A 57,671-nucleotide genomic window follows, 5' to 3' on the forward strand; every position below is an offset into this window, starting at 1 on the left:
CGAAGCCGCGGAGGCGCTGGTCGGTTCCTCCCTCGACAAGAGCGCGATCGATGCCGCCGTGGCGGCTGCCGAGGCGATCACCAATCCGGCCTCCGATGGCCGGGGCCCTGCCGAATACCGCACCAGAATGGCCGGCGTCATGCTTCGCCGGGCGATCGCGCGCGCCAAAAACCGCGCTGCCTGAGGCCGGGAGGAGACAGCAAGAATGGCAAAGACCCACGTCAAGATGACGGTGAACGGCAAAGAGATCGAAGCACTCGTCGAGCCGCGGACCCTGCTCATCCATTTCATCCGCGAGGAGCTGGAGCTGACCGGCCCGCATATCGGCTGCGAGACCAGCCATTGCGGCGCCTGCACGCTCGATATCGACGGCAAGTCGGTAAAATCGTGCACGATGTTCGCGGTGCAGGCCAATGGCGCCGACATCCGCACCATCGAGGGCATGGCGGAGGCCGACGGTACGCTTCATCCGCTGCAGGACGCTTTCCGCGAGATGCACGGGCTTCAATGCGGCTTCTGCACGCCGGGGATGATCACCCGGGCCTACCGGCTGCTGCAGGAAAACCCGAACCCGAGCGACGAGGAGATCCGGATGGGTATCTCGGGCAACCTGTGTCGCTGTACGGGCTACCAGAACATCGTCGCCGCGATCCGGCTTGCGGCCGAACGCATGAACGGCACGCAGAACTGGGAGGCCGCAGAATGAACGACATGACCGTTCCGCGCGAGGAGCGCGAGGCCAAACTGGAAGGCATGGGCTGCAAGCGCAAGCGGGTGGAGGACGTCCGCTTCACGCAAGGCAAGGGGAATTACGTCGACGACATCAAGCTGAAGGACATGGTGTTCGGCGATTTCGTCCGCTCGCCCTATCCCCATGCCCGGGTGAAATCCATCGACACGTCTGCGGCCGAGGCGCTGCCCGGCGTGCTGGCGGTGCTCACCGCCGAAACCCTGAAGACCGTCAACCTCGCCTGGATGCCGACGCTTGCCGGCGACGTGCAGATGGTGCTGGCCGACGGCAAGGTGCTGTTCCAGAATCAGGAAGTCGCCTTCGTCATCGCCGAGGACCGCTACATCGCGGCGGATGCGGTGGATCTCGTCGAGGTCGAGTACGAGGAACTTCCCGTTCTCGTCGATCCGTTCAAGGCGATGGAGCCGGATGCGCCGGTGCTGCGCGAGGACCTCGAAGGCAAGACCGAGGGCGCGCACGGGGCGCGCAAGCACCACAACCATATCTTCGAATGGACGGTGGGCGACAGCGAGGCCACCGACCTCGCATTCTCCAAGGCCGAGGTGACCGTGAAGGAGCTGTTCTCCTACCACCGATGCCACCCGTGCCCTCTGGAGACCTGCGCCTGCGTCGCCTCGATGGACAAGATCAAGGGCGAACTGACGCTCTGGGGCACCTTTCAGGCGCCGCACGTCGTGCGCACCGTCGCCTCGTTGCTGTCCACCATTCCCGAGCACAAGATCCGGGTGATCTCACCCGATATCGGCGGCGGCTTCGGCAACAAGGTCGGCGTCTATCCCGGCTATGTCTGCTCGATCGTCGGCTCCATCGTTCTGGGCCGGCCGGTGAAGTGGGTGGAAGACCGGATCGAGAACCTGTCGGCGACGGCGTTTGCCCGCGACTATCACATGACGACGGAACTGGCGGCGACCGCCGAGGGCAAGATCACCGGCCTCAGATGCCATGTGCTTGCCGACCATGGCGGGTTCGATGCCTGCGCCGATCCGTCCAAGTGGCCGGCGGGCTTCTTCAACATCATCACCGGGTCGTACGACATCCCGACGGCGCATGTGGCGGTGGACGGGGTCTACACCAACAAGGCGCCGGGCGGCGTGGCCTATCGCTGCTCGTTCCGCGTGACCGAAGCCGTCTATGCCATGGAGCGTGCCATCGACGTGCTGGCTCGGAAACTGAACATGGATCCGGCGGAACTCAGGCTGAAGAACTTCATCCGGCCGGAGCAGTTCCCCTACCCCTCGGCGCTGGGGTGGGAATACGACAGCGGCGACTACGAAACCGCCATGCGCAAGGCGATGGAGACGGTGGACTATGCCGGGCTCCGGGCCGAGCAGGCAGAAAAGCGCGCCGCCTTCGAACGTGGCGAGACACGCGAGCTGATGGGCATCGGCGTATCGTTCTTCACCGAGATCGTCGGCGCGGGCCCGACCCGCAATTGCGACATTCTCGGCATCGGCATGTTCGACAGCTGCGAGATCCGCATCCACCCCACCGGGGCGGCCATCGCGCGGATGGGCACGATCAGCCAGGGCCAGGGCCATCAGACCACCTACGCCCAGATCCTGGCGACCGAACTCGGCATACCCGCCGACATGATCGACATCGAGGAAGGCGACACCGACACCGCGCCCTACGGTCTCGGCACCTACGGCTCGCGCTCCACGCCTGTTGCCGGTGCCGCCACCGCCATGGCCGCGCGGAAGATCAAGGCGAAGGCCCAGATGATCGCCGCGCACATGCTGGAGGTTCACGAGGACGATCTGGAATGGGACGTCGACGGCTTCCGCGTGAAAGGCCTGCCGGAAAAGACCGCTTCCATGAAGGAGATCTGCTGGGCGGCCTACAACAACGTGCCCCCCAACATGGAGCCGGGGCTGGAGGCCGTGTCCTACTATGACCCGCCCAACATGACCTACCCCTTCGGCGCCTATATCTGCGTGATGGATATCGACGTCGATACCGGGGCTCACAAGGTTCGGCGCTTCTACGCGCTCGATGATTGCGGCACGCGCATCAACCCGATGATCATCGAGGGACAGGTGCATGGCGGGCTGACGGAGGGCTACGCCATCGCCATGGGCCAGGAGATCGCCTACGACGACATGGGCAACGTGACGACCGCTTCGCTGATGGACTTCTTCCTCCCGACCGCGGTGGAAACCCCGTTCTGGGAGACAGACTGGACCGTGACCCCATCACCACATCACCCGATCGGCGCAAAAGGGGTTGGCGAGAGCCCCAACGTCGGCTCGGTGCCCTGCTTCTCCAACGCCGTCAACGATGCCTTCGCGCATCTCGGCGTCACCCACATCCAGATGCCGCACGACAACTGGCGGATCTGGAGGGAGTGCAAGCGGCTGGGGCTGACGGGGTAGGCCGCGAGTTGACGGAGAGAAGGTTACCCCACCCCTACCCCCTCCCCTTTGAGGGCAGGGGGTAGGGGTGGGGGGGGCACGCGGATGTTCACCAGCCGGAAACCATCATGACGCTTGACCGCGCGACCATCGCCACACGCCTCGCCGAGGCCGGATACGTGCCGGATACGGACCTCGCCATGGCGCTTGCGCTGATGGACATGCTGCAAAGGCCGTTGCTGCTGGAGGGCGAGGCCGGCGTCGGCAAGACCGAGGTCGCCAAGGCGCTGGCAGAGATCCACTCCGCTCCCCTCATTCGCCTGCAATGCTACGAAGGGCTCGACGCGTCTTCGGCACTCTATGAATGGAACTATCAGCGGCAATTGCTGGCCATCAAGACGCACGAGCGTGACGGTGCGTCGGCGGAGGCGATCGAGGAGCAGATCTTTTCGCATGACTATCTCCTGGAACGCCCGCTGCTTGCCGCCATCCGGTCCGAAACACAAGCGGTGCTGCTGATCGACGAGATCGACCGGGCGGACGAGGAATTCGAAGCCTTCCTGCTGGAGCTTCTTTCCGACTGGCAGGTAAGCGTGCCGGAACTGGGCACCATCCATGCCGTCACCATCCCGCGCGTGATCCTGACCTCCAACGGCACGCGGGAACTTTCCGATGCGCTGAGGCGGCGCTGCCTCTACCACTCTATCGACTATCCGGATGAGGCGCGCGAGACGCGCATCCTGACCACACGGCTTCCCGGCATAGACCAGCGGCTTGCAGCCGAAATCGCACGGCTGGTCGCCATGGTGCGCAAGGAGGATCTCAGGAAGGTGCCCGGTGTGGCGGAGACGCTCGACTGGGCGGCGGCGCTTATCGGGCTCGATATCAGCCATCTCGCCGACAATCCGGAAACAGTCCACGACACGCTGATCTGCCTGTTGAAGACGCGGGAAGACCAATCGGCGATGAGCAGGGAAGTGATCGACCGGCTTATCGGCAAGGTGGCATGATGGCGGCCACCCGGTCCATTCCAGGCTCCGCGCATTCGGACCCGGCAGCATCGGCTCCCCCCCCGGCCGGCAACGCCCTGCGGACGAGGCTCTCTGCCTTTCTGGCGGCCCTGCGCGCCAACCGCTTCACCGTCGGGCTTTCCGAGGCGAGCGACGCGATGGTGCTGGCCGAGAGCGGGCTCGCGGCCCGTCCCTCCCTGCTCCGCCAGGCGATCAAGGCCCTTGTCTGTGCCCGTCATGACGATCTGGCCCGTTTCGATGCGTTGTTCGACGCGCATTGGCTGGGACGCGGAGTCAAGGCCGCGACGCGTGTGAGCGGAGCGACCGACAAGCCGCCGGCAGGCATGGACAAGATGCGCGGGCAGCCGGCAGGTACGCCTTCAGGTGGTCTGCCCGATCACGTGGATCGCCGGCGTGACGATACGGGTGGCGAGGAGAGCGACGGCGCGATGGACGCGGCGCGGCGCGGCGGTGCCTCGCGCGCGGAAGTCCTTGAGACGACGGATCTTCGTCACATCGGCGATCCGGCAACCCTCGCGGAGGTCAATGCGCTCGCCGAACGGCTGGCGCGACGCTTGCGCGTGCGCCTCACCCGCCGCGAACGCCTGCGCCGCAAGGGACGACGGATCGATCTCAGAGCCACCATTCGGCATTCGATCCCGCGTGGGGGCGATCCGGCCGACCTCAGCTTTCGCAAACGACGCGAAAAACCGCTTCGGATCGTGGCACTGCTCGATGTCTCCGCTTCGATGAACCCCTATTCGGCGTTTTTCCTGCGTTTCCTGCACGGACTTCTCGACCACGCGCGCGAAGCCGACGCCTTCCTGTTCCACACGCGGCTGGTTCACGTCTCGCCGGTTCTCAAGGAACGCGATCCGCAGCGCGCGCTGGACCGGCTTTCGCTGATCGCGCGCGGCTTTTCCGGCGGCACGCGGATCGGCGAGAGCCTTGCCGCCTTCAACCGCCACCACGCGCCCCGCGTCGTGCACGGGCGAACAGCGGTCATCATCGTTTCCGATGGTTACGATACGGGCAAGGCCACGGAACTCGGCCGGGAACTGTCCGCACTTCGCAAGCGCACCCGACATATCGCCTGGCTGAACCCGATGGCCGGATGGCAGGGTTACGAGCCCGTCGCCACAGGCATGCAGGCCGCCCTGCCCCATCTCGATCTCTTCGCCCCGGCCCACAATCTGGAGAGCTTGGCGAAGCTCGAACCCTATCTGGCACGCCTTTGAGGCAAGCACCAATGACAGCGTCCGACACGCCCGCCGACCCGATCATCGACACGATCAACCGCCTGCGGTCGGAGCGCGCCTCCTTTGCGCTCGCGACCGTCGTGCGCACCGTCGCCGCGACCGCCGCCAAGGCCGGGGCCAAGGCGGTGATCCTGGAGGATGGCACGATGCTTGGCTGGATCGGCGGCGGCTGCGCGCAAGGTGCTGTCCTGCGCGCGGTCAAGCGGGCACTCGGCGATGGCGAACCACGGCTGATATCCGTCCAGCCGAACGAAATTCTCAGCCAGGAAGGCGTGAAGGCCGGCGAGACACGCGACGGCGTCGAATACTACCGCAGCCACTGCCCTTCCCGGGGAACAGTCGACATCTTCATCGAACCGATGCGGCCGCAGCCGTTGTTGCTCGTGTGCGGGGTGACGCCAGTCGGATGTGCGGTGGTCGATCTGGGCCCGCGTTTCGGTTTTGATGCCGCACTTGCCGCCTCTCCGCGCGACCTGGACACCTACGAGGGGCTAGCCCGACGCATTGCGGGTTTCGACGATTTGCCATCGGGCAACGTCTACGCCGTCGTCGCAACGCAGGGGCGCGGCGACATGGACGCGCTCAAGGCCGTGCTGTCACGCGAGATCGCCCATGTCGCCTTCGTGGGGAGCCGGGCAAAGGCGGCGAGCCTGCGCGACGAACTTGCCGAAGCCGGGATCGCGCCGGAACGGATCGCCGGACTGTCGGCGCCCGCAGGCATCGACATCGGCGCCATCACGCCGGAGGAAATCGCGCTCTCGATATTGGCGGAGATCGTTCAGGTCCGGCGCGCGGCACGGCGAAAGCATATGGCCCAAACCGGCGTGGCATGAGCCGTGCGCCAGATCCGGCCCCGCCTTATTTCACGATCGCCTTGAAACTTATGACCGAACAGCCCTTGCCCATGAGATTTCGCCCGCAAATCTTCATGGCGTAGTGATCTTCACCCTTGTATCCGCGGCTCGGCGTATAGCGGAACCTGAAGCGGCCGATCTGCTCGAAACGACCATGACCCGCCTTCTTCGTCACGGAGGCGTTCGTGAAGGTCGAACGTCCGCCCGCCATGAAGAAGTACTCACAATTGCCACCCGTTATCGTGCTGATCGGATCTGCGCCCCGGTTGATACCGACACTGAAATAGAATTCCTGGGTCAGGCACCTCGCCTGAGCGGACGCGAAAACGCCTTCCGCAAGGAAAATGCCGAACGCAAAGACGAAAACAAGAATTGCAGTGCGCTTCATTTCAATGCCCCCATATATTTCTCCGGAAACTTTTCGCCAGGGAGCAAGGCAAGTCAATCGCGGATCTTGCGGCCAATTGGTCGGATCAGGAAAATGTTCCCCTCTCGCGCGCCACAATATCCGTTACGAAGTCCGCCACGGCCTGCACGGAGCGCTGGTCGCGCGACGTCTCGTGATATACGAGCCAGTAGGCGCGGTGGATCCGTTTTTCCGGAAGGATCCTGACAAGATCGGGATCGCGGCGGGCGATGAAACTGTGCAGGATGCCTATGCCAGCACCGGAGCGCACAGCCTCCGTCTGGCCGAGCGCGGACGCGATCTCGAAACGGGCCTGCCAGTCGCGCGACACCTCGCCCGCATAGGCCAGGGCCGGCGAGTAGACAAGATCCTCCACATAGCCGACGAGCTGGTGGCCGCAAAGGTCGGCAGGGGCTTGCGGAACCCCATGCTGGTGAAGGTAACGCGCGTGGGCGAAGAGGCCGAGCGTGTAGTCGACAAGCTTCTTCGCGACCAGCCGACCATGCTCGGGGCGTTCGACGGTGACCGCGATATCCGCTTCGCGCCGTGATAGCGAAACGGAGCGCGGCGCGGGCACGAGTTGCACCGTCAATCCGGGGTGGCGGGCTGCAAGCTCCCCGAGCCGAGGCGCCAGAAAGGCAACACCGAACCCGTCAGGGGCGCCGATCCGCACGGTCCCAGAAACCTCCACATCCGCTTCCGTGGCGGCCGCGGCGGCCAGCATTTCCACCTCCATCGCCTCCGCCCCGGCGAGAAAGCGTTCGCCCGCCGGCGTCAGCGTACAGCCGTTGGTCCGCCGATCAAGGAGCTTCGTCTTCAGCGCCGCCTCCAGCGCGGTTACACGCCGCGCCACTGTCGCATGATTGAGCCCGAGCCTGCGGGCCGCCGCCAGCAACTGACCCGCGCGCGCGACCGCAAGAAATATGCGCACGTCATCCCAGTTCATGACGACAACCGCTGTTCTCGCACATCGCATCCTCTCGAAATTTGCACTGCGACATAGCCACGATAGGAAACCGAACTTTAATTTTCGCACAACGGCTACGCTCCGTCGAGCGTTGCGTTTCCTTGCGCAAGGTGCAGACTGTGGGGCAATGAGCGGCGGCAGAATCCGTCCGAGAACCAGTTACAGAAAATCATCCGGGAGGCTCTTCCATGACGCGTGAGATCGGTCACTTCATTGGCGGCAAGCATGTCGCGGGAACGTCGGGGCGTACCGCCGACGTCTTCAATCCGGCCACGGGCGAAGTCCAGGCCACGGTCGCGCTGGCGAGCCCGGCCGAAATGCGCGCGGCGATCGAGAACGCCGCCTCTGCCCAGCCTGCCTGGGGCGCGACCAATCCGCAGCGCCGCGCGCGCGTCTTGATGAAGTTCGTCGACCTGCTGCACCGCGACATGGACAAGCTCGCCGAGGCGCTGTCGAAGGAACACGGCAAGACCATTCCCGACGCCAAGGGCGACGTCATTCGCGGACTGGAAGTGGCCGAATTCTGCATCGGCGCACCGCACATGATGAAAGGCGAGTATTCCGAGGGCGCAGGGCCCGGCATCGACATGTATTCGATGCGCCAGCCGCTTGGCGTCGTCGCCGGCATCACGCCGTTCAACTTCCCGGCCATGATCCCGATGTGGAAGTTCTGCCCGGCGATCGCGGCCGGCAACGCCTTCATCCTGAAGCCGTCGGAGCGTGATCCGTCCGTGCCGATGATGCTGGCCGAGCTGATGCTGGAAGCCGGTGCCCCGGCTGGCATCCTCAATGTCGTCAACGGCGACAAGGAAGCGGTCGATACCATTCTCGATGACGACATCATTCAGGCGGTGGGTTTCGTCGGCTCCACGCCGATTGCCCAGTACGTCTATTCGCGCGGCTGCGCGGCCGGCAAGCGCGTGCAGTGCTTCGGCGGTGCCAAGAACCACATGCTGATCATGCCGGATGCGGACATGGATCAGGCGGTCGACGCGCTGGTGGGTGCCGGCTACGGCGCGGCCGGCGAACGCTGCATGGCGGTGTCTGTCGCCGTTCCCGTTGGTGAGGCGGCTGCGAACCTGCTGATGGAAAAGCTCATTCCGCGGGTCGAAAACCTCAAGATCGGTCCCTACACGGCCGGCGACGACGTGGATTTCGGGCCGCTGGTCACGAAGGAAGCCTATGCCCGGGTCAGGGGCCTCGTTGATCGCGGCGTCGAGGAAGGCGCCATGCTTGCCGTCGACGGACGCGATTTCAAGCTGCAGGGCTACGAGAACGGCAACTTCATCGGCGGCTGCCTGTTCGACAACGTCACCAAGGACATGGATATCTACAAGACCGAGATCTTCGGTCCGGTCCTCTCCGTGGTGCGTGCCAAGACATACGAGGAAGCCATAGACCTGCCGATGAGCCACGAATACGGCAATGGCGTCGCCATCTTCACCCGCGATGGCGACACGGCACGTGACTTCTGCTCGCGCATCAATATCGGCATGGTCGGCGTCAACGTGCCGATCCCTGTGCCGCTCGCCTATCACACGTTCGGCGGCTGGAAGCGCTCCGGCTTCGGCGATCTCAACCAGCATGGGCCCGACGCCTTCAAGTTCTACACCCGCACCAAGACGGTCACCTCGCGCTGGCCGTCGGGCACGAAGGAAGGCGCCGAGTTCTCGATCCCCACCATGGGGTGAGGCGCAAGACTGACAGAACCGGATCCCGGGATCTGCAGGCGTGACAAGGGGGCCAAAGCGGCCCCCTTTTTCCTTTTTGCGGAGCGAACGCTTGGACGCTCAGGCAGCTACCGCCGCCCCACCCGCGACAAGACCGGTTGCCCGCAACAAAATGTGGCCCCCGACATTGAGCGCGAGCACGAGCGTGCCGAAGACCAGAGTCGTTGGCGCAAGCCCAATGGAAGCGGCAAGGAAGCCCGCTCCGATCGCCGGCACGCTCATCGCCAGGTAGGATTCGATATAGTAGACGGCGAGCAATTCAGCCCGCTCGTCGGCTTTCGCCAGGGGCAGCAAGGTCCGCATCACGCCGGAAAAGCAGGCGCCCCATCCCAGCCCCGTCACTACCGATCCGATTGCCAGCAACGCCAGGGCACCCGTGAACACACCGATAACCAGCGTCACGATGCCGACGCTGATGGCTGTCGTGCCGAAGGTCATGAGCACCACGGGCCGCTGCCCGCGCAAGGCCAAGACCGACAGTCCTCCGGAAAACATCAACGATGCGACGACCACACCGCCAAGAAACGGGGACGATATCCCGGTCGCGCGGGCAACGACGGAGGGGATGAGGGACAGGAAGAACCCGCCGAGCATCCAGATCGACAGGTTGGTTGGCGAGAGCAACACGAAGGCGCGGCGAGCGGACGCCGGAACGGTCACGCGCGGATCGAGCGCGGCAAGCGCGCCCGGCTTGCGGCGCACCGTCTCCGGCAAGCGCCAGATCATGCCGGCCTGAAATACGGTCAGCGCCAACAGCAGGACGTAGACGAGATGGCTCGGCGCCGGCGCGAAGGCCACCAGGGCGCCTGAGGCGAGCGCGCCAAGCCCCATGCCGCCAAGCGGAGAGAAGCTGTTGACCACAGGCCCCCGCCTGTAATCCGCATCGACCACGGCCGCTCCGAGCGATGTGGTGGCGAGCCCGGTGGCGACCCCCTGCATCAGCCGGGCTGCGAGCAGCGCGCCGCCGCTATCGGCCAGCAGAAACAGCACCATTGCGACGCTCTGCAAGACGAGACCGGCAAAGATGACGGGCTTGCGTCCGACGTGATCGGAGAGCGAACCGCCGACCAGAAGCGCCGCCAGCAGAGCAAAGGCATAGACGGCGAAAACGAGCGTGATCATCACCGGCGAGATGCTCCACATCTGCTGGTAGAGCCGATAAAGCGGGGTCGACGCCGCCGAAGCGGCCATGAACGTGGCGAAGGTGGTCGCATAGAAGACGAAGGATCCGGTGTCGACCGTCGGGCGTATCGAGCCGTTGGAGAGACTGGACATGATGCTTGGGCTCACTTAAAGCTAATTTGTTGCATTAGATATAGACCCACCGGAACACTAAAGCAAATTTTTTGCGTTAGTGCATTTATACCCCGTCCAACGGGGGAGGAAACCGAGTGAGCGACGGCGGGCGACAGAAGAGAAAACGCACATGACGGCAAAGACACAGACACGCCCGGGCGGGCGAAGTGCCCGGGTTCAGGCGAGCGTTCATGCCGCCGTTGAAAAGCTGCAACACGCCATGCCGCGCGACGCTGTGACGATCCCGGCGATCGCCGAGGAGGCGGGGGTCACGCCGTCCACCATCTACCGTCGGTGGGGAGACCTGCGGGAGCTTTTCGCCGATGTCGCAATCCAGCGCCTGCGTCCGGACAGCCCCCCGGCGGACACCGGCGGCGCGCGCTCCGACCTTGAGGCCTGGACGGATCAATATGCGGAGGAAATGGCCTCGGGGCCCGGCCGCAAGATGATTCAGGACGTGCTGATAAGCCAGGGGGAAGACGGCAAGGCATCGGCCTGCTGCGACATTACCCGCGCGCAACTGGAGCTTCTTGCAGAACGCGCCCGGGGTCGTGGCGAGGCGTTTCCCTGTGTCGACGACGTGCTCGACCAGGTGGTCGCGCCGATCATCTACCGTATTCTCTACGACCAGCCTCTGGACGAAAGCCGCTGGCGGCGCTTTATCGCGCGTCTTTTCGAAGAGATCGCGGACAAGGGATAGCCCCCGCCCCGATACCCGAAGCCTGCCGCATGGACACGCCGGCGCATGGCCCCTATCAGTCGTCCACCTGTTGGAGGAACACGATGAACCTTGTCCGCCTCGCCGCCGCTGTCGTCCTGGGCGTCGGCATCGCCAGTCCTGTGCTTGCCGCTCCGTCGCTACCCGAAGGCTGGCAATCAACGCTCAATCGCGACAATCCGCTCGTCGGCAAGATCTGGGCGGTCGACAGGAAGGCCTTCGTGACGCCTGAGGAAATGGCAGCGGATATCGGTTCCGCCCGCTTCGTGCTGGCCGGCGAGACGCACGACAACCCTGACCATCACCGGCTTCAGGCCTGGATCCTCTCCGCGCTCGCGGAGGGCGGACGCAAACCGGCGGTCGTGTTTGAAATGATCCCCGCCGACAAGGCCGCCGCATTGAAGGACTATCTCGCGAGCGATCCCAGGGACGCTTCCGGCATGGGCACGGCGCTTGCCTGGGAGAAGCGCGGCTGGCCGGCCTGGTCCATGTACCGGCCGATCGCCGAGGCCGCCCTTGCCGCGCACCTGCCGATGGCTGCTGGCGATCTTTCACGCGACACACTGAAGCGCTTCCGGAGCGAAGGCCTTGCCGCCCTTGGGGAGAGAACAGCGAAACACTGGGGGCTGGAAACGCCGCTTTCACCCGCCGGCCTTGAAACGCTGAAGCAGGATCTGCGCGAGGGCCATTGCGACCTGCTGCCCGAGCCCGCGCTGGACGCGATGGTTCCCGTCCAGCGCGCCCGAGACGCCTCACTGGCCGAGGGGCTGCTGAGCAATGCGACGCGCGACGGCGCGGTTCTGATCGCGGGGCGCGGGCATGTCCGCCGCGACATGGCCGCGCCGTGGTATCTGCGGGCGCGCGAACCCGGAGCCTCTATCCGCATCGTTGCGATGGTCGAAGCGGAAGATGGAGAGACAAGCCCCGCCGACTATCTGCCGGCTCCCGAGCTCTACGACTATCTCTGGTTCACGCCAAAGGCGGAGCGTTCCGACAAGTGCGCGGAACTGAAGGAGCAGTTCGGGAAGAAGAAGTAGTCGCGCTCGAAAACGGAGTGATACGGGCTTTCGCCGCTCACACCCCGAGTGCCGTTTTCAGGGTCTTGAGGCGTGTCCGGCTGACTGGCACGCGGTAAGGGGTTTCGCCGTCGAGTTCCAGAACCCCCTGCTCTCCGCGCCGGCTGAGTGCAGCCGCGTGCTCGAGGTTGACCAGGTGGCTGCGATGTACCCTCACGAAGCCCGCACGCCCCATACGGACCTCGATCTGAGAAATCGACAGCGCGCAGAAATAGGTGCGCTCCCCGTCGAAGACGGTCGAGTAGTGCGCATCCGCCCGCACCGCGTAGATGTCATCAGGCGCCAGCAGGACTGTCTTTCCTTCCTTGGTGACGGGTATGCGAAGCGCCGCCGGTGTTTTCCCCGATGTGTCGAACATCCAGGCACGATCCGGCCACGAACCGTCGACGTCCGCGCGCACAACCGCAACCCGATCGGGCAGCAAAGTCAGAAAGAAGATTGCGGAAATCGCGAAAGCGATGATCGCGACAATGATCGCCAGCATGTCGTTGGTCAGCGCCGGTGCCGTGAAGGGCACGACCGTGGTGATAGGCTCGAAGCTCGCCGCCAACATCGCCGTGTAGTGCATGCCCGAGATCGCTCCGCCGAGCGCTAGTGCCGAGGTCAGCAGCGCATACCCCCGCCCGCCCACGAAAAGCAGTCTCAGCCCAAGCATGGATGACCCCATGCCCACAGCGACGGATGCGGCGACCATGACCGGATCGTAAAGACAGGTGACGCCGGCAAGAGCACTCATTCCGATATAGTGCATGGCGGAAATACCCCCGCCCATCATCGCTCCGCCGAGCCCGAGACTGAGCCGGCCCGGGCGAATGACCGTGCAGAAGAAAAGCGCCGCTCCCACGGCCAGCATGGCGATCAGCGCGGAGACGACCGTCAACAGCACGTCATAGTCGACCGGCAGATTGAGGCGGATGGCCAGCATGCCGATAAAGTGCATGGCCCAGATGGAGACCGCGAGCGAAACCGCTGCCGCTCCCAGACGAATCTTCCATTGCAATCCGGTATGGTCCGCAAGCGTGCGGGCGAGAAGCAGCCCGACATAGCTGCCCTGAACGGCGATGACCACCGACAGGATCACGAGCGGAATGTTGTAACTCGTCTGCATCGAGCGGCGGGTCCTCCCAAACCCACCGGCCATATCGAGAACCCGCAATAAGGGTCCCAGTTACGGCCGGTTCAGCGCTCGGCCTTCGACGCGGCCCCCTTCCAAACACCCGCATCGCCTGCCCGGCCACACGATTGTTCCAGAAAGCAGGGTCCGTTTGCAACCCCGCCCTTTACGCAGAGGCAGTCAACAGCAGCCTTTCCGACGCCCTCGTCCTGAGCCACACTAATCAGGTGCAAGGCGCATCGAAGAGTGTAAAGAAAGGTACGACCAAGGAGACAATCATGTCCAGGCGACCCGAAGATCCTCGCCGCGGCGATCGCCGATGTTGTGAAGAGATCGAAACCATCATCGTTCCCCGCACTGCGGATATCGGCGGGCTCGAGGTTCATCGCGCCCTGCCTACTGCCAGGCGCCGAATGGTTGGGCCCTTCATCTTCTTCGATCAGATTGGTCCGGCGGAATTCATAACCGGGCACGGTCTCGACGTGCGCCCCCATCCCCATATTGGGCTCGCCACCGTCACCTATCTTTATGAAGGCGAGATCTTCCATCGCGACAGCCTGGGTTCGTCACAGGCGATACGTCCGGGCGACGTCAACTGGATGACGGCGGGACGCGGTATCGTTCACTCGGAACGAACGGCCCCCGGCATTCGCCTGGCAAGCTCGAAACTATTCGGCATCCAGACCTGGGTCGCACTGCCGAAGGAGCAGGAAGAGACGGCGCCAGCCTTCACCCATATCGACAAGGCGGACCTGCCGGTTCTGTCCGACGGCGGCACGAACGTCCGGGTGATCATCGGTGAACTCTTCGGCGAACGGGCCGCTACCCCCACCTATTCCGACACGTTCTACGCCGATGTCTCGCTTGAGCCCGGCGCGCAGCTTCCGATCGACGCGGGCTACGAGGAGCGCGCGATCTACACGCTTTCCGGAGAAATCGAGATTTCCGGAGAAATGTTCGGCCCCGGGCAACTGCTGGTGTTCAAATCTGGAGACAATGTGCGCGTCAATGCGATGACGCCCGCCCGTTTTCAGCTACTGGGCGGCGAGCCGATGGACGGGCGACGCTACATCTGGTGGAACTTCGTCTCCTCCTCCAAGGAGCGCATCGAGCAGGCCAAGGCGGAGTGGGCGGCGGGCAAGTTCGATATTGTTCCGGGAGACGAAGAAGACCTCATTCCACTGCCAGAATAGGCAGCAAGAGAGCACCTTCGCCCCCTCGCCAATCGACAGGCATGACATGTCCGACCAGTCTCTTCGCAAAGCCATTATTGCCACCTGCCGGGCGATGAATGCCTCCAGGCTCAATACCGGCACTTCAGGCAATGTCTCGGCGCGCACCGAAACAGGCTTCCTCGTCACGCCATCCGGTATTCCCTACGACGACCTCACGCCGGAGCAGATTGTCGGGATGGATCTCGACGGCACCTATGAAGGCGACTGGTTGCCGTCCTCGGAATGGCGCATGCATCTAGATATCTACCGCGCCCGCCCCGAAGCGGGCGCCATCGTCCACGTCCATTCGAGCCACGCAGCGGCACTTTCCTGTCTGCGGCTGGACATCCCGCCGTTCCACTACATGATCGCGGTCGCCGGCGGCCCGACGCTTCGATGCGCCGACTACGCCACCTTCGGGACCGCGGAACTGTCGCGAAACATGATCGCAGGGCTTCAGGGGCGCTCGGCCTGTCTGCTTGCAAATCACGGCCAGATCGCGTTTGGAGCGACGCTGACAAAAGCACTGTGGCTCGCCGGCGAGGTGGAGGAACTGTGCCACCAGTTTTTCCTCGCCACCCAGATGGCGGCAACGATGGGAAAGCCGCTCGTCATTCTCGACGAACCGGAAATGGCGCGGGTGATGGAGAAATTCACGACCTACGGCAAGCAACCGCGAGACTTCGCGCCGGGCGAGCACGCCGCGTTCGACGTGTCGGTGAAGAAGGTCTGACGATGCGGATCGGTCTGGATTGGGGCGGCACGAAAATCGAGGCCATTGCCCTTGGCGCGGATGGTGCGGAACAAATCCGCCGGCGCGTGCCGACGCCGCGCGACGACTACCAAGCCTGCATCGCCACGGCGCGCGATCTTGTTGCCGGCATTGAGGCGGAAACCGGCGAGACAGGCACGGTCGGCGTCGGGATCCCCGGCTCCCTGTCGCCTCACACCGGGCTTGTGCGCAATGCCAACTCGGCCTGGCTCAACGGCAAACCGTTGAAGCGCGACCTCGAGCACGCGCTGTCGCGCCCCGTGGGAATCGAGAATGACGCCAACTGTTTCGCGGTCTCCGAGGCGCGCGATGGGGCCGCTGCCGGGGCACACGTGACGCTGGCGCTGATTCTCGGCACCGGTTGCGGCGCAGGCATCGCCGTAAAAGGCCAGGCACTCTCCGGGCGGCAGGGGATTGCCGGCGAATTCGGTCACACGCCCCTGCCATGGATGAGCGGGCAAGAGTATCCCGGACCCGACTGCTGGTGCGGCCGCAGAGGCTGTATCGAGACCTTCGTCTCCGGTTCCGGGCTTGAGCGGGACTATCTCGCAGTCACTGGCGACAGGCTCACGGCCGCGGAGATCGCGACGTCGTCCGCACCCGAGGCACGCGCGGCGATCATGCGCTACGCAGACCGGCTGGCCCGCGCGCTCGCGGTGCTGATTGACATCCTTGATCCCGACGTCGTCGTGCTCGGCGGAGGCATGTCGAACGTCGAGCATCTCTACGAGCGGCTGCCCGCCCTCGTGGCTCCGCATATCTTCGCCGACGTGTGGTCCACGCCCATCGTCAAGGCTCGGCACGGGGACTCATCGGGGGTACGCGGCGCGGCGTGGCTATGGGATCAGGAAGTTTCGATCAGCCCCTCCCCGGTCAGCGGTGGCAAGACCATTGGTTTCAAAGGCGGCTAACCGGCCGGGTGATGGCAAATGCCGGTGGTCGGCCCCTCCGCGGCTACTCCATCATCGCGACGCGTGCCTCAGCGACGCCTTCGCGCTCCAGCACGTCTGCAATCCTGAGCGCGATATCCTCGCGCCATGGCGCGGTGACGATCTGGACGCCAAGGGGAAGCTTTTCACCCTCCAGCCAGACCGGGACGGAGACAGCCGGCAACCCGATGAAGGAAAACGGCTGGGTGTAGAGGCCGATATTGGGCTCCAGCGGAAGCGTCTCGCCATCGATCGAGATCGTCTCGGTGCCGAATTCGGGGGCGGAGAACGGCGTGGTCGGGGTCAGGACCGCATCGACCTCGTCGAAGATCTTCAGCACCTGCTCGTGATACCAACGCCGCACCCGCTGGGCCTGCATCGCCCAGGCGGAGGGAACGAGACTTCCCGCAATCAGCCGGTTGCGCGTTTCCGCCTCGAAATCCTCCGGCCGCTCGCGAAGACGGCCGAGATGCCGCGCGCCGCCTTCCGAGGCGGTCAGCACATAGGCGGCAAGACGCGCCTTTCGGGTTTCCGGCAGTTCCACATCCCGCTCGACGCCGAGTGTGCGCGCGGCGCGGTCGACGGCGGCGAGTGCCTGCGCGGTCGCATTCTGACGGAACCAGCCGCCAGCCACGGCGATGCGCAACCCGTCTACCCCTTCTTCCAGCGCCGCCTGGCAGGACATCAACGGGTGGCGCACGGAGACGGGATCTGTGGGATCGAAGCCGGCAATTGCGTCGTGGATGACGGCAAGCCCGCGCGCGGAACGGGCAAGCGGCCCGACATGATCGAAACTGGTGACGAACGGAAACGCTCCCACGCGCGAGAACCGGCCGTAGGTCGCCTTCAACCCGAAGGTGCCGCAAAACGATGCCGGAACACGAATCGAACCGTTGGTGTCGGAGCCCAGCGCCATCGGCACCACGCCGGCAGCAACCGCGGCTCCCGCCCCGGCCGACGAGCCGCCGGTCATCCGGCGCGGGTCATGCGGATTGCGGACATCGCCATCGTGCTCGTTTGTGCCGGTGAAGCCGTAGGCATACTCGTCCATGTTGAGCGCACCGATGAGCAGCGCTCCGGCCGCTTTCATCCGAGCCACCAGCGCCGCATCCGCGACCGCGGGCGGATTGTCCCGGTTGATCTTCGATCCCGCCCGGGTCGTTACGCCCTCGATATCGAAGAGGTTCTTGACCGCGTAGGGCAAGCCTGCAAGCGGGCGCACGGGCTCGCCAGCCACTATACGGGTATCGATCGTATCCGCCTCCTTCAACGCCCGTTCGGCGGTGATCTCGGTGAAGGCGTTGATACGCGGATTGACGGCCTCGGCCGCCGCGATGGCGAGCTTGGCCATGTCGAGCGCGGAAACCTCGCGCAGGCGCACGGCCTCGATGATTTCGGCGGTGGTGCCGAGCAGAGGATCGAGATGCATGGATCAGGCCTCGAAATGCCAGGCCGGTTCGGCCGCCTCGTCGAGCGTGAGAGTCGCGGCCTCGGCCGCAGCGCTCGCGATTGCCTCGAAATGCGCTCCCACGCCGTCACGCCACTGCGGCCGCACCGTAATCCCCACCGTTTCGGCAAGTCCCTCAACCAATTGCGACACGTCGTGTTTCTGCTGCATTCCGCACCCCAGGTTCGAACGTGACGTGAGCTTAACGTGTGCGAAAGCCATCTGTCACTGCACCATATGCATGAAGCGACAGAAGATGCCGCGACAATCTTGCGCGTCACCGACAAGGTCACGTCGCGAAGGACTACCCCAAGCCGGGGCACCCCTTCTTGCATGGCCGTTGCATCCCGTTCCGCTTTCGGGTATCCCAATCACCATGATCAACATGTGCGAAATGACGGGTTGGTGGTGGCGCCCCTAGGGTGGCCGCGACGACGCATGTCCGCATGCCGGTGACGACGAGGCCGCCCAGGGATCCCCCCTCGGGCGGCCTCGTCGTTTCCGGCCTTCCGATTTGCGCGATCCATGGCGGCGGAGAAGGAGTGAACGGAAATGAACCTTAAGGCTGATCAGCGCTTTGAAACGGCGGGCGGCATCACTGTCACGCGCGGCATCAGAGAGGCCGACTACCAGGCCGGCACGAGCCAGTGGATGGAGCGGCTCGACACCGAACGCGGTGCGGTGTTTTCTTCTTCGTACGAATACCCGGGCCGCTACACGCGCTGGGACATGGCGCTGGTCAACCCGCCGCTTGTCGTGGAATCAAGTGCCCGCACGGTGACGGTACGCGCCCTCAACGAACGCGGCCACGTGCTCCTGCCCGCGATCGGCCGCGCTCTGGGAAACCATCCCGACATCGCGGAGACAAAGGCCCTCGACGACGGGTTCGCCGCCCTCATCGCCGAACCGACGCGCTTCCTGCCCGAGGAACAGCGTTCACGCCAGCCTTCCACCTTCTCCATCGTGCGCGCCCTGACGGAGCTTTTCGCCTGCGCCGATGATCATCTGGGGCTCTACGGCGCCTTTGGCTACGACCTCTGCTTCCAGTTCGAGCCGATCACGCTCAAGCTGGACCGCCCCGCCGACCAGCGCGACCTCGTGCTCTACCTGCCCGACGAGATCCTCATCGTCGATCACTACGGCCGCAAGGCGCATGTTCTGGAGTACGAGTTCGAGACCGATGGCAAGTCAACCATCGGACTGGAACGCTCCGGCGAAAGTACCCCGTACCAGCCGGCGAACGCGGATCCCGGACGCGGCGATCACGAACCCGGCGAGTATGCGGGACTGGTGCGCGAGGCGATGGCCTACTTCAAGCGCGGCGACCTTTTCGAAACCGTGCCCGGACAGACGTTCTACGAACCCTGCCCCAATCCGCCCTCGGCGGTCGCCCGCCGGCTTCAGGCGATCAATCCCGCCCCCTATGCCTTCTTCATCAACCTCGGACATAGCGAATATCTGGTCGGCGCCTCGCCGGAAATGTATGTCCGCGTGACCGGCGGACGTCGGGTGGAGACGTGTCCGATCTCCGGCACCATCCGCCGGGGACGAAACGCCATCGAGGACGAGGCGCAGATCCGCAAGCTGCTGAATTCGAAGAAGGACGAGGCGGAACTCACGATGTGCTCCGACGTCGACCGCAACGACAAGTCGCGCATCTGCGTGCCAGGATCGGTGCGCATGATAGGGCGGCGGCAGATTGAGTTGTATTCGCGCCTCATCCATACGGTCGATCACATCGAGGGCATGCTGCGCGACGACATGGACGCGCTCGACGCCTTTCTCTCACACACCTGGGCGGTGACGGTGACCGGCGCGCCGAAACGCTGGGCGATGGAGTTCGTGGAAAACCACGAGAAGTCTCCGCGCGCCTGGTACGGCGGCGCCATCGGAGCGGTGCTCTTCAACGGCGACATGAACACCGGCCTCACGCTCAGGACTGTGCGCATCAAGGACGGCGTGGCGCAGATCCGTGCCGGCGCGACGTTGCTCTTCGACAGCGTGCCGGAGGACGAAGAAGCCGAGACGGAGTTGAAAGCCGAAGCCATGCGCGCGGCCGTGCGCGAGGCGGGGCTGGCGCTGCACCCGGCCGCTGCTGCGCAGGCGGCCCCCCAGCCTGGCGAAGGTTTGAAGATCCTGCTGGTCGATCATGAGGACAGCTTCGTCCATACGTTGGCCAACTATTTCCGCCAGACTGGAGCCGAAGTCGTCACCTACCGCTCGCCGGTGGCCGACGCGGTTTTCCACGACGTCAATCCCGATCTGGTTGTGCTGTCGCCCGGTCCCGGCAATCCACGTGATTTCGATTGTGCCGCGACGATCGGCCGGGCGCGGGCTCGTGGCCTGCCGATCTTCGGCGTCTGCCTCGGCCTGCAAGCACTTGCGGAGAGCTTTGGCGGAGAGCTCGGCCAGCTCGACATCCCAATGCATGGCAAGCCGTCTGCTGTCCGGTTTGAACAGGATTCCCTGCTCTTTCACGGGCTCCAGTCGCCGGTCGTCGTTGGCCGTTACCATTCGCTTCACGCCAAGCGGGAGACGCTCCCGGCCGAGTTCCGCGTGGTCTCGGAAAGCGAAGACGGCACGGTCATGGCGATCGAACATACACGCGAGCCCATCGCGGCGGTGCAGTTTCACCCAGAATCGATCATGTCGCTCGGCCAGGAAGCCGGCCACAGGATCATCCTGAACGTGGTGGAAGGGCTGGCGCGAAAGAGAGAACGGGCGGTGGCGTAAGATCGCGTGCGGCGACAGCCTCGGGTCACGCGACCTTACGCGTCACGAGCCCCGAACCGGAGCCGCGCGCTCCGTTGTCTTTGCCCGCAAGAAGACGCCCAACCCGCGCCCGAGAAACACGCCGCTGAATGTCCCGCGCAGCAACGCATGGACAATGGTGGTCGTTGGCGCGGCAGCAAGACCGGGATCCATGGCGTGCATCACACCCATGACGTAGTTGACCAGAAAGATCGCCACGATCAGGACGAAGCCGGTCCAGCTTCCCGGCAGCAGGACAGTTGCCGGAGGACCGGGGTCGACCTCGATCGCCATACGGTTCGCCAGAACCACACCGCCCCCCGCACCCGCGACGAGCGATACGATCCAGACGAGATCGCTTGTGCCGCTTGCCGCGCTCCCGGAACCGCTCAGCGAGATCAAGAGCATGATCACCGGCAAGACCAGCGACGCGGAAATGCCGGTACGTCGCGGACGTGTCGCCTGGAGCCCGCGAAAAAGCAGAAAGGCCAGAAGGGGCCAGACCCAAACTGGCGTTCCCGCAATGATTTCAAGTATGATCATGTCGATTGGTCCTTCACGTTGCTGAACCCGAATGAATGGATGCGTTTCGAGACATCTCGGATATCAGCGGCGCTTTTGCGAGCACCATTGCGCGAGCGGGGAATTCTGTTTCGTGAATGACACGACTGCACAATCCGCGTTTCGCAAATGGTACAGGCTCCTGAGATCATCGCGTTTCTGGGAGATCGTCGCCGTTGCGGCCATCGTCACGCTCGCCGGCAATATCTCCTTCAGCGCCCCGATCGGCGAGACCGCAGCCCTTATGCTTCTGCACTTTGCGATTGCGGTGGTCAGTTCTACGGTCGCATCCTTCGGGATCGTTTTCGTATCCACCATCTTGAGCAGGCGGCTCGCTGTCATCCCCAGATTCGCGCTCGCCGGGCTCGTCGCGTCGCCCGCGGTTTTCGGCGTGGTGTTCGTCCTGATCGCCATCGCTCACCGCACCGTGCCGGACAGATCCGCAACCCTCGACCTTCTCGTCAGCGTCACCATCATCGTGACCGCGATATCTCTGGCAATCGCACTGTTTGAAAGCCGGGGGGAGAGCAAGGCTCCCACGCCCCTCTCGGTCGAACCATCGCAGCCGCAGTTCGTGAAACGCCTGCCTGTCGAACTCGGACAGGACCTCACTCGGCTTTCCGCCTGTGATCACTATGTGGAAGCCTATACGCGGAAAGGACACGCTCTGGTGCTGATCCGCTTTTCCGATGCGCTGAAGGAACTCGCCGAGGAAGACGGCCTTCAAATCCACCGCTCCCACTGGGTGGCGCGCACGGCGGTACACAGGCTCGTCAACGAGGGCCGCAGCCTGCTGGTCGAGATGGAGGATGGCGCACGCCTTCCCGTCAGCCGGTCTCGTCTTGCCGCGGTGCGGGCCGAAGGCTTTCCCGTGGACGGAAAAGACACTCGTCCACCGGCTTAGGATGCGCCCGCCAGAAGGCCGGCAACAGACCCCGGGCGGATACACGGAATACGTTTTCGACCGGATCGGCTTCGATCCGGTCGAAACAGGCTCTCGCACTGCGCATAAGGTTCACGTTCAGATATTATCATTGTGAACGCAGATGGCTAGGGCCCCGCTACCGCGGCGCCATGCGGATGGCACCGTCGAGGCGGATGATCTCGCCGTTCAGCATGTCGTTCTCGCAGATCGACTTCACAAGCCGGGCATATTCCGCCGGCTTGCCGAGACGCGAGGGGAACGGCACCTGCTTGCCGAGGCTATCCTGAACCTCCTGCGGCAAGCCCATCAGCATCGGGGTTTCGAAAATGCCCGGCGCAATCGTCATCACGCGGATGCCGTACTGAGACAGATCTCGCGCCACGGGCAGGGTCATGGCGGCGATACCGCCCTTGGAGGCGGAATAGGCGGCCTGTCCGATCTGGCCGTCGAAGGCAGCGACGGAAGCGGTCGACACCATGACGCCGCGCCCACCGTCTTCCGTCACCGGATCGAGCGTGATCATGCCGGCGGCCGAATGTGTGATGCAGCGATAGCTGCCGACAAGATTGATGGCGATGGTCTTTTCAAAAAGATCCATCGAATGCGGCTGGCCGCGCGAGACGGTCTTTGCCGCCGGGCCGATGCCGGCGCAATTGACCAGGATACGTTCCTGCCCGTGGGATGCGCGGGCCGCGGCAAAGCCTGCAACGACGCTTTCCTCGCTGGAGACGTCCACTTTCACGAATTCCGCGCCGATGTCGGCGGCGGTTTTCCTTCCCTGTTCCTCGTTCAGGTCGAACAGGGTGACCTTGACGCCGGCTTGCGCCAGCATCTTCCCCGTTGCCGCGCCCAGACCAGAAGCCCCGCCGGTTACCACTGCGGCGAGCGAACCATCCAACTGCATCTATATCCTCCCGGAAAGAGAATCCGACCGGCCGGCCGGATTGTGAATCCACCGACAGCTTGCAGGTCAACGACGCAGGGTCAAGCCATGCCGTCGCGCGACATCGTCAATGCGGTGCTGGAAGAGCCGGATGGTTCGACCATGATCGGCGCGCCTTCGCCGCGAACCAGCAACGCGACGTCTATAGGTTTGTCGAGACCGGCAATGGTCACGTTCCGCCGCACCTCCATCGCCTTTATCCGGACCCCCTGATTCAAGGCAAGCTCATAGGTATCAGCGGCGGCGATGGCGCAAGTATCGAACACCTTGTTGGCGTCCTCCAGCTTGGCCGCAAGGTTCACAGGCCGCCCTATCACGGTATATTCCAGTCGGTCGGCAACCCCGACGATGCCGATGGTCAGAGACCCGGACGCAACCGCCACACCAATGCGCAGCTTTCCCGGCCAACCCGCTTCCGCGAAATCGGATTGCGCGGCGTTGACCACTGCGACAACCTCTATTGCGGCGGCCAGCGCATCGGCGGCATAGCTCTGGGAAGGGGCGATCGCGCCGAAGGTTGCGAGAATGCCGTCACCAAGGAACTTGTCGATCCGTCCGCCCCGACGCTGGATGACCGGCACCGCACATGCCTGATAGCACCCCAGAATGCGCATCACCGCTTCGGGGGGCAGTTGAGCCGCGGCCTGGGAAAAGCCGCGGACGTCGACCATGAGCACAGCGGCTTCAACGACCATGCCCTGCCCCACCTCAACCTCGGTATTGCCATTGATGATCGTGCGCGCGACCTCGGGCGCGAAGAAGCGCTTGAGGTCGCTGGCCGCCAGATGATTGCGGATCGCCTCGAAGAAGATGCCTCTAGCGCGCGACAGTCCGAAGGCGAGAAGCAACGTTACGGCGAGAATTATGATCAGCTTGTCGAGCTCGGCACCGATCAGGATCGAATTGGACGTGAGATAGCGCACGTAATTGCGGGTCACCAGCATGTGCTCGGGATCGGCCATGACCGCATAGCCGACAAGTCCAACCCATCCCAGAGCCGCGACAAAACCCGCGGTCAGCACAAAGCGCGGATCGAGCCTGAGCGCGCGCAAGGCAATGAACAGGAACATGTACATCACGGTCGGCGCCTTCAGATAGAAGGTCGGATGCTGGTTGTACTGGATGTGGAAGGAAAAGATGATACCGACGAGCAGTAGCATGTCGGCGACAATGGACACATTGAGCGCCCAGCCGGGCAATTCGCGCCGATAGGACAGGCCGAGCCGCCAGACCGTGAACAGAAAATAGACGCCAAGGGCCCAGGGAACGAAATTGAAACCCGAGGCTCCTTCCGCGCGCGGTGCGATCGAATAGAGAAGCGCGAAAAACAGGACGACACCGAGCTGTACCCAGCCGATCAGACGTTCGGCGGCCGCATCGCGTCGAACAATCTCCTCCGCCATTCGCGTTGGAATCGTCTCGGGAATCGCTTGTTTGCGAAACAGTCTCGGGACCAGCGCCATGATGGCACCCCGTGCTTTGTTCGCGGGCCACGATTTGCGTCCGCTTCCTGTTCAGACCCAGGGTGTTCTCGCTGTTGTTTTAGGATCTTTTACGAGGGCGCCCCTGAAGTCCCGCCCCCGAAAACTGGTTTGTGGCAATGAAAGGCGGGTTTGTACGCCCCGTTAAACCGTATCGCCTAAAGTACGATCGTCTCGCCTTGAACCGCAACACGTCCGCCCGGATGACGGACCGACACCTCTGCCGCGATCCGGTCGAGCGCATCATCGTCGCGTGCCGGATCGTGATGAAAGATCACCGGCCGCTTCACGCCCGCCTTCTCTGCCAGCCGCAACGCCTCCTGCCAGGTGGAATGCCCCCAGCCGCGGAACTTCGGCAGTTCATTGTCGCAATACATGGCGTCATAGACCATGACGTCCACATCGCGCACAAAAGCCGCGACAGCCTGATCGATCGCGGGGTCGCCATGCTCGTGATCGGTGATGATCGCGATGGAACGTCCCTCGAAGGTGAGCCTGTAGCCACAGGCCCCGCCGGGATGGTTCAGCCTCGTGGTCGCGATCTTCACGTCACCCAATGACCATTCGTCGCCTGCGCCAAAGGTTTCGAAGGTCACCGCCTTCAGCGTCTCGGCGGCGACCGGAAAGATCGGCGGCGACATGATGCGTCCGATCACCTCCAGCAGGCAGCATTTGTTGGCGAAATGTCCGGCCCAGCAGCGCACCTGGAAACCCGCGTCATAGGCGGGCTGGAAGAACGGCAGTCCGCAAATGTGATCGAGATGCGTGTGCGTGAACAAAAGATCAATGTCGCGCTGCTGGTGTTCGACAATAGAGCGCCCAAGCTTGCGCGCGCCCGATCCGCAATCAACCAGAATGACCCTGTCACCAGCGCGAATCTCCAGAGAGGTGGTCTCCCCCCCGTAACGCAACGTCTCTGAACCGGGTGTTGGCGTAGAGCCACGCACGCCCCAGAAACGCAAGGAAAATTCACGCGCCAATGCGGCAAACTCCTGCCTGACCGCAGATCTCGAGCGGCTCATGGCCCCTTCGGTATCCACACGCCCCGTCACACGTCCCTATCGGGCAGCGATCTCCGACTGCGAAGTCGCTGCCCCCTGATCTTGTCACAAGAGCCCAAATCGGCTGCTGTGACAAATTCAAGTTTTGCCTTTTGCGCCCCGGTCTCCCCAATGAACTGGGCAAGGGCGCCCCGTTCCGCTCCGAAAGCGCCCGTCGGGCAGGGCACTCCCCTCAGTAACGTCTGGTCCCCGCCTGTGCGCCGGAAACACTTTTCCCGACAGGGTGGGCAACGAACCAACCGTATCATTATCCATTTGAAGCATGCGTATACTAGCATCGCGATGCAACAAGTCTGTGATCGGGATCACACCCCGGGCGTTCCCGCATGAGACATCTGAAGGGAAAGCCGCCATTTGCCGTTTATGTGAGCCAGCGCGCGGAGCCGACGCGTGCTGCACGGTCTACCCGGCGGCCTGATCGGCCAGAATTGCGGTCGCAGTACTGAGGTCGCGCGTCGTCTTCTCCAGTCGCTGCGCCAGCGCACGCATAACCTCCAACGCCATTTCCGGGAATTCCTTCAACAACTTAAGGAAACTCTCCTTGGAAATTGTCAGGACATCCATATCCGAAACGGCGACCAGCGAGGCGGTGCGTGGCACATCGCACAGAATTGCGATTTCGCCGACGATATCGTTGGCACCGACCTGAGCGACGACCTGCTCGCCGCTTTCCGTCGTCACCACGACGTCCGCCTCGCCCTTGAGGATGATGAAGGCGCTATCGCCGCGCTCGCCCTGGCTGCACAAGTGCTCGCCGGAGCGGAAGCAGGTTCGCTCGCTAATGAAAGCGAGCAACCTCAACTTCTTGGCGTCGATTCCCTTGAACAGGGGAACCCTGCACAAGGTGTCTACTTCACTATCTATCGTCATGGGCAGACCTCTTGTCGACCAGTGAGAACCGGTTGCCGACCAGATCGCTTCCGTCCGGAGGCCCCGGGTTCAAGAACGGCCGTTTCGCATTTGAGTGATACCTGATCATCCAGACAACCCAACCAATCGGCTCTCATTGGCGTTGCCTGTCGGGCCGAACCATACATGCGTACCGAGGAGTATCCCCGATTGAGACATCGAACTACAGGCATTCGCGATGCAGTCCGCCGCCTCATTGCAGACTTCCTTGTGTCAGCGGTTCCGCTTCCTCGATGCGCGGCCACTGCGGAGCGTTCAGATCCTCCACGCGCCCGTTGTTCAAGGTCACGCTAAACTCGAACTCCGATCCGACCTGGGGATCATCGCAGCCGAAAAGAAGGGTTCGTCCCTCCATCGCATCGCGGATCGCGTCACGCAGCGTCCGGTCGTGGGTATTGGCGCCACTCGCTGGCCCGTCGACAATGAGAATATAGGGTTTTTTCAGCAAGGCGCGGGCAAGAGCGACTTTCTCTCTCTGACTGCCGGTCAGCCGCGAGCCGGCGACACCAACATTGTAATCCAGACCGGCCTTGAGGATTGGCTCGCGCAATTCCATTTCGTCGACCATCTTGCCGATGAAGAACTCGATCCTCTCGCGCGCATCGCGCCGATCGCCGCGCGGCTTGCCGAAAATGAGGTTGTCCTCAATAGAGAGCGGGGTCACCCAGGCGCCGCGATCGAACAGCACGAACTTTCCGCTCGCGGTGCCGACCCGCTCGTGGAAGGCTTTCCGAGCCTGCACGATCTTCGCCTCGACTTCCTCATCGACCACCCCGAGACGATGCTTGGCGGGCACAATCTTCAAGGCGATGCCGATGAGCAGTCGCGCGTCCGCATCGGGCAGTTCGCCGTCGCCCGAAGCGCCCTTGCGCAGGATGCGCTCGACATCCGGCATCTGGTCGGAACCGATGAAAGAGAAGCTCTCCTGAAGGCTTGATTCCGCAGACAGGCTTCCAAAGAGCTCAACCATGGTTTCAGCCGTCTTGCGGCCTATGGAAACGAGTTCCGGGTGCAGTCCGCTCTGCTTCAGAAACGCTATGAAGCGTTCGTTCTGGGGGATCTGACCGATGGAGACCGAAGGGTCTGCGGGCAGGCCAAAAAGCAGGTTTTCGGCGACCGAAGCGCTTCGATTGAAGCGGTCAATGTCCCACAACTCGACCAGGTCCCCGAGTTTCGGATCGGATTTCACCCGCTCACCGATCGCCGCACGCAGTCCCAGCATGCGGTCTTTCAAGGCCGCATGGCCGTCGAGACGCGCCTGGAGCCCCATCCGATAGACATCGTCATCAAGTCCGACTTTCGACAGAACATCGATGGCGCTCTGCTCCAGGGTCTCCCGATCAACGGCGCCCGCAGCCCGATAGTCCTCCCATTCGGCGGATACGTCGAACGGGGAATTCGACGTTACCTCAGCCTCCGTGCGACGGTAAGCAATGTCGGGGAGCGCGCCTTCCACCGCTTCGGCAACGGTCACGGGGCGATGGCGCAGGCCGTAGTAGAGATTGTCCCGCAATGTACCGGAGAAGATGTGCGCTCCTGAGGCAACATATCCGATGAGCCTGCCCAGAGTGGCCGCGGCCAGAGCGTCAATGTTGCGTCCACCGATCTCCACCCGGCCGCTATCGGGCGTGAGCAATCCCGCGGCGAGCAGCAGAACCTCCGATCGCCCGGACCGATCGTCTCCAACGACCGCACAATGGGCGCCTAGCGGCACTTCCATCGTCACCGCCTGCGCCTCGGGACGGCCACCCCCTTCGGAGAACGAGACGGAGGTCATGGCGAGCGGTCCAGCCAGTTTCACCACTTCGTCGCTCGTCAGCCGCTCCAACGGATAGAGATCAGGCAGATCGAAGTTCTCGATCACGGTCTGGTACTTGACGCTGCAATCGGCCTGGGTCTGGTAGTAGGCAAGGAGTTCCTTCCAGGGGCCGGCCAGATCCTTGTAGGCCGCCAGCACCGCCACCAGGGCACCGAAGCTGATATTGCCCTGGATGACCAGATATCCGCCGATGGAATAGAAAAAGAAGGGAGTGAGCTGGTTGATCAAGTTATTGATGAACTTGATCATATACTTGCGCTTGAAGATCTCGTAGCGGATCGTGAAATTGGTGTGCAACCGGTTTGACAGATCCGCCAGATGCCACGCGGAGGTGTCGTTGGCGTGAATTTCGTTCACGCCGTTGATACCCTCGCCCACCCTGTCGGCAATGGAGCGCACGTTACGTACCCGCTGGCGCGCCAGCACGACCACCCGGCGCTGCAGCTTCGGGATCAGGTATCCCTGAACCGGGTAGAGCGCGACCGCCGCAAGGCCGAGAAGCGGATCCTGCACGAATATGAAGGAGAGATAGACCAGCAGCGTACCGCCCTGAAACGCCGGAACGGCAATCGCATCGCCGATGAACCCGCCAAGGTCCTCAACCTCCGACGTGATCATCGGAATGATCTCGCTCGATGAGACCCGACGGAACTGCGGCAGACGAAACCGCAAGACGCGCTGGAACAGCTCGTAACGCAGCCGCCGCAGCATCCGCTCGCCCGTCAGCCCCTTGTAGACGTTGAGCGTGTACTTTACGCCATTGTTGAGAATAACAAGCCCAAGAAAAGCGAAGCATAAAACAAGCAGATATGGGATCTGATCCAGATCGAATCCGGCCACATTGCGCGGGAAGCTTTTTCCTTGAATGGCATCGTTCACAATGAGCTTTGGCAATTCAAGCATGATATAGAGCAGCGGGAAAGAGAGTGTCGTGATCAACATGATCACGACCTGCTGCCTTTTGCTGTAGTTCCAAATGAAGCGGAACAGACTGCTTTCCATAGGTGCAACCTAGAAATAAATAGTAGTTTTCGCCGGATTTCGGCACGATCGACTGACGGATGACACGACAGCATAACGGGCGGATACCGCCTATCATAGTTCTGGACGCAAAACAGATGGCTGGTCTAGAGTGAAATCGAACCTTGGAACGCAGGTCGCGGTGAAGTGATCCATGCTTCCCGCCACGCACGCAAGACAGTTCGGACTGACGACATCGCACTTCTGGCGATGTGCCCGGGTTCGGTGGTTGCGCTGTTCCTTCGCGATGGCTACAGGTTGACTGGAAATCAAAGAAAACGGCGGCTTGCTGTCACGAACGGACCGGAGTATCCCGACAACGTGCCCCATTTGGGCGAACCTGGTTTATTCGGGAGCAATCGGTTTTATCCAGGGGAACGACGCAGACCGGCTTCATGCGATAATGACGTTTGTTCGGGGCGCAGTTTTGGCGCGGAATGCTTGCGCAGGCGATCTCCCAGCATCCGGCTTACGAGTTTTTCTGACATTACCCCTGCAAATCGTCTGCCCGTCCGGGCTTCTCAACCTTACTAACGGGCATCCGATGCTGACCGAAAAGCCGAAGATTCTCATCTACAGCCACGATTCCTTCGGCCTTGGCCACCTGCGCCGCTGTCGCGCCATTGCGCATTCGCTGGTCGGCCAGATCAGCGAATTGTCGGTTCTGATCCTGTCCGGTTCGCCGATCATCGGCAGTTTCGATTTTCGCGCACGTGTCGATTTCGTTCGCATTCCCGGCGTCATCAAGCTCCGCAACGGGGAATACACCTCACTCAACCTGCACATCGACATCGAGCACACGCTGGCGATCCGCTCCTCAATCATCGAGCACACGGCTCAAGTCTACAATCCGGACATCTTCATCGTCGACAAGGAGCCGACGGGGCTTCGCGGAGAAGTGCTGCCGACGCTTGAAACGCTGAAGGCGGCTGGCACGCGGCTTGTTCTCGGCCTTCGCGATGTGATGGATGATCCCGACACGTTGCGGGAGGAATGGGAGCGCAAGAACGTCACCCCGGCGCTTGTCGATCTCTATGACGAGATCTGGATTTACGGCCAGCCGAACATTCACGACCCGTTGGCAGGCATCGGTATGCCGCAGGCCGTGCACGACAAGACGCTCTACACGGGCTACCTGCGCCGCGACCTGCCGCGCGCGCAGCGACCGATGGAGCATTTCGGCTTTTCCGAGGATCCTTTCATCCTCGTCACGCCGGGCGGCGGCGGGGATGGCGAGGAAATAGTCGACTGGGTGCTGAGGGCCTATGAGGCACACCGGGCATCGCTGCTGCCAGCCCTGATCGTCCTCGGTCCCTTCATGGCGCCGGAGGCGCAGGCGCAATTCATGACCAGGGCCGAAACGCTCGATGACATTCACATCATAGACTTCACACCGCAGATCGAGCCTTACCTCGATCGCGCCACCGCTGTGGTCGCCATGGGTGGGTACAACACCTTCTGCGAGATCCTGTCCTTCGACAAGCCAACCCTGCTGGTACCGCGCATCGAGCCACGGCGCGAACAGGCGATCCGCGCGAGCCGCGCTCAGGCGAACGGTCTGGCAAATGTGTTGCCGATCGATTCCTACCCGAATATCGATCTGATGACGGAAGCGCTTGTCGCCCTGCCCTCAGCCAGTCCGCCTTCGGCCGCAAGCCTGAACGGCCTTCTGGACGGGCTCACCGCGATCAATCTCAGGGTTCGGCAGATTCTCTGCGCCGAGGACGACGAGGAAGAAGAAAAATCAGCGCTCGGCTGACGCAAGATCGCACAGACATCTGGAAAATCTAATTTCACCGGAGCATCCGATGCCGCGCATCGCCGTCGTCGTGAAAGGCTATCCCCGCCTGTCGGAAACCTTCATCGCACAGGAAATCCTCGGGCTGGAACAGCGCGGCGTGAAGCAGCTCATCGTCTCGCTGCGCCACCCCACCGATCCGCACCTGCATGACCTGCACCGCGAGATTTCAGCCGACGTCCTTTATCTTCCCGAATACCTCAAGGACGATCCCGGCCGCGTGGCCAAGGCGCGGCGCTGGGCGGAAACGCAGCCGGGTTTTGCCGCCGCGCGCGCGGCTTTCGAGGCGGATCTCGCTCACGAGCGCAGCGCCAATCGCTACCGCCGCTTCGGGCAGGCCTGTGTCTTTGCGCACGAGTTGCCGGCCGACATTACGTGGCTTCACACCCATTATCTGCACACTCCCGCCTCCGTCACCCGCTACGCGGCACTGATCCTCGGCATGCCGTGGTCGTTTTCCGCCCACGCCAAGGATATCTGGACGTCTGCGGACTGGGAGTTGAAGGCAAAGCTCAAAGACGCCGCCTGGGGGGTGACCTGCACGAAGGTCAACGCCGAGCACCTGAACCGGCTCGCCGGCCGTACCGATGCTGTTGAGCTCGTCTATCACGGGCTCGATTTCTCACGTTTCCCCAAACCGCCGGTAGCGAGAGCGGCGCGCGACGGATCGGGAGAACCGGTCAGGATCCTCTCCGTCGGACGACTGGTGGAGAAGAAGGGCTATGACGACCTCATCGCCGCGCTCGCGCTCTTGCCGAAGGATCTCGCCTGGCGGTTCGACCATATTGGCGGCGGCGCGCTCAAGGACCGTTTGCAAGCAAGCGCGCAGAAGGCCGGCATAGCGGAGCGGATCGTCTGGCACGGCGCGCAAGCGCGCGAAGCCGTCATCAAGGCTTGCGAAGAGGCGGATCTGTTCACATTGCCCTCGCGGATCGCGAAATCCGGGGACCGCGACGGCCTGCCGAACGTGTTGATGGAGGCGCAGTCGCTCGGCTTGTGCTGCCTCTCGACGCGCGTCTCCGCGATCCCCGAGTTGATCGAGGATGAGAGGACCGGAGTTCTCGTTCCCCCGCACGATCCGGTAGCTCTTTCCAGAGCCCTTGACGCGCTCATCCGCGATCCGGCAAGGCGTGCGCGTCTGGGCACGGCGGCGGCCGGCGACGTGCGCAGACGCTTTTCGTCAACGCCCGGCATCGACCGGCTGGCGGAGAAGCTCAAGCCCTCAGCACGCCACGCGGCCGAGTGAAATCGCGATGAAGATCGCCTTTTACGCACCGCTGAAGCCGCTCGACAGCCCCGTGCCATCCGGCGACCGTCAGATGGGCCGTCTGATCGTGCGTGCGCTGGAGGCCGCCGGACACGAGGTGATCCAGCCGAGCCGGTTGCGGCTCTGGCTCAAGGAAGGCAGCGTGGAGGCGCAAAAGGAGAAGGAACGCGCCGCCCGCGACGAAGCACGAGCGCTGGTCGCCCGTTTCGCGAACGAGGGCGCGCCCGAGCTGTGGCTGACCTATCATCTCTATCACAAGGCACCGGACTGGCTGGGAACGAGCGTCGCCGACGCTCTCGACATTCCCTATGTCGCGATGGAAGCGAGCCGGGCGGTGAAGAGGCGCGAGGGTCCATGGTCCTATGGCTTTGCCGCTGCCGATACCATGATCGCGTGCGCAGACACCGTTATCGCCTGCCACAGGCAAGACGCAGCTGGGCTGTGCGCAATCGTGCCACCGGAACGGCTGACGATCCTGCCGCCCTTCATCGATGCCGCACCTTTCGCAGATGTGGAGAATGAGCCCCGCTCCGACGGCCCGGTGAGGCTCGTCACGGTCGCGATGATGCGTTCCGGCGACAAGATGGCCTCCTATCGCGTCCTCGCCGAAGCGCTTGCCGAGATAAGGGATCTCGATTGGCGGTTGCGGCTTGTCGGTGACGGAGAGATGCGCGAGGAGGTTCTCGCCATTCTGCCGTTGGAGCGCGTCGACTGGTTTGGACAGCTTGCCCCCGGACAGATCGCGAGCGCCTATGCAGGCGCCGATCTCTTCGTCTGGCCGGCGGTTCACGAAGCCTACGGCCTCGTCTTCCTTGAAGCCCAGGCGTCGGGCCTTCCCGTTGTGGGGGGCGCGACGGGGGGCGTTCCGGATATCGTGCGCACCGGTGAAACGGGCTGGCTCGCTCCGGTTGGCGATGGCATTGCCCTTGCCGAAACACTGAGGCAGGCGCTTGCTCGACCAGACCAATTGGCGGTAATGGGCACCAGGGCGCGTGCCCATGTGCTTGAAAACCACGACATCGGATCGGCGTCGGTGCGGCTCGATGCCATCGTCAGTCGAACGCGGGCCAGTTTTCGGGGGAGAAACGAGCGATCGTGCAAACAACACCAACCGTCGTGACCCCGAGCGTTCTGATCTACGTCCAGCACCTGCTCGGTACCGGCCATGTCGTACGGGCCGCAGCCATTGGCCGGGCGTTGCGCCGACGCGGTTGCGCCGTGACGATGGTGTGCGGCAACACCCCGCCACCGACACTCGATACTGACGGCCTGACGATCATCGCCCTGCCGCCCGTGCGTGCCAGTGACGCGACGTTCCAGGAACTGATCGACGAGCACGGCGAACCGATCACCGATCAATGGAAGGACCGGCGGCGCGAGCGCCTGCTTGAGGTGTTCGATGCCTGTCAGCCGGACATCCTGCTCACCGAAACCTACCCCTTCGGCCGCCGTCAGCTCGCCTTCGAATTGAAGCCACTGATGGAAAAAGCCCGCGCACGCGCCGGAACGCGTCTCATTGCGGGGTCGGTGCGCGACATCCTCGTGCCCAAGGCAGACCGGCGCAAGGAAGAGGAGATGGCGGAGACGGCGTTGCGCTATTTCGACCTCATTCTCGTTCATTCCGATCCCGGGATGGTGAAACTGGATGACAGCTTCCCCTTCGCGCATCGGGTCGCCCATCTCGTTACCTATACGGGCTACGTCTATCTGGCCAACCGCGCGGAACCGTCTCCGCTTGAGGGAATAGACGAGGTGATCGTTTCCTGTGGCGGCGGGGTCGGCGCCCTTCACCTGCTGCGATGCGCGCTGAACGCCCGGTCCCTTTCGACGCGCGCGGGCGGCGCAACCTGGCGGCTTCTGGTCGGACATCACCTCGATGAGGCGGTTTTCTCATCGCTCGTCTCGGCCAATGGTGACGGTGTCATCGTGGAACGTGCCCGGCCCGATTTTCCCCGCCTTCTTGACCGCGCCCGCCTCTCGATCAGTCAGGCGGGCTACAATACCACGCTCGATGTTCTGGCGTCCGGCGTGCCATCCGTCCTCGTTCCCTTCGCTCAAGAGGGTGAAAGCGAACAGACGATGCGCGCGCTGGCGCTTGCCGGCCGCGAACGGGTGATCTGCGTCAAGGAGACGACGCTGACGCCGGACATCCTGGCGCGCGCCGCCGATGCAGCCCTCGCCCTCCCGCGCGTGGAAAACCCCACCGACATGAACGGGGCCCGGGCTTCCGCCGATACTCTGATCCGCGAATGGGAAAAGCGCCGATGACCAGTCCGCTTTCCGCCGACAGGGCCGACTTCCGCCTCGCCCTTTCCGCCCACCTCGCCCGTTTCGCCGAGCGCGGCATCCGCCTGAGTTTCTGGTGGCGCGACGACGACGCGGTCGAACCGACGGCCGCCCTCGACAGGCTCATCAATCTTGCCAACCGCTTCAACGTGGATATCGGCCTTGCCGTCATTCCGAAGAACGCGAGCGAGGCGCTGGCGGAGCGGCTGGACGAGGAACCGCATGCAATCGTCCTGCAGCACGGCTGGCAGCACAAGAACCATCAGGTGAAGGAAGAAGGCGAAAAGGCCGCCGAACTCGGCACCCGGCGCGACATGGACGCGGTCCTGCGCGAGCTCATCATGGGGCGGGAGAAGCTCGAAGCGCTCTTTGGCGACCGGTTCATTCCCGCGCTTGTGCCGCCCTGGAACCGGATTTCCGACGAGATCGCGGCGGCCGCTGCGGGCATCGGCCTGCCGGGGCTTTCCACATTCACCTCGAATGTCGAAAAGGCGCCGCACCGCCTTCAGACCCATCTCGATCCGATCAAATGGAAGCGGGAACGCCGGTTCATCGGCTGGGACTCGGCCACGCGCCGGTTCGATGAGATCTTCGAGCAGCGGATGACCGACCCGGGCGAACCGATCGGCCTGCTCAGCCATCACCTCGTGATGGACGACGCGCATTTCGCGTTCTTCGAGGACGTGCTGGACATTGCAACCGACCACCCGGGGGCACAGTGGCCATCGCTTCGCGACCTATTCGGGTTGTAGCGCCTATTGCGGCCTTACCAGCCTGAGCTTCCACGTCACGCCCTTGGCGGCACTGGAAAGCGTCAGGTCATCGAGCACCGTCCAGGCGTCGCTTGCCTCCCATACCCGCGCGATGAGCTTGTGCGCGCCGCTTGTCGGGCGCTTCGGCGCGTACATCGATATGGCAATTACCCCGCCCTCCTCCAGCATGGCCGCGTATCGGGCAAGCTGGGCTTCCGGCTCTTGCGAGAAATAGAGCACCTCGTTGAAGACGATCGCGGAGAACCGCTCACCGTCGTCTGGCTCGAAATCGTGCAGGTCGGAAGCGACGAACCGGCAGGTGGCCGGATCGAGGGACGCCTTCTCGAATGAGGCGGGGGAGAGATCGACCCCCACATAGCGTGCCGGCGACTGTGCCAGATGGCGCCACAAGAGCCCCTCGCCGCAGCCAATATCGAGCAGCGCGCGCGTCGTCCGGGTAGAGGCAAGCCAGCCAGCGAGGATGCCGTATCGCGGGCTCTCTTTCACATCGTGCAGAAAATCCCAGCGGCCGGCGCGGTATTCCTCGTCCCATTCGGCGGCATTGGTGGCGTTTGGCATGACGGATCCATTCCTGGTAGCACGCAGACGTCGAGGCGCACATGCCCCCCCAACGACGCCTATAGCGTCCCTACTTGTACGGGTCCGCGGCATCGCGCAAGCCGTCTCCAAGAAAATTGAACGCCAGAACCACGAGGATCACCGGAATGACCGGGGTCATGATCCAAGGATAGACAGTGACGACGGAGATATTCTGCGCCTCGTTCAACAAAACGCCCCAGCTCACAGCCGGACGTCTCAGCCCGAGATTGAGGAAGGAAAGCGCCGTTTCGCCGAGGATCATGGACGGGATCGACAGCGTGGCGGATGCGATCAGGTGGCTGCTGAAGCCGGGTAGCAGGTGCCTTGTGATGATGCGCCGGGGCCTTGCCCCCATCAGCACCGCCGCCTTGGCGTATTCCTCCTCGCGCAGCGCCAGCAGCTTGGAACGCACGGCACGCGCAAGGCCCGGCCAGTCGAGAAGGCCGAGGATCACCGTGATGCCGAGATAGATCCAGACCGGGCTCCAGGTCACCGGCAGGGCCGCCGACAGCGCCATCCACAACGGCAGTTCCGGCAGTGCGCGCAGGATTTCGATCATCCGCTGTATCAGACTGTCGAGAATGCCGCCGAAATAACCGGCAATGCCGCCAAGCGTGACACCGAGCAGCATTGATATGGCAACGCCGATAAGACCCACCGTGAGCGAAAGGCGGGCGCCATAAACGATACCGGAGAACATGTCGCGGCCGAGCCGGTCGGTACCGAAGGGATAGAAGGTGCCGCCGTCCGCCGGACACACAAGATGGAAGCGGCCGGTGATCAGCCCCCAGAATTCATAAGGGGAGCCCAGACAAAAGAAGCGCAAGGGCTGCACATCGGACGTGTCGACCCGGTAATTCCATTTCATCTCTTCCAGATCGACTTCGGCGATCTGGCCATAGACGAATGGGCCGACGAACGAGCCGTCATGGAAAAAGTGAAGCGCCTGCGGAGGGGCGTAGAGGTGTTCGTTGTCGCGCTGGTTTGGCGCATAGGGCGCGATCAGCTCGGCAAAGGGCACGCACATGTAAAGCAGGATGAGGAAGACGCCCGACCAAAGCGCGACCTTGTGGCGACGGAACTTCCACCACATGATCTGCCATTGCGAAGCCTGATAGTAGCGCTCCTGTTTCGGCGTCAGACGCTCCGCCTCGCCGGGATCGAACGGATCCGGATTGACGTAGTGCTGCGCGCCCTCCCCGGCCTTGCTCACGATGCGACCCTCCCGCCCAGACGAATGCGCGGATCCAGCACCGCAAGCAGAATGTCGGAAACCAACATGCCGACAAGCGTCAGAACCGCCACGAACAGCAGGATGAAGCCCGCCAGGAACTGATCCTGGCTCTGCAACGCACCGAGCAACACGGGGCCAACCGTCGGCAGATTCAGTACCACGGAGACGATGACCGAGCCGGAGACAAGCGACGGGATCAGGTTGCCTATATCGGCGATGAAGGGGTTGAGCGCGACGCGTAACGGGTACTTCACCAGAAGCCGGCTCTCCTTCAGGCCCTTGGCCCGCGCGGTCGTCACATATTGCTTGTGCAGCTCGTCGAGCAGGTTGGCGCGCAGGCGGCGGATCATCGCGGCCGTTCCGGATGTGCCGATGACGACAGTGGGCACGATCAGATGCGCGAGAACCGAGCCCACCTTCGCCATGCTCCAGGGCTTGTCGATATATTGCGGATCCATCAGCCCGCCGATGGAGAGCCCGAACCAGCTGTTGGCGAGATAAAGCATGATCAGGCCGAGCAGGAAGTTGGGCGTGGCAAGGCCGATATAGCCGAGGAAGGTGAAACCGTAATCCCCCCATGAATACTGCCGCGTCGCCGAATAAATTCCGATCGGAAAGGATACGACATAGACGAAGAGGATCGTCACGGCATTCAGCAGAATGGTCAACAGCAACGTGGAGCCGACCACCTCGGAGACCGGCTGATCGTATTCGAAGGACCAGCCCCAATTGCCCTGAAGGAGACCATCGAAGCCATGCGGGCCGGGCCAGGCGCCGAGCCAGATGCCGTAGCGTTCGAAAAACGGTTTATCGAGCGCGAATTCGGTGCGCAGGAACTCGACCTTGGCAATGGCGGATTCCTCGCCCTGCATCTTGAGCTGGGCGATCTGATTGGTCAGGAAATCGCCGGGCGGAAGCTCGATGATCAGGAAGGTCAGGAACGAGATGACCAGCAGCGTGGGGATCATCGTCAACGTTCGACGCACGATATAGGCGAGCATCCGGTCAGTTCCCCTCGGCGGTCTGTTGGTTGGGAAGACCGAGCCAGAACTCGTCCATGCGATGGATGCCGAACTGGGCGCCCGGATCCCAACCGTAAATGCCTTCCTTCGGCACGTTGCGCAGCCGTTCGGAAACGACGACCGGCTGCTTGACCGAGGAAATCAAACCGATGCGCAACGTCTCATCGGCGTTGATCTCCAGCATCCGCGTCCAGATCTCGCGGCGTTTCTCCATCGATCCGCTGACAAGCCACGAGAGATAGAGATCGCTGAGCTTCTTGGCAGGCGCATAATCAATAGGTTCGCCGGTCTTGCCGCCGCTTTCCATGTAGTCGCCCCAAAGCGCCCACGAGAGCTGTTCGGAGTTGGTCGGCGCGAGCTCGTTGGGCGGCATGTCGGCAGTGGGAATGCCGTTGTCGAGCCCGCCCCATGCCGACATCACGAGCCCGCCGGAAAGGGCCCGTTCGCGCAGCACTTCGCGCTGGGAGGGTTTGGGGAAGAGCTTCACGCCGATCTCGCGCCAGGTTTCGCCCACGAGCCCGAGCGCATCGATCTCCTCCGCGCTCTCCCCGGTCGTCTCGACGATGATCTCAAGCGGGCGACCGTCCGGCAGCAGGCGGATGCCGTCGCCGCGCTTCCTGGTGAGGCCGATTTCGTCGAGAAGCGCGTTCGCCTTCCTTGGATCGAACCCGGCCCATGCGGTGCGGTAGTGATCCTTGTAAAGCGGGCTCTGGGGCAGGATCGTGTCGTTGCTCTCCAGCGCGAGGCCGAAATAGAGCACGCGGTTGATCATCCGCCGGTCGATGCCAAGCGACAGCGCGTGACGGAACCGCGTGTCGCGCATCAGTTTGCGCCACACCGGATCGCGCGTCGTGAAATTGGGGTAGAGCGTGATGTGCGAACCCTTGGCGATGGGCCAGAGATAGGTCTTGTAGTGACCGCCCTCTTCGCCGCGCTTCAGCACGGTGATGTCGGAAAAAGCGAGCCCGCGCGCCTGCAGCGTGCTCTCGCCGGCCTGCGTCTTGGCCGAGATCAGCCGGCCGTCGGCGACGGTGAGCACGATGCGGTCGATATAGGGAAGCTGCCGGCCGTTTTCATCGATCCGGTGGTAATAGGCGTTACGGATGAAGATCTGGCGCTGCTTGGAACTGCCCTGTGCCACCACCCAGGGCTGGAGCGAGGGTTCGGCCCAGTTGGTCGCGCCGTACATGTCGTCGCGCTCGTTGTGGAGCGAGGCCCAGTAGCGCACTTTCTTCGCCGCTACCATTTCCGCGATTTCTTCGGGATCGCCGTATTTCTCGTGGAACTGCTTGAGATAGTGCGCTGGGCGGTAGATGAAAGGCGGGCGGGCCTGGGCGAGTTCCGGCAGAAACAGCGCGTTGGGCTCATCCCAGGTGTAGCGCACCGTCGTCTCGTCGATGACCTCGAAACGCGGTTTCTTGCCGTCGACAGTCATGAAATGTGGCGGGCCGGCCGGCGAGAGCTTGTCATTGTTGGCAATATCCTCCCACCAGTAACGGAAATCTTCCGTCGTGAAGGGCGCCCCGTCCGACCACTTGTGCCCCTTTCGCAGATGCAGCGTGAAGATGCGGTCGTCCACATTGTCGATGCTTTTGAGGATGTCGGGCTTCAGGTTCAGGTTCTCGTCGTAACCGACCAGGCGGGCATAGCCCCAGGCGTTGACGAGCCGGGCATCCTTGGCCCGGCCTATCAACGTGTCGAGGTCACCACCATGCCGGCCCGATACCCGTCCCTTCGCCTTCAGGTTCACGACCAGTGGCTCCAGCGGGATCCGCTCGCTGATCGGCGGCAGGTTCACGCCCGCATGAGTGTGGCGAAGCGTCGGCGTCTCGATCAGGCGGGGGATCGTCGTCTCCGCCGCATTCGCCTTGGGTTCACCAGCCACCCCAAAGCCCAGGGCAAGGGCGATGAGCAGGCTTTTGGCAATAAGACGGAGCGGCGCGCTCATAGCATGACCTCTGTTTCCGTTCGGGGCTCTGCCGTGAATGCCGGTCCGATGCCGTATCCGGGCGCGCAGACGAAGTGCCTGGGTGCCATTTCCACCAGATTGGGCCGTACGCCTTCGCGGATACGGAAGGGCTGCGGCCAGTCGGCGGGATCGGAGAGGCCGCTTCCTGTCGCGGAGCCGGGAGCGCTGCGGCCCTCGACGGAGGGATCCAGCACCGCCGCCATCAGCGCCTTGGTGTAGGGATGAAGCGGATTGCCGATGATCTCCGCGGTTTCGCCAAGTTCGACAAGCCGACCCCGGCACATGACGGCGATGCGGTCGGCGATGTAGTCGACCACCGCCAGATTGTGGCTGACAAACAGGTAGGTCAGCCCAAGCTGCTGCTGGAGATCCTTGAGAAGATTGAGGATTTGCGCCTGGACGGAGACGTCGAGCGCGGAGACCGGCTCGTCACAGATGATGAATTCCGGATCGAGCGCCAGAGCGCGGGCGATGCCGATGCGCTGGCGCTGGCCGCCGGAAAACGAATGGGGATAGCGGCGCAGAAAACGCGGATCGAGCCCCACCATCTCCATCAATTCGCGCACCCGCTCCTGGTTCCTGGCGCGGCGGCCGCATTTGTGGATGATCAGCGGCTCCATCAGGATCTCGTTCACCGTCATGCGCGGATTGAGCGATGAAAACGGATCCTGGAAAATCATCTGCGCGCGACGGCGGTAGCCGAAAAGCTCGCTCTCGTCGAAACTCCGGATATCGCGCAGATTTCCGTCGATCGCATAATCGATGCGGCCTTCCTCTATGGCGATGGCACGCAGGATCGCCTTGGACGTTGTGGTCTTGCCGCAGCCGGATTCCCCGACAAGCCCCAGACATTCGCCACGTCCGATCGTCAGGTTGACCGCATCCAGCGCCTTCACAGAGCGCACATTCGTGCGCCAGAGCCCGCCCTTGCGCAAGGCGTAGGTCTTGGAGACGTTGTCGAGACGAACCAGAGGTTCGCCAGGGGTACCGCCGGCCCGTGCGATTTCGGAGGGCGCGCGCACCGGAATGGGCCGCACCGGCACCAGCCGCTCGCCCTTCTCCATGCCGAAGCGAGGAACGGCGCGCATCAACGCCTTCAGATAGTCGTGGCGCGGATCGTTGAAGAGGTCAGCCGTGCAGCCCGCTTCCACGATGCGGCCATGGTAGATCACCACCACCTTGTCGGCGACGTTGGCCACGACGCCGAAATCGTGCGTGATCATCAAGACGGACATGCCGAGTTCGCCCTGCACGTCCTTGATGAGCTTCAGGATCTCCGCCTGAATGGTGACGTCGAGGGCCGTGGTGGGCTCGTCGGCGATGAGCAGTGCGGGGCGGCAGACGAGCGCCATGGCGATCATCGCGCGCTGGCGCAGACCGCCGGAAAGCTCGAAGGGATAGGTGGTAAGCGCTCGTGCGGGATCAGGAAAACGCACGAGCCGCAACATGTCTCGGGTCAGTTCGCGCGCCTCCGCTGCCGAGGCTTTCGAATGGAGCTGGACCGCTTCGCCGATCTGGTCGCCGATCGTATGCAGCGGCGAGAGCGAGGTCATCGGTTCCTGGAAGATGATGGCGATGCGGTTGCCCCGCAAACAGCGCATTTGCGCACCTGCGGGATCGAGCCGCGCGATATCGATTGTCGGCTGCCCCGGATCGTGCAAGCGGATCGCGCCGCCGGTAATCCGGGCGGGCTTGGGCAGGATGCCCATGATCGCCTGCGAGATGACGCTCTTTCCAGAGCCGGATTCACCCACCAACGCGACCGTGCGGTTTTGCGGAATAGTAAAGGAGACCTGATCGACCGCCCGGCTCCGCCCCTCTGCGGTCTCGAATTCGATGGTCAGATCCTCGACCTCGACTATGTCCACACGCCCCTCCTCAGATCTTCTGAAGCCGCCATTATAAGAAGCCCGGCAAGAGGAAAAAGCCGGAAATTCAAAAACAACCTTGTTCCCACACTTATACGTGTACCGGCTTCATTGCGTGATGAAGATCACGCCTTATCGCCGGATACATTCGTTGCGTCAGTTTCTGGAAAAAGACGCCAGACATCTACCTCTGCCTCCCGGCCGCGGAGCCGGTGGCGACCGGAATGGAGCCTGGGAACGGAAGGAGCGAGCCGTTCCACGGTGCTGTCGCTGGCGAGGATGACCACCTCGTCATTCTCGCCGACGCTGCGCCCCAGTTCCTGAAGGCGTTGGCAGACATTCACCGCATCCCCGACGATCGTGTAGTCGACCCGGTCGAATGCACCGATATTGCCGACGATGACAGGACCGGTATGGATGCCGATCCTCAGACGGGTGCGATGGGCGCAGTCCTCTTCCTCACGATTGGCCGCCTGCAATGCCGCCTTGATCACCCCCACGGATCGGACTGCGGCCTCGGCGTGATCGGAACGCTCATCGGGCGCGCCCCAAAAGGCCAGCATCCCGTCTCCCATGAACTTGTCGACAGTGCCATTCTCCGCCTCCACCGCCCCGACGAGCATGGCAAAATGCCGGTTCAGGAAGGCGGCGGCCTCGCCCGCGCTCATGCCCTCCGACTGGCGGGTAAAGCCGGCAATGTCGGTGAACAGGATGGTGATCTCCACCTCGCGCGAGCGCGCGGCTTCCTCCAGCCCCAGGCGCATCAACTTGCGAAACAGCGTCTTGGGCACATAGGTATTGAGGGCGCGCAGGCCGGCGGCCATGGAATTGAACGCCTGCATGACCTGATCGATCTCATGCACGGGGCTTTCCGGCAGCAGATCGACCTTGTCGAACTGAAGAGCGGCGACCTTGCGCGACTGGTCAACCAAACTGGAGAGCGGCCGCGTCAACCGGCGCGCGATACGGAACGACAGGTATATGGCAAGAACCGTAGCCGCCACCCCGACAAGGCTTGATCCGATCAGCCGTCTGATCTCACCGGAAACCGTGCTGTTGAGGAAATAGACGCCGACCACCCAGCCGACAGGCCCGTAACCGCTGATCCGGCGCGACATGGCGATGTATTCGCCATCTGCGGTATCGATTTCGCGCACATCGACGCCCGCCTTTCGGGCCGCATCGAACGGCGCCATGGTCGGCGTCTGGAAGAGAACGCGCAGAACCGGGTCGCCGAAATGCCCAAGCGGACGCGGCAGCGACCGCTGCTCGGGCGCTTCGTTCTTCAGCTCATCCAGATCGGAATAGGCGATCACCCGGCCCGTATCGCTCAGGATGAAGGTCGTGCCGAGACTGGTGTCGAGTTCCTCGACCATTTCACTCAGCGCATTGGTGGAAATGGTCGCGATCAGGATCGCCATGATCTTGCCGTCGCGTACGAGCGGCGCGCTGACGTTGGCGTAGACTCCGTGGTCGTTCACGACCATCGGCCCCCATATCGGCCCCGAGCCCGCGTCGAACTGCGGCTCCTGATAGGGGCCTCTGATATGATTGCGCGACGTTTGCAATCGCAACGGACGCAATGTGCCGTCGCTTTGCTTCAACATGCCGAACTCGCCGCGGTCCGGCACATTGATGACCAGACCTTCGGCCGCGGGAACGGAAGCCAGAGAGGCGGCCAGCGCCGTCATCAGCACGCCGCGGTCGCTCAGTTCGACGTCGGACTCGCCATAGAGCTTCTGCAGGGCACCAACAGCCGCAGTGACCGGATCGAGACGGCCGCGCAAACCGCGTTCCAGGGTGTTGGTGGTCAGAACCGCCTTGTCATTGAGCAGGGCCAGGGTGTTCTCATAATTGGCACGACCCGTTAGGGCGAGAACGATCGCCATCGCAATGCCGACGAGCAACGCGTATGAGCCGCCCGCAATTAGGATGATCGAGGGCTTTTTTCTACGCCCGCGCCGCAGGCGCCACCAGTTCATGCCGTTTCAGCCCCTCTCGCCCGAAGGTCGCTCGCCGGTATCTGTCGCACCTTCGCCGCCCATCCCTGCAAGAGGCTTTATAGCATTACCCGCAATGCGGCTTCACGCGAATCCGGTCAGTCGAAAAACGGACTGAAAAGTGGCTCGTCGCAGCGATAGCCGACGACACATTGCGGATTGTCGCGGGTTGGTGCCAGTTCGGGAAAAAGCTGCTGCCAGCGGTCGCAATAGCGCTGATGGGAAACGATGCGCTGAAAGGTGTGCCGGCCGGTGGTCATCACCACCGCACCGTGCCTGCGCACGAAAGTCTGTGCCTGGGCACAGGTCATGGCGCGCGTGTCGGGTCGAGCCGCAACAGCTCCCGACGGCGCCAGCACCCCGGCAAGCAAGAGAAGGACAAGAAGCGGAACAGCAGTCCTGATCATGACGAAAGCCTCCTGGAAGAATGCCGGCGACCCGACATCATACCAGAGCCTTTACGACGGATCTGCGGAAGATCGACACCCCCCTCTTCCCTGCGCTGTCGTTGGCAATCGCGCTCCAGCTTATCCGCCCTTCGTCCCATCCGGCTCGCGGCCGATCTCGGCCAGGATCTCCGCCGTATGCTCGCCGAGCCTCGGCGAAGGCCGGTCCATCGCCATGTCGGAGCGTGAGTAGCGGATCGGGCTGCGGACCGAGGGCACGGTATCCCCCTGCGGCGAGGTCAATTCCAGCTTCATGCCGCGGTGGATCACCTGGCGGTCGGAAAAGACGTCGGCCACGGTGTTGATGGGACCGGCCGGAACCCCAACCGCCTCCAGCCTCGCCAGCAGCTCGTCGCGGGCGAAGGCGCTTGTGGCGGGCGTAAGTTCGCTGACCAATTCCTCGCGGTTCTTCACCCGGCCGGCATTGGTCCGGTAAGCAGCGATCTCCGCCAGATCGGGACGGCCGATGACTTCGCAGAAGCGGACATACTGGCCATCATTGCCGACCGCCACGATGAGGTGCCCGTCGCTTGCCGGGAAAACCTGATACGGCACGATGTTGGGATGCGCGTTGCCAAGCCGGCGCGGAGCGGTACCGGACACAAGGTAGTTCATGGCCTGGTTGGCGAGAATGGCGGCCGAGGCGTCCATCAGCGCCATGTCGATATGCTGACCGAGCCCCGACACCTCGCGTTCGCGCAGCGCTCCCAGAATGCCGATCGTGCCGTAAAGCCCGGTGAAGATATCGCAGACCGCGAGCCCCACCTTCTGCGGCTCACCCTGCGGATCGCCTGTCAGATCCATGATCGAACTCATGCCCTGGATCATGAAGTCGTAACCGGCGCGGTGGGCATAGGGCCCGTCCTGTCCGAAACCCGTAATGGAGCAGTAGACCAGACGCGGGTTCACTTCCTTCAAGACGGCATAGTCGAGACCGTATTTCTTCAGGCCGCCAACCTTGAAGTTCTCCACCAGAACATCGGACCGCCGCACCAGATCGCGCACGATCGCCCGGCCCTCATCGGTGCGGAAGTCGGCCGTGATCGAGCGCTTGCCGCGATTGCAGGAATGGAAATACGCCGCGCCCAGGTCCGCGCCGTCGACGCCTTCCACGAAGGGAGGCCCCCAGCCGCGCGTATCATCCCCGTCCGGCGATTCCACCTTGATCACGTCGGCGCCGAGATCGGCAAGCGTCTGGCCGATCCACGGGCCGGCAAGGATGCGGGCGAGTTCGAGCACACGGACGCCCTTGAGCGGTGCATCCGAGGAAGGAGACTGGGTCACGATAGCAATCCCGGGTTCTGTACGGGTAACGGAATTCGGCGCGAAAGGCAGGAGCTTTCGGCCGATCCTTCGAGACGGCCGTCACCTCTCACAACATCGGGATCATTGCGGAGCGGGGCCCGCTCCGCAATGCCTGTCTCAGGTCTTTCAGAAGAACGCCTGCAGCCCGGTCTGGGCGCGGCCGAGGATCAGCGCATGAACATCGTGCGTACCCTCGTAGGTGTTGACCGTCTCCAGATTCTGGGCGTGGCGCATGACATGGTATTCCTCGGAAATGCCGTTTCCGCCGTGCATGTCGCGCGCCATCCGCGCGATATCCAGCGCCTTGCCGCAATTGTTGCGCTTGATCAGCGAGATCATCTCGGGCGCTGCGCGATGCTCGTCGAAGAGACGGCCAACGCGCAAGGAAGTCTGGAGACCCAGCGCGATCTCGGTCTGCATGTCGGCGAGCTTTTTCTGGAAAAGCTGGGTGTTGGCGAGCGGACGGCCGAACTGCTTGCGCTCCAGACCATAGGCGCGGGCGCGGTGCCAGCAGTCTTCCGCAGCGCCCATAGCGCCCCAGGAGATGCCGTAGCGCGCCCGGTTGAGGCAGCCGAACGGACCCTTGAGGCCGGAGACGTTGGGCAGCAGCGCGTCCTCGCCGACCTCGACATTGTCCATCACGATCTCGCCGGTGATGGATGCGCGAAGCGAGAGCTTGCCGGCGATCTTCGGGGCCGACAGACCCTTCATGCCCTTTTCCAGCACAAAGCCGCGGATCTGGTTGTCGTGCGCCTCCGACTTCGCCCACACGACGAAGACGTCGGCGATCGGCGCGTTGGAGATCCACATCTTGGAGCCCTTGAGCACGTAGCCGCCGTCGGTCTTGATCGCACGGGTGCGCATGGCGCCGGGATCGGAGCCGGCATCGGGTTCGGTCAGGCCGAAACAGCCGACATATTCGCCCGAAGCGAGCTTGGGCAGGTACTTCTTGCGCTGTTCCTCCGAGCCATAGGCATAGATCGGAAACATCACCAGTGAGGTCTGAACCGAGTTCATCGAGCGATAGCCGCTATCGACCCGCTCCACTTCACGCGCCACGAGGCCATAGGCGACATAGGAGGCGTTGGCGCAGCCGTATTCCTCCGGCATGGTCACGCCGAGAAGACCGAGTTCGCCCATCTCGTTGAAGATCTCGCGGTCGGTCTTTTCTTCGCGATAGGCTTCCATGACCCGGGGCAGCAGCTTTTCCTGCGCATAACCGCGCGCCGTCTCCATGATCATCCGCTCATCTTCGGTGAGCTGATCGACCAGCAGGAAGGGGTCGTCCCAGACAAACTTGCCGCCGCCGGTGGGCGAGGGTGCGGATTTCGAGGCGGTCGCAGTCATGTGCAAGGTCTCCCATGGCTTGGCGGAACGTCGCCGGACGGCCATTTCAGTCCGGTTTTCGCCGTTCCCGTAGTTTCCTACCGTCTGGCCGGTAATAAATCGAATTCGAAAAAAGTCAATCGGTGGCGATGCCTTTCAGGACGATGCTGGCATAATCGGCCGCGATTTCCTCCGCTCCCTTGCGCCCGGTCGGATTGTACCAACGCGTCATCCAGTTCAACATGCCGAGAATGCCGCGCGCCACCAGCGGCGCGTCCTCGAATGCGAAGTCGCCTGCGGCCCTGCCCTCTTCCAGGATACGGGTGAGAAAATCGGTATAGGCGCGGCGCGCAGCCATCTGTTCGGGCGTGAAGACGTAAAGATCTCCGCCGCGACCGATAAAGGCCGCGCGATAGTGATCGCGGTTGGCCGCAAAATAGGCGGCATGTCCCGCCATGAAGGCCGCGACCTGATCGGCCGGCCTGGCGGCAACATCTACCCGTGCCCTCGCCCAGTCGAGCATGTCGGACAGCACGGCCAGCACGATCGTGTCGAAGAGATCCTGCTTGGTGGCGAAGTAGTGATAGAGGCCGGCCTTGGTTACCCCAACGGCAGAGGCGACGTCCTGAAGCGACGTGGCGTCATACCCCTTGGCGGCAAAGAGCGCGGCGGCGGCATCGCAGATCGTGCGGCGCGGATCGCGCATTGTCGAGGGGCGGCCGGGGCGGGGCGACGGAGTGTCCTGGGTGCTCATGGGGGTCTTGGCTAGCCGATGCGGGCGGAGCGGGCAAATTCATTATGCACGGGACATCGCCACGGGCCTCGCAAGGTTGCCACAATCGCGCCGGACCTTCGGCATGCAAACTCGGGACTTCGACACCGAAACAATGCGCCCGGCACAAGGTCCGCACCACCCCGACACGGATGAGAGGCCCATGTCCGCACGACCGCTTTCACTCGCCGCCGCCCTCCTCATGGCTCTGTCTGTTCCCGCCGCTGCGGCCACGAAAACCATCTGCACGATTGTCGCCGAGGCGCCGAGCGGCAAGATCGTGAAGAAAGAAGGCATGTGCGACCGGCGCGTCACCCCCGCCTCCACCTTCAAGCTCGCCATTGCGCTGATGGGGTATGATTCCGGCTTTCTGATCGATACGCAGACTCCGGAACTTCCTTTCAAGAAAGGCTATATCGACTGGCGTCCGCAGTGGCGGCATGCGCAGACACCGCAGAGCTGGTTGCGGGAATCCGTCGTCTGGTATTCGCAGCAGATCACCCGACACCTGGGCGCTGAACGCTTCAAGGCCTATGTGGACGCCTTCGATTACGGCAACCGGGACGTTTCCGGTGATCGGGGCAAGGACAACGGCCTGACCAACGCCTGGCTCTCCTCCTTCCTGCGGATATCTCCCAAGGAGCAGATCGCCTTCCTCTTGAAGCTCGCCAACCGGGAATTGCCGGTCAGCGAGAAGGCCTATGAAATGACGGCCGCCATCTCCGACTACGACGTGCAGCCGTCGGGCTGGCACGTCCATGGCAAAACAGGAGCCGGGCTGCCGGTTCGCGCCGACGGCACGAAGGTCCGGGGCAAGGCTTACGGCTGGTTCGTCGGCTGGGCGGACAGGGGCGATCGCACGGTGGTCTTCGCCCGGCTCATACAGGACGGCGCGCCCCGCAAATCTCCCCCGAGTTTCCGGGCGCGGGATGGGCTGCTGAAAGACCTGTTCTCCACGGCGAACCCGCTGAAGTGATGCTTGCCGATCCTCGAATGCTCCCGCCTCCGCGCCTGCCCCGACGAAAAGAACAAAAAAACGCGTCCCGGCGAGACGTTGCCCGCCAGAATCGGAAATGATCGCGTATCCTCAATCAATAACGCGCACATGATGGGCCGTTGCCGCGCCGGGGAAAGCGATGATCGATTACGAAGCTGAATACAACAACCGCGCCATGGTGCCGGAACATCCCGACATCATCGCCGGGTGGGAACGCGATGCCGCCGCCTATCGCGAGAGCAGCCCTTGCGAGCTTGATCGCGCCTACGGCCTCGGCCCCCGCCTGTTCTACGACCTGTTTCATCCGACAGCGGGAACCGAGGCGCGCACGATCGCACTCTTCCTGCATGGCGGCTACTGGCAGTCGCTCGACCGCAAGCACTTCTCGCACATGGCGCGTGGGCTGAACGCGCACGGCTATGCCGTCTGCGTGGCGAGCTACGATTTGTGCCCGGACGTTCGCATCGGCGATATCGTCGGCGAGATCCGGGATCTGGCGACCTATCTTTGGGAAACGTACCGCAAGCCGGTCGTGACCTGCGGCCATTCGGCCGGCGGGCATCTGACCGCCGCGCTGCTGGCGACCGACTGGCGCGCACGGCGCCTGCCACCGGCCATCGCCTCCGCGGGCATGGCGATTTCCGGACTGTTCGACCTGCTGCCGCTGATCGGCACGAGCGTGAACACGGCGCTCAAGATGGATCAGAAGGAAGCGATCGCCAATTCGCCGATCGCGATGGGCATTCCCTATGGAACGAAGCTGATCGCCACGGTGGGGAGCGAGGAATCTGCCGAATACAAGCGCCAGAGCCGCGTCATCGTGGATTTCTGGAGTCGCGGCGGCATCGAGGCGAGCTTGCACGAAGAGGTTGGCGCCAACCATTTCACCGTCATCGCGCCGCTGGCCGATCCCGAAAGTTCCCTCGTTCACGATCTCGCCCAACTCGGCAAGTAGGCGTCGTACTTGACAGATCTCCCGCTGATGCGACGATCCAGCCTGTCAGGGCCGGCAAAACGGCGGGAGCAGATTTTTCAAGGGGCTCCCCTTCCCGCCTGCGACCTTGGCATTCATAGACCCCGGTCTTCCAACATAGACCCCGGTCTTCCAAGGACATGCGTTCCATCTAAATCAGAAGCGCCCGGAAGGCGCCTGAAACCAGCCTGGAGATACTTGCCGATGCGCACCGACGTGGCCCAAACCGTCCGCCTTGAGGACTACCGACCCACAGCCTATGCCATCGGCACGGTCGATCTCGACATCCGTCTCGCCCCCAAGGCGACCCGTGTGAATGCGAAGATCGCGTTTTCACCGCGTGAGGGAACCGCGCCCGGCACCGCGCTGGAACTCGCCGGAGACGAGCTGAAACTCGTCGGTCTGACGCTCAACGGCGCCCCGCTCAGCCCCGAGGACTACGAGGTGGGAGAGGACACCCTCACCATCAAGACGCCCCCCGAAGGTCCCTTCGTTCTGGAGATCGTCACCGAGATCGATCCGGACGCCAATTCCAAGCTGATGGGGCTTTATCGCTCGTCGGGCACCTATTGCACGCAATGCGAGGCCGAGGGCTTTCGCCGCATCACCTATTTCTACGACCGCCCGGACGTGCTCGCGGTCTACACGACCCGGATCGAGGCGCGCAAATCCGATGCGCCGATCCTGCTCGCCAACGGCAACCCGGTCGAGGCCGGCGACATCGAGGGCACCGACCGCCACTATGCCGTGTGGCACGACCCGTTCCCCAAGCCGTCCTACCTGTTTGCCATGGTGGCGGGCGATCTCGCCTGCGTATCCGACACCTACCGCACGCTCCTGAGCGGTCGCGAGGTCGAGCTTCGCATCTATGTGGAGCACGGCAACGAGACGCGTTGCGACTATGCCATGGACGCGCTCAAGCGCTCCATGCGCTGGGACGAGGAGGTCTTCGGCCGCGAATACGACCTTGACATCTTCATGATCGTCGCCGTCTCCGACTTCAACATGGGCGCGATGGAGAACAAGGGCCTCAACGTCTTCAACGACAAGTACGTGCTCGCCAATCCCGAGACCGCGACCGATCAGGACTATGCCGGCATCGAGGGCGTGATCGCGCACGAGTACTTCCACAACTGGACCGGCGACCGCATCACCTGCCGCGACTGGTTTCAGCTTTGCCTGAAGGAAGGACTCACCGTCTTCCGCGACCAGGAATTCTCCTCCGACATGCGCTCGCGCGCGGTCAAGCGCATCGCCGACGTGCGGCTGCTGCAGTCGCACCAGTTCCCCGAGGACGGCGGCCCGCTCGCGCACCCGGTACGCCCGACCCTCTACCGCCAGATCAACAACTTCTACACCGCGACCGTCTACGAGAAGGGCGCGGAGATCGTGCGCATGCTCAAGACGTTGCTGGGTGTGGAGGGCTTCAGGGCCGGCATGGACCTCTATTTCGATCGGCACGACGGCGAGGCCGCGACGATCGAGGACTTCATCAAGTGCTTCGAGGACGCCAACGAGGCGGACCTGAGCCAGTTCGCGCGCTGGTACGCGCAGGCGGGCACGCCGGCGCTCAAGGTTGCCGAGCACTGGGACGAAGCATCCAAGAGCCTCAGGATCGACATCGAGCAGTCATGCCAGCCGACACCCGGCCAGACGACGAAGCTGCCCTTCACCATCCCCGTGCGCTTCGGGCTTATCGGCCCCAACGGCGCCGACATGGAGTGGACCTCGGCTTCTGGCGCGGAGCTGCGCGATGACGTGATCATCCTCACCGACCCCAGGCACTCCATCACCTTCGAGGGACTGAGCTCCCGGCCGGTGACCTCGCTGCTGCGCGGCTTTTCCGCACCCGTTCGGCTCGCCGACGACAAGGACCGCGACGCGCTCGTCTTCCTCGCCCGTCATGACAGCGATCCCTTCAATCGCTGGCACGCGGTGCAGTCGCTCGCCATGCAGCTTCTGAAGCGGGGCGCCAGGACACCCGGCGCCCTCGCGACCGACGAGATCCAGGAACTGGCCTCGCTTATCGGCGAGGCCGCGGGCGACGGGAATTTCGAACCCGCCCTGCGCGCACAACTGCTGCAACTGCCCGCGGAATCCGATATCGCCCGCGAGCTGGGCACCGATGTCGATCCCGATGCCATCGCGGCCGCGCGCAAGGCGGTTCAGGTGGCGATTGCCGGTCATTGCGCGGAGAGCTTCGCGATCCTCTACGAGGCACTGGCCGACACAGGCCCCTATTCCCCCGATGCGGAGGCGGCCGGACGTCGGGCACTGCGGCTGACCGTGCTCGAATATCTGGCATGGATCGACGGCGAGGCGAGCGTGCGTACGCTCGGTCATTACAGGACCGCCAACAACATGAGCGACCGGCTGACGGCACTGCGGCTGCTGGTTCATCGCGCCGACGCGGGCGCACAGGAGGCGCTCGACGATTTCGAGGCGCGCTTTGCCAAGGATGCGCTGGTCATGGACAAGTGGCTGACCGTGCAGGCGACCGCCCCCTTCCCCGAGACGCTCGCGCGTATCCGCACGCTCACCGCCCACCCGACGTTTTCCTACGCCAACCCCAACCGCATACGCGCGCTGATCGGGGCCTTTGCCGCCGGCAACCAGACCCAGTTCAACCGGCCCGATGGCGCCGGCTTCGATTTCGTGGCCGATACGGTGCTGTCCCTCGACAAGCGTAATCCACAGGTTGCCGCACGCCTGCTCTCCGCCTTCCGCTCCTGGCGGGCGCTGGAGCCGGGCCGCCGCGCCCTTGCGGAAGCCGCACTGCGTCGCGTGGCCGAAGCCGGCGGTCTTTCAAGCGATGTTCAGGATATTGCCACGCGCAGCCTTCAATAGGCAGAATTCGCGTTGCCAGCACTTCGCTACTGGTTAACGCGAATGGTTAAGGCCTGTCCGGAGCCGTAGATTATTTTTTGTCTGCGGACTCTGGACAAGATGATTCGCGTGGATTCAAATGAAGCTGATTCGGGCGTGCGGCGTACATCGAATCCACGAGGCTGACAACCACTTTTGAAGGAAGTACGGATGGCGCGGGCCCTCATCGGCAACGCGACAGGGCGACGCTTTGGCTTTTTTTCCAGGCGATGGAAATCAGCAAACGCCCGTTCGTCGAAGACGACGCTCACCGGCCATATCCGGCTGCTGGCGCGCCCTGCCTATGCCCGCCTCGTTTCCACCGAAGGCATCCTTCGCCGCGCCATTCCCATCCTGAGCCTGCTGTTCGTGGCCTCTCTCGCCTGCTACCGGGCGGTCGAGATGACCAGCGAACACGCCGACACCGAAGCGCGGGCCCGCGACCAGCTCACGCTTATCGCCACCGCGCTCGCTGCGCGGCTTTCCTCCCAGGAAGAGAACCTTCCCGAGGTCGGCTATCAGGCCGCGTTGCGCAACGCGCTGGCAGAGGCACTGCCGCCGCGCGCCACCAGCTATGGCCGCCAGATCCTGGTGACCAATCCGGAAGGCACGGTCGTCGCCTCCGCCCCCTCGCGCCCCGACCTTGAGCAGCGCTCTCTGATCTCGCTGATGGGTCCCAACCAGCCGCTCACCACATTCGGTGCGCGTGCCGGTGTGCTGGAGATCACCGAGGCCGACAGCGACGAGGTGCTGGCCACCGTCCATCATCTCGACAGCAAGCTCGGTATGGTCGCCGTGGTCCAGTCGGTCGATGACATTTTCGCCGGCTGGCGCTCGTCGCTCCACGCCACCGTCACGCTGTTCGTGGGCACATCATCGGTGCTCATCGTCCTCATCTATGCCTTCTACAGCCAGGCCGCGCGCGCCGAACAGGCCGACGAGATCTACGATGCGGCGCGAACCCGCATCGACACGGCGCTCAATCGCGGCCGATGCGGCCTGTTCGACTGGGATCTCGGCCGCGGCCGGATGTTCTGGTCGGAAAGCATGTACGAGATTCTCGGCCAGCCGCCCAGCGACGAACTCGTCGGTTTCGCGGACTGGGCATCTCTCATGCACCCGGACGATGGAGACCTCTACGAGATCGCCTCCGAGCTTCTGGAAACGGGCGAGACGACCGTCGACCGCATGTTCCGCATGCGCCACGCGGATGGCTCCTGGATCTGGACCCGGGCGCGCGCCGAAGTCGTGCAGGAGCCGGGCGCAGCCTCGCCGCACCTCATCGGCATCGTGGTGGACGTGACCGAGCAACGCCAGCTTGAAGAATCCTCGCGCACCGCGGACCTCCGCCTTCGCGACGCCATCGAGACCATCTCCGAGGCCTTCGTGCTTTGGGATACCTCGAACGAACTGGTGATGTGCAACACCAACTACATGGAGCTGCACAACCTGCCGGCCGCGCGCATCCACGCCGGCATGCCCTATGCCGAGGTCATGGAAAACGCCCGCCAGCCCGTCATCACCACCCACATCAAACCGGCCGACAGCCTGCCCGCCGGTTCGCGCTTTTATGAGGCGCAACTGGAAGACGGCCGCTGGCTTCAGATTTCCGAGCGCCGCACCAAGGACGGCGGCTACGTTTCGGTCGGCACCGACATCACCGCGCGCAAGCTGCACGAAGAAAAGCTGATGGACAGCGAGCGGCGGCTGATGGCGACCGTCGCCGACCTGCGCCAGTCTCGCCAGAAGCTGGAATATCAGGCCCAACAGCTTGTCGAGCTTGCCGAAAAATACGCCGAGGAAAAGACCCGCGCCGAGGATGCCAACCGCGCCAAGTCCGAATTCCTCGCCAACATGAGCCACGAGCTCCGCACCCCGCTCAACGCCATCATCGGATTTTCCGAGATCATGGTGGGCGGCATGTTCGGCGAACTCGGCTCGGAGAAGTACGGCGACTATTGCCGCGACATTCACAAGTCCGGCACGCACCTGCTCGGCGTCATCAACGACATTCTCGACATGTCGAAGATCGAGGCGGGCCGGCTGGACCTGTCGTTCGACGAACTCAACCTCGCCAGCTTCATCGACGAGACGATGCGGGTGATCACGACGGAAGCGGACGCCAAGGAAATCACTGTCGCCCGCGACGTGGCGCCCGATCTGTCTGTCAACGCCGACAGCAAGGCGGTCCGGCAGATTCTCCTGAATCTGATGTCGAACGCCGTGAAGTTCACGCCCAAGGGCGGAAAGATGACCGTTAAGGCCCGCCCCAGCGGCAAGGCCTATGTCGCGATCTCGATCACCGACAACGGCATCGGCATCGCCCGCAAGGATATCGACCGGCTGGCAAGCCCCTTCGTGCAGGTGGAGAACCAGTTCACCAAGAGCCACCAGGGCTCCGGCCTCGGCCTCGCCATCGCCCGTTCGCTGGTCGATCTCCACGACGGTACCATGGAGATCAAGTCGCGGGTCGGCGTCGGCACCACGGTGACGGTCACCCTGCCGATCAAGCAGGGCGACGGCACGCCGCGCTTGACGGCAGCGGACGAAAGCGACGCGGGAGAGGCCCTGCGGGCCTGAGATCTAAGGCGCGCCGCCCCCTTCCTTCCTCCCCCTTTTCACCACCCCGCTTGCGACTGGGACGAGCACGGTTTGCCTGTGCCGCGGATCACGCTTCAACAAACTCGCGAAAGCACGTCATCTGACGATTTTGCAGCGCTCTCGCACGTCGAGAAACACAGAAGCCCGGGAAATCCCGGGCCTCTGCCTGTCGCGCATCGCATCCTTGCGGCCGATGTCTCGCAAGCGCGAGCACCGCACAAACTGCCTACTTGATGACGGCGGCCCCCGCCTTGGCGACGCTCTCGTCCTCGTCCACGCTGCCGCCGCTGACGCCGATCGCGCCGACGATGACATTGTTCGCATCCACCAGCAGCACACCGCCGGCGAACAGGATCAGACCGTTATTGCTGGCCTCTATGCCATAGAGCGGCTGACCGACCTGGGAAACGGCCCCCAGGGCACGGGTGGTCATGTTGAAATAGCGGGCCGTGACCGCCTTCTTGATCGAGATATCGATGCTGCCGATAAAGGCGTCTTCCTGACGGACAAAGGCCTTGAGGTTGCCGCCCGCATCGACGACGGCGATATTCATCGGCACCTTGATTTCTTCGGCCTTCTTCAGTGCCGCCGCGACGATCTTCTGCGCTTGCGCCAGGGTGATATCGCCCGGCAGGGTCTTGACGACATCGCCCGCGAAGGCAGAAACGCCGCCAAACAACACAAGCGAGAGAGCGACAATCCACGAAAACAGCATTTTCCGCATGGTCGGTTCCTTTAAGCTGTCTATCGGGTCAGTACTTTGTACAAACCCGCGCCACATCGAGCCGCAGATCCCCCTCGACCGACAGCAATCCCGAATAACCGCCCGCCCTCATCAAATAAATTCGAGACCAGATCCCGACTACGCCCGTCATTGCTTGGACGCAACAGTCTCCAGACCACCCATACAATTTGCCACATGCGGAAAGGGACGCTTGTACGGCCCTTTCTTTTTGAATCGGTACAAGAATGACGCAGCTCTGAAAGCCTCTTTGCCGATCAGATCGAGGCAATCCGATTGGCGGATGCGCCGGAGCATACGCTTTCCGATCAAATGGATCCGTTTGATCGGAAAGCGCGCTAGCGCGTTTCATGGTTTGGCGGAACCGGATCGCAGGTCTTCGCGCCGCTGCCCATCCCTATCCGTTGCAAGCCCCATTCATCAGATAGAATGGGCCACGCGCCTCCGTCTAACCGTGAATTGCCCTAACGCCGGCCGGAGGTGTCCGGCTGCCATTCGGCGGTGATGCGGGTGCCGGGCAGCGCCGCGGCGACATCCTCCGCGGTGTGGATTTCGCCTCGGGCAGCGCCTTCCAGAAGCCTGGTGCCGTCGAGGCCGCCATCCGGCCCGAACAATGCCAGACGCAAAAAGCCGCGCGGATGGGGCAAGGTCTCAATGAAGGCGTTCAGCGCCTCGCCGGATGCCTTCGGCAGGAACGCGTCGGGGCTGGCCGCGATCCAGACCGTACCTATCTTGCGAACGCGATCCATGACCGTATCGGGCTCAGCCGCGACCGCGTTTCCGAGCAGACTTCCGAACGTCTGGACGAAAACCTGCTCGAACTGGCCGTGAAAGCCGCTTTCAAAGGTGATCTCGTTGACCCGTACCTTCGACACTTCCTCTATCGTCTTGAGCCTGCGCGTCGGATCCACGTTCGAAAAGGAGGCTGTCATCCTCGTGTCGTTGTCGCCAAGCGAATCCACGGAGAAGTCGGAGATGACGAGTTTGCGGGTTTGCGGATCCCACTCATAGGCCAGATGCAGGTCCCTCTTGCCGGCCTCGGCGCCAACCCGCAGGGTCCATCGGAACCACTCCATGTCGCTTTTGCCATCGAGCGCGGCGGAGGGGTCGGGATAGGCGCCGACCACGGTCAGATCGACGGCAAGCGGAGGCCGTCCTTCGCCAAGCGCGCCAAGGTCGCGCCCCGTCCAGGTGATCGCGTCGGCCCGCAGCAGGGGCGTATACGTCGAGGCCCCCCGGGCCCTGACCACGATCCCTTCCACATGGCAACGCCCGTCCACCACCGTGACCGGGCCGTCCGTCGTCACGTCACCGCCTTCGTTCAGGCCGACGATCGCATCGAAGGTGTTCCGGCAATCGCTTTGCGTCATCGTCTCGTTTGCGCTCGCAGAACCGATGACGGCTCCGCCAGCAAGCAGCATGGCGATCAGTGTCTTCACGCAACAGTCCTTTTTCGTCGCGTCGCTTCAGGGCATCGGGTGGCC

At 63.3% G+C, this 57,671-nt stretch carries 47 protein-coding genes (1 of these 47 only partly in view); 23 read left to right on the plus strand and 24 right to left on the minus strand.

From position 1 onward, the window contains the following. The 6 genes from C8N35_RS19775 to C8N35_RS19800 form a co-directional block, all read left to right on the plus strand. Positions 1-184, plus strand: partial view of an FAD binding domain-containing protein gene (locus tag C8N35_RS19775; RefSeq protein WP_107991460.1) — the final stretch only. It extends 680 nt beyond the left edge of the window; the window shows 184 of its 864 coding nt (coding positions 681-864); the start codon falls outside the window, past its left edge; the stop codon is at positions 182-184. Between the two features lie 21 nt (positions 185-205). Next, complete coding sequence (locus C8N35_RS19780) at positions 206-706, plus strand: (2Fe-2S)-binding protein (RefSeq protein ID WP_107991461.1); 501 nt, start codon at positions 206-208, stop codon at positions 704-706. After that, on the plus strand, positions 703-3,123 hold the full coding sequence (locus C8N35_RS19785; RefSeq protein WP_107991462.1) for an aerobic carbon-monoxide dehydrogenase large subunit: 2,421 nt from the start codon (positions 703-705) through the stop codon (positions 3,121-3,123). Before C8N35_RS19780 ends, C8N35_RS19785 begins: the two co-directional genes overlap by 4 nt. A 107-nt stretch (positions 3,124-3,230) precedes the next feature. Continuing rightward, positions 3,231-4,112 carry an AAA family ATPase gene (locus C8N35_RS19790; RefSeq protein WP_107991463.1) on the plus strand — a complete coding sequence of 294 codons (882 nt, stop codon included), beginning with the start codon at positions 3,231-3,233 and terminating at the stop codon, positions 4,110-4,112. Further along, positions 4,109-5,350, plus strand: a complete 1,242-nt coding sequence (locus tag C8N35_RS19795) for a vWA domain-containing protein (protein ID WP_245926872.1) — start codon at positions 4,109-4,111, stop codon at positions 5,348-5,350. The genes C8N35_RS19790 and C8N35_RS19795 overlap by 4 nt, the downstream gene beginning before the upstream one ends. An 11-nt stretch (positions 5,351-5,361) precedes the next feature. Continuing rightward, positions 5,362-6,204, plus strand: coding sequence for an XdhC family protein (locus C8N35_RS19800; protein ID WP_107991464.1), 843 nt, complete (start codon positions 5,362-5,364; stop codon positions 6,202-6,204). Between the two features lie 25 nt (positions 6,205-6,229). Here C8N35_RS19800 and C8N35_RS19805 read toward each other — a convergent pair whose 3' ends face one another. Both C8N35_RS19805 and C8N35_RS19810 read right to left on the minus strand, forming a co-directional pair. Beyond that, on the minus strand, positions 6,230-6,613 hold the full coding sequence (locus tag C8N35_RS19805; RefSeq protein WP_107991465.1) for a hypothetical protein: 384 nt from the start codon (positions 6,611-6,613) through the stop codon (positions 6,230-6,232). Positions 6,614-6,698: 85 nt separating this feature from the next. After that, a complete protein-coding gene (locus tag C8N35_RS19810; protein ID WP_107991466.1) occupies positions 6,699-7,577 on the minus strand; it encodes a LysR family transcriptional regulator in 879 nt (292 codons plus the stop codon). A gap of 209 nt (positions 7,578-7,786) precedes the next feature. On the opposite strand from C8N35_RS19810, the gene C8N35_RS19815 reads away from it, so the two are divergent. Then, positions 7,787-9,289 carry a CoA-acylating methylmalonate-semialdehyde dehydrogenase gene (locus tag C8N35_RS19815; protein ID WP_107991467.1) on the plus strand — a complete coding sequence of 501 codons (1,503 nt, stop codon included), beginning with the start codon at positions 7,787-7,789 and terminating at the stop codon, positions 9,287-9,289. Positions 9,290-9,388: 99 nt separating this feature from the next. Here the strand turns inward: C8N35_RS19815 and C8N35_RS19820 are convergent, their stop codons facing one another. Next, positions 9,389-10,603, minus strand: a complete 1,215-nt coding sequence (locus C8N35_RS19820) for an MFS transporter (RefSeq protein ID WP_107991468.1) — start codon at positions 10,601-10,603, stop codon at positions 9,389-9,391. Positions 10,604-10,754: 151 nt separating this feature from the next. Between C8N35_RS19820 and C8N35_RS19825 the strand changes: the two genes are divergently transcribed. Together C8N35_RS19825 and C8N35_RS19830 are read left to right on the plus strand one after the other, a co-directional pair. Next, positions 10,755-11,324, plus strand: a complete 570-nt coding sequence (locus C8N35_RS19825; RefSeq protein ID WP_107991469.1) for a TetR/AcrR family transcriptional regulator — start codon at positions 10,755-10,757, stop codon at positions 11,322-11,324. A gap of 83 nt (positions 11,325-11,407) precedes the next feature. Then, positions 11,408-12,379, plus strand: a complete 972-nt coding sequence (locus C8N35_RS19830) for a ChaN family lipoprotein (protein ID WP_170122186.1) — start codon at positions 11,408-11,410, stop codon at positions 12,377-12,379. Positions 12,380-12,416: 37 nt separating this feature from the next. Here the strand turns inward: C8N35_RS19830 and C8N35_RS19835 are convergent, their stop codons facing one another. Continuing rightward, positions 12,417-13,526, minus strand: a complete 1,110-nt coding sequence (locus C8N35_RS19835) for an MHYT domain-containing protein (protein WP_170122187.1) — start codon at positions 13,524-13,526, stop codon at positions 12,417-12,419. A gap of 284 nt (positions 13,527-13,810) precedes the next feature. Between C8N35_RS19835 and C8N35_RS19840 the strand changes: the two genes are divergently transcribed. Genes C8N35_RS19840 through C8N35_RS19850 form a run of 3 tightly spaced genes read left to right on the plus strand, consistent with a single transcriptional unit; the run spans position 13,811 to position 16,429 of the window. After that, positions 13,811-14,725, plus strand: a complete 915-nt coding sequence (locus C8N35_RS19840; protein ID WP_107991472.1) for a pirin family protein — start codon at positions 13,811-13,813, stop codon at positions 14,723-14,725. Positions 14,726-14,771: 46 nt separating this feature from the next. Continuing rightward, positions 14,772-15,479, plus strand: coding sequence for a class II aldolase/adducin family protein (locus C8N35_RS19845; RefSeq protein ID WP_107991473.1), 708 nt, complete (start codon positions 14,772-14,774; stop codon positions 15,477-15,479). A gap of 2 nt (positions 15,480-15,481) precedes the next feature. Beyond that, positions 15,482-16,429, plus strand: a complete 948-nt coding sequence (locus tag C8N35_RS19850) for an ROK family protein (RefSeq protein WP_107991474.1) — start codon at positions 15,482-15,484, stop codon at positions 16,427-16,429. Between the two features lie 43 nt (positions 16,430-16,472). Here the strand turns inward: C8N35_RS19850 and C8N35_RS19855 are convergent, their stop codons facing one another. Both C8N35_RS19855 and C8N35_RS19860 read right to left on the minus strand, forming a co-directional pair. Further along, positions 16,473-17,876: an AtzE family amidohydrolase gene (locus C8N35_RS19855; RefSeq protein ID WP_107991475.1), complete on the minus strand. Its 1,404-nt coding sequence runs from the start codon at positions 17,874-17,876 to the stop codon at positions 16,473-16,475. A gap of 3 nt (positions 17,877-17,879) precedes the next feature. Beyond that, positions 17,880-18,065 (minus strand): AtzG-like protein, encoded by a 186-nt coding sequence (locus C8N35_RS19860; RefSeq protein ID WP_170122188.1) that lies wholly within the window; start codon positions 18,063-18,065, stop codon positions 17,880-17,882. A 381-nt stretch (positions 18,066-18,446) separates the two neighbouring features. Between C8N35_RS19860 and C8N35_RS19865 the strand changes: the two genes are divergently transcribed. Further along, entirely contained in the window at positions 18,447-20,627 is a 2,181-nt protein-coding gene (locus tag C8N35_RS19865) for an anthranilate synthase (RefSeq protein ID WP_107991477.1), read from the plus strand. A gap of 42 nt (positions 20,628-20,669) precedes the next feature. Here the strand turns inward: C8N35_RS19865 and C8N35_RS19870 are convergent, their stop codons facing one another. After that, positions 20,670-21,188: a DUF6622 family protein gene (locus tag C8N35_RS19870; protein WP_107991478.1), complete on the minus strand. Its 519-nt coding sequence runs from the start codon at positions 21,186-21,188 to the stop codon at positions 20,670-20,672. A gap of 112 nt (positions 21,189-21,300) precedes the next feature. On the opposite strand from C8N35_RS19870, the gene C8N35_RS19875 reads away from it, so the two are divergent. Beyond that, the gene (locus C8N35_RS19875; protein ID WP_170122189.1) at positions 21,301-22,110 is read left to right on the plus strand and encodes a LytTR family DNA-binding domain-containing protein; all 810 of its coding nucleotides are present in this window, start codon (positions 21,301-21,303) and stop codon (positions 22,108-22,110) included. Positions 22,111-22,267: 157 nt separating this feature from the next. On the opposite strand, the gene C8N35_RS19880 is transcribed toward C8N35_RS19875, so the two are convergent. The 5 genes from C8N35_RS19880 to C8N35_RS19900 all read right to left on the minus strand — a co-directional run bounded on the left by C8N35_RS19880 (position 22,268) and on the right by C8N35_RS19900 (position 29,286). Continuing rightward, on the minus strand, positions 22,268-23,035 hold the full coding sequence (locus C8N35_RS19880) for an SDR family NAD(P)-dependent oxidoreductase (RefSeq protein WP_107991480.1): 768 nt from the start codon (positions 23,033-23,035) through the stop codon (positions 22,268-22,270). An 80-nt stretch (positions 23,036-23,115) separates the two neighbouring features. Beyond that, complete coding sequence (locus C8N35_RS19885; RefSeq protein WP_210203619.1) at positions 23,116-24,477, minus strand: adenylate/guanylate cyclase domain-containing protein; 1,362 nt, start codon at positions 24,475-24,477, stop codon at positions 23,116-23,118. Between the two features lie 236 nt (positions 24,478-24,713). Further along, entirely contained in the window at positions 24,714-25,535 is an 822-nt protein-coding gene (locus C8N35_RS19890; protein ID WP_245926873.1) for an MBL fold metallo-hydrolase, read from the minus strand. Positions 25,536-26,018: 483 nt separating this feature from the next. Further along, a complete protein-coding gene (locus tag C8N35_RS19895; protein ID WP_107991483.1) occupies positions 26,019-26,486 on the minus strand; it encodes a cyclic nucleotide-binding domain-containing protein in 468 nt (155 codons plus the stop codon). A gap of 232 nt (positions 26,487-26,718) precedes the next feature. After that, positions 26,719-29,286: an ABC transporter ATP-binding protein/permease gene (locus C8N35_RS19900; RefSeq protein WP_210203620.1), complete on the minus strand. Its 2,568-nt coding sequence runs from the start codon at positions 29,284-29,286 to the stop codon at positions 26,719-26,721. Between the two features lie 622 nt (positions 29,287-29,908). Between C8N35_RS19900 and C8N35_RS19905 the strand changes: the two genes are divergently transcribed. From C8N35_RS19905 to C8N35_RS19925, 5 genes are read left to right on the plus strand one after another with little or no spacing between them, the layout of a single operon-like run. Then, complete coding sequence (locus C8N35_RS19905; protein WP_107991485.1) at positions 29,909-31,123, plus strand: glycosyltransferase family protein; 1,215 nt, start codon at positions 29,909-29,911, stop codon at positions 31,121-31,123. A gap of 49 nt (positions 31,124-31,172) precedes the next feature. Further along, on the plus strand, positions 31,173-32,408 hold the full coding sequence (locus C8N35_RS19910; RefSeq protein ID WP_107991486.1) for a glycosyltransferase family 4 protein: 1,236 nt from the start codon (positions 31,173-31,175) through the stop codon (positions 32,406-32,408). Positions 32,409-32,415: 7 nt separating this feature from the next. After that, on the plus strand, positions 32,416-33,549 hold the full coding sequence (locus C8N35_RS19915) for a glycosyltransferase family 4 protein (RefSeq protein WP_107991487.1): 1,134 nt from the start codon (positions 32,416-32,418) through the stop codon (positions 33,547-33,549). Continuing rightward, positions 33,525-34,697, plus strand: a complete 1,173-nt coding sequence (locus C8N35_RS19920; RefSeq protein ID WP_210203621.1) for a glycosyltransferase family protein — start codon at positions 33,525-33,527, stop codon at positions 34,695-34,697. Before C8N35_RS19915 ends, C8N35_RS19920 begins: the two co-directional genes overlap by 25 nt. Further along, positions 34,694-35,467: a polysaccharide deacetylase family protein gene (locus C8N35_RS19925; RefSeq protein WP_107991489.1), complete on the plus strand. Its 774-nt coding sequence runs from the start codon at positions 34,694-34,696 to the stop codon at positions 35,465-35,467. Before C8N35_RS19920 ends, C8N35_RS19925 begins: the two co-directional genes overlap by 4 nt. Before the next feature lie 3 nt (positions 35,468-35,470). Here C8N35_RS19925 and C8N35_RS19930 read toward each other — a convergent pair whose 3' ends face one another. The 10 genes from C8N35_RS19930 to C8N35_RS19975 form a co-directional block, all read right to left on the minus strand. Beyond that, a complete protein-coding gene (locus C8N35_RS19930; protein ID WP_210203622.1) occupies positions 35,471-36,046 on the minus strand; it encodes a class I SAM-dependent methyltransferase in 576 nt (191 codons plus the stop codon). A gap of 70 nt (positions 36,047-36,116) precedes the next feature. Then, positions 36,117-37,280 carry an ABC transporter permease gene (locus C8N35_RS19935; RefSeq protein ID WP_245926874.1) on the minus strand — a complete coding sequence of 388 codons (1,164 nt, stop codon included), beginning with the start codon at positions 37,278-37,280 and terminating at the stop codon, positions 36,117-36,119. Then, a complete protein-coding gene (locus C8N35_RS19940; RefSeq protein ID WP_107991491.1) occupies positions 37,277-38,302 on the minus strand; it encodes an ABC transporter permease in 1,026 nt (341 codons plus the stop codon). The genes C8N35_RS19935 and C8N35_RS19940 overlap by 4 nt, the downstream gene beginning before the upstream one ends. Before the next feature lie 4 nt (positions 38,303-38,306). Then, on the minus strand, positions 38,307-40,271 hold the full coding sequence (locus C8N35_RS19945; RefSeq protein ID WP_107991492.1) for an ABC transporter substrate-binding protein: 1,965 nt from the start codon (positions 40,269-40,271) through the stop codon (positions 38,307-38,309). Beyond that, a complete protein-coding gene (locus C8N35_RS19950) occupies positions 40,268-42,160 on the minus strand; it encodes an ABC transporter ATP-binding protein (protein ID WP_107991493.1) in 1,893 nt (630 codons plus the stop codon). Before C8N35_RS19950 ends, C8N35_RS19945 begins: the two co-directional genes overlap by 4 nt. A gap of 125 nt (positions 42,161-42,285) precedes the next feature. Further along, a complete protein-coding gene (locus tag C8N35_RS19955; protein ID WP_107991494.1) occupies positions 42,286-44,142 on the minus strand; it encodes an adenylate/guanylate cyclase domain-containing protein in 1,857 nt (618 codons plus the stop codon). Between the two features lie 116 nt (positions 44,143-44,258). After that, positions 44,259-44,567 carry a hypothetical protein gene (locus tag C8N35_RS19960; protein ID WP_107991495.1) on the minus strand — a complete coding sequence of 103 codons (309 nt, stop codon included), beginning with the start codon at positions 44,565-44,567 and terminating at the stop codon, positions 44,259-44,261. Positions 44,568-44,687: 120 nt separating this feature from the next. Continuing rightward, complete coding sequence (locus C8N35_RS19965; RefSeq protein ID WP_107991496.1) at positions 44,688-45,890, minus strand: CaiB/BaiF CoA transferase family protein; 1,203 nt, start codon at positions 45,888-45,890, stop codon at positions 44,688-44,690. A 147-nt stretch (positions 45,891-46,037) separates the two neighbouring features. Continuing rightward, the gene (locus C8N35_RS19970; RefSeq protein WP_107991570.1) at positions 46,038-47,258 is read right to left on the minus strand and encodes an acyl-CoA dehydrogenase; all 1,221 of its coding nucleotides are present in this window, start codon (positions 47,256-47,258) and stop codon (positions 46,038-46,040) included. Between the two features lie 115 nt (positions 47,259-47,373). Then, complete coding sequence (locus C8N35_RS19975) at positions 47,374-47,991, minus strand: TetR/AcrR family transcriptional regulator (RefSeq protein ID WP_107991497.1); 618 nt, start codon at positions 47,989-47,991, stop codon at positions 47,374-47,376. A gap of 181 nt (positions 47,992-48,172) precedes the next feature. Between C8N35_RS19975 and blaOXA the strand changes: the two genes are divergently transcribed. The 4 genes from blaOXA to C8N35_RS19995 all read left to right on the plus strand — a co-directional run bounded on the left by blaOXA (position 48,173) and on the right by C8N35_RS19995 (position 55,424). Continuing rightward, positions 48,173-48,985 carry a class D beta-lactamase gene (gene blaOXA / locus C8N35_RS19980; RefSeq protein WP_107991498.1) on the plus strand — a complete coding sequence of 271 codons (813 nt, stop codon included), beginning with the start codon at positions 48,173-48,175 and terminating at the stop codon, positions 48,983-48,985. A 160-nt stretch (positions 48,986-49,145) separates the two neighbouring features. Continuing rightward, the gene (locus tag C8N35_RS19985; RefSeq protein WP_107991499.1) at positions 49,146-49,961 is read left to right on the plus strand and encodes an alpha/beta hydrolase; all 816 of its coding nucleotides are present in this window, start codon (positions 49,146-49,148) and stop codon (positions 49,959-49,961) included. Between the two features lie 222 nt (positions 49,962-50,183). After that, positions 50,184-52,826 carry an aminopeptidase N gene (gene pepN / locus C8N35_RS19990; RefSeq protein ID WP_107991500.1) on the plus strand — a complete coding sequence of 881 codons (2,643 nt, stop codon included), beginning with the start codon at positions 50,184-50,186 and terminating at the stop codon, positions 52,824-52,826. A gap of 189 nt (positions 52,827-53,015) precedes the next feature. Then, entirely contained in the window at positions 53,016-55,424 is a 2,409-nt protein-coding gene (locus tag C8N35_RS19995) for a PAS domain-containing sensor histidine kinase (protein ID WP_107991501.1), read from the plus strand. 247 nt (positions 55,425-55,671) lie between these two features. On the opposite strand, the gene C8N35_RS20000 is transcribed toward C8N35_RS19995, so the two are convergent. Further along, positions 55,672-56,169 (minus strand): GlcG/HbpS family heme-binding protein, encoded by a 498-nt coding sequence (locus tag C8N35_RS20000; protein ID WP_107991502.1) that lies wholly within the window; start codon positions 56,167-56,169, stop codon positions 55,672-55,674. A 482-nt stretch (positions 56,170-56,651) separates the two neighbouring features. Beyond that, entirely contained in the window at positions 56,652-57,626 is a 975-nt protein-coding gene (locus tag C8N35_RS20005; RefSeq protein WP_107991503.1) for a hypothetical protein, read from the minus strand. Positions 57,627-57,671 lie beyond the last annotated feature (45 nt).

Source organism: Breoghania corrubedonensis (assembly GCF_003053845.1).
Lineage (GTDB): Bacteria > Pseudomonadota > Alphaproteobacteria > Rhizobiales > Stappiaceae > Breoghania > Breoghania corrubedonensis.

Coding starts and splice junctions, on each gene's coding strand:
- C8N35_RS19865 (WP_107991477.1), top strand. CDS start 18,447: ATGAACCTTAAGGCTGATCAGCGCTTTGAAACGGCGGGCGGCATCACT.
- pepN (WP_107991500.1), top strand. CDS start 50,184: ATGCGCACCGACGTGGCCCAAACCGTCCGCCTTGAGGACTACCGACCC.
- C8N35_RS19805 (WP_107991465.1), bottom strand. CDS start 6,613: ATGAAGCGCACTGCAATTCTTGTTTTCGTCTTTGCGTTCGGCATTTTC.
- blaOXA (WP_107991498.1), top strand. CDS start 48,173: ATGTCCGCACGACCGCTTTCACTCGCCGCCGCCCTCCTCATGGCTCTG.
- C8N35_RS19835 (WP_170122187.1), bottom strand. CDS start 13,526: ATGCAGACGAGTTACAACATTCCGCTCGTGATCCTGTCGGTGGTCATC.
- C8N35_RS19930 (WP_210203622.1), bottom strand. CDS start 36,046: ATGCCAAACGCCACCAATGCCGCCGAATGGGACGAGGAATACCGCGCC.
- C8N35_RS19880 (WP_107991480.1), bottom strand. CDS start 23,035: ATGCAGTTGGATGGTTCGCTCGCCGCAGTGGTAACCGGCGGGGCTTCT.
- C8N35_RS19900 (WP_210203620.1), bottom strand. CDS start 29,286: ATGTTGATCACGACACTCTCTTTCCCGCTGCTCTATATCATGCTTGAA.
- C8N35_RS19870 (WP_107991478.1), bottom strand. CDS start 21,188: ATGATCATACTTGAAATCATTGCGGGAACGCCAGTTTGGGTCTGGCCC.
- C8N35_RS19785 (WP_107991462.1), top strand. CDS start 703: ATGAACGACATGACCGTTCCGCGCGAGGAGCGCGAGGCCAAACTGGAA.
- C8N35_RS19800 (WP_107991464.1), top strand. CDS start 5,362: ATGACAGCGTCCGACACGCCCGCCGACCCGATCATCGACACGATCAAC.
- C8N35_RS19985 (WP_107991499.1), top strand. CDS start 49,146: ATGATCGATTACGAAGCTGAATACAACAACCGCGCCATGGTGCCGGAA.
- C8N35_RS19925 (WP_107991489.1), top strand. CDS start 34,694: ATGACCAGTCCGCTTTCCGCCGACAGGGCCGACTTCCGCCTCGCCCTT.
- C8N35_RS19815 (WP_107991467.1), top strand. CDS start 7,787: ATGACGCGTGAGATCGGTCACTTCATTGGCGGCAAGCATGTCGCGGGA.
- C8N35_RS19840 (WP_107991472.1), top strand. CDS start 13,811: ATGTCCAGGCGACCCGAAGATCCTCGCCGCGGCGATCGCCGATGTTGT.
- C8N35_RS19795 (WP_245926872.1), top strand. CDS start 4,109: ATGATGGCGGCCACCCGGTCCATTCCAGGCTCCGCGCATTCGGACCCG.
- C8N35_RS19960 (WP_107991495.1), bottom strand. CDS start 44,567: ATGATCAGGACTGCTGTTCCGCTTCTTGTCCTTCTCTTGCTTGCCGGG.
- C8N35_RS19895 (WP_107991483.1), bottom strand. CDS start 26,486: ATGACGATAGATAGTGAAGTAGACACCTTGTGCAGGGTTCCCCTGTTC.
- C8N35_RS19995 (WP_107991501.1), top strand. CDS start 53,016: ATGGCGCGGGCCCTCATCGGCAACGCGACAGGGCGACGCTTTGGCTTT.
- C8N35_RS19845 (WP_107991473.1), top strand. CDS start 14,772: ATGTCCGACCAGTCTCTTCGCAAAGCCATTATTGCCACCTGCCGGGCG.
- C8N35_RS19940 (WP_107991491.1), bottom strand. CDS start 38,302: ATGCTCGCCTATATCGTGCGTCGAACGTTGACGATGATCCCCACGCTG.
- C8N35_RS19810 (WP_107991466.1), bottom strand. CDS start 7,577: ATGAACTGGGATGACGTGCGCATATTTCTTGCGGTCGCGCGCGCGGGT.
- C8N35_RS19905 (WP_107991485.1), top strand. CDS start 29,909: ATGCTGACCGAAAAGCCGAAGATTCTCATCTACAGCCACGATTCCTTC.
- C8N35_RS19945 (WP_107991492.1), bottom strand. CDS start 40,271: ATGAGCGCGCCGCTCCGTCTTATTGCCAAAAGCCTGCTCATCGCCCTT.
- C8N35_RS19975 (WP_107991497.1), bottom strand. CDS start 47,991: ATGAGCACCCAGGACACTCCGTCGCCCCGCCCCGGCCGCCCCTCGACA.
- C8N35_RS19855 (WP_107991475.1), bottom strand. CDS start 17,876: ATGCATCTCGATCCTCTGCTCGGCACCACCGCCGAAATCATCGAGGCC.
- C8N35_RS19860 (WP_170122188.1), bottom strand. CDS start 18,065: ATGCAGCAGAAACACGACGTGTCGCAATTGGTTGAGGGACTTGCCGAA.
- C8N35_RS19780 (WP_107991461.1), top strand. CDS start 206: ATGGCAAAGACCCACGTCAAGATGACGGTGAACGGCAAAGAGATCGAA.
- C8N35_RS19910 (WP_107991486.1), top strand. CDS start 31,173: ATGCCGCGCATCGCCGTCGTCGTGAAAGGCTATCCCCGCCTGTCGGAA.
- C8N35_RS19825 (WP_107991469.1), top strand. CDS start 10,755: ATGACGGCAAAGACACAGACACGCCCGGGCGGGCGAAGTGCCCGGGTT.
- C8N35_RS20000 (WP_107991502.1), bottom strand. CDS start 56,169: ATGCGGAAAATGCTGTTTTCGTGGATTGTCGCTCTCTCGCTTGTGTTG.
- C8N35_RS19885 (WP_210203619.1), bottom strand. CDS start 24,477: ATGGCGGAGGAGATTGTTCGACGCGATGCGGCCGCCGAACGTCTGATC.
- C8N35_RS19830 (WP_170122186.1), top strand. CDS start 11,408: ATGAACCTTGTCCGCCTCGCCGCCGCTGTCGTCCTGGGCGTCGGCATC.
- C8N35_RS19850 (WP_107991474.1), top strand. CDS start 15,482: ATGCGGATCGGTCTGGATTGGGGCGGCACGAAAATCGAGGCCATTGCC.
- C8N35_RS19955 (WP_107991494.1), bottom strand. CDS start 44,142: ATGAACTGGTGGCGCCTGCGGCGCGGGCGTAGAAAAAAGCCCTCGATC.
- C8N35_RS19915 (WP_107991487.1), top strand. CDS start 32,416: ATGAAGATCGCCTTTTACGCACCGCTGAAGCCGCTCGACAGCCCCGTG.
- C8N35_RS19820 (WP_107991468.1), bottom strand. CDS start 10,603: ATGTCCAGTCTCTCCAACGGCTCGATACGCCCGACGGTCGACACCGGA.
- C8N35_RS19970 (WP_107991570.1), bottom strand. CDS start 47,258: ATGACTGCGACCGCCTCGAAATCCGCACCCTCGCCCACCGGCGGCGGC.
- C8N35_RS19790 (WP_107991463.1), top strand. CDS start 3,231: ATGACGCTTGACCGCGCGACCATCGCCACACGCCTCGCCGAGGCCGGA.